General features: G+C 70.4%; 54 protein-coding genes (1 of these 54 running past the window's edge). 37 read left to right on the top strand and 17 right to left on the bottom strand.

The features are described 5' to 3' along the window. Together sdhC and ACIPWY_RS28190 are read right to left on the bottom strand one after the other, a co-directional pair. Positions 1 to 198, bottom strand: partial view of a succinate dehydrogenase, cytochrome b556 subunit gene (gene sdhC, locus ACIPWY_RS28195; protein WP_100594758.1) — the 5' portion only. The gene continues 183 nt to the left of window position 1, outside the view; 198 of the gene's 381 nt are visible here — the first part of the coding sequence; the start codon lies at positions 196 to 198; the stop codon falls past the left edge of the window. 149 nt (positions 199 to 347) lie between these two features. Beyond that, positions 348 to 917 carry a 2-oxo-4-hydroxy-4-carboxy-5-ureidoimidazoline decarboxylase gene (locus tag ACIPWY_RS28190; protein WP_362904366.1) on the bottom strand — a complete coding sequence of 190 codons (570 nt, stop codon included), beginning with the start codon at positions 915 to 917 and terminating at the stop codon, positions 348 to 350. A 381-nt stretch (positions 918 to 1,298) separates the two neighbouring features. On the opposite strand from ACIPWY_RS28190, the gene ACIPWY_RS28185 reads away from it, so the two are divergent. From ACIPWY_RS28185 to ACIPWY_RS28170, 4 genes are all read left to right on the top strand, one after another. Next, a complete protein-coding gene (locus ACIPWY_RS28185; protein WP_401535575.1) occupies positions 1,299 to 2,912 on the top strand; it encodes a glycoside hydrolase family 20 protein in 1,614 nt (537 codons plus the stop codon). A gap of 116 nt (positions 2,913 to 3,028) precedes the next feature. After that, the gene (locus tag ACIPWY_RS28180) at positions 3,029 to 3,730 is read left to right on the top strand and encodes a DUF4328 domain-containing protein (RefSeq protein WP_401535573.1); all 702 of its coding nucleotides are present in this window, start codon (positions 3,029 to 3,031) and stop codon (positions 3,728 to 3,730) included. A 101-nt stretch (positions 3,731 to 3,831) separates the two neighbouring features. Next, complete coding sequence (locus ACIPWY_RS28175) at positions 3,832 to 4,341, top strand: hypothetical protein (protein ID WP_362904372.1); 510 nt, start codon at positions 3,832 to 3,834, stop codon at positions 4,339 to 4,341. 75 nt (positions 4,342 to 4,416) lie between these two features. After that, entirely contained in the window at positions 4,417 to 4,974 is a 558-nt protein-coding gene (locus ACIPWY_RS28170) for a hypothetical protein (RefSeq protein WP_362904374.1), read from the top strand. Between the two features lie 251 nt (positions 4,975 to 5,225). Here ACIPWY_RS28170 and ACIPWY_RS28165 read toward each other — a convergent pair whose 3' ends face one another. Then, positions 5,226 to 7,898 (bottom strand): FG-GAP-like repeat-containing protein, encoded by a 2,673-nt coding sequence (locus ACIPWY_RS28165; protein ID WP_401535570.1) that lies wholly within the window; start codon positions 7,896 to 7,898, stop codon positions 5,226 to 5,228. Between the two features lie 338 nt (positions 7,899 to 8,236). Here ACIPWY_RS28165 and ACIPWY_RS28160 point away from each other — a divergent pair, with 338 nt between their 5' ends. Further along, the gene (locus ACIPWY_RS28160; protein ID WP_401535568.1) at positions 8,237 to 8,770 is read left to right on the top strand and encodes an SMI1/KNR4 family protein; all 534 of its coding nucleotides are present in this window, start codon (positions 8,237 to 8,239) and stop codon (positions 8,768 to 8,770) included. A gap of 218 nt (positions 8,771 to 8,988) precedes the next feature. Here the strand turns inward: ACIPWY_RS28160 and ACIPWY_RS28155 are convergent, their stop codons facing one another. Continuing rightward, on the bottom strand, positions 8,989 to 9,993 hold the full coding sequence (locus ACIPWY_RS28155; RefSeq protein WP_401535565.1) for an ArsR/SmtB family transcription factor: 1,005 nt from the start codon (positions 9,991 to 9,993) through the stop codon (positions 8,989 to 8,991). Between the two features lie 72 nt (positions 9,994 to 10,065). On the opposite strand from ACIPWY_RS28155, the gene ACIPWY_RS28150 reads away from it, so the two are divergent. Then, a complete protein-coding gene (locus ACIPWY_RS28150) occupies positions 10,066 to 11,265 on the top strand; it encodes an MFS transporter (protein WP_401535563.1) in 1,200 nt (399 codons plus the stop codon). A gap of 171 nt (positions 11,266 to 11,436) precedes the next feature. Here ACIPWY_RS28150 and ACIPWY_RS28145 read toward each other — a convergent pair whose 3' ends face one another. Beyond that, positions 11,437 to 11,700, bottom strand: coding sequence for a DUF397 domain-containing protein (locus ACIPWY_RS28145; protein ID WP_401535561.1), 264 nt, complete (start codon positions 11,698 to 11,700; stop codon positions 11,437 to 11,439). Further along, positions 11,697 to 12,389 (bottom strand): DUF5753 domain-containing protein, encoded by a 693-nt coding sequence (locus ACIPWY_RS28140; protein ID WP_401535559.1) that lies wholly within the window; start codon positions 12,387 to 12,389, stop codon positions 11,697 to 11,699. Before ACIPWY_RS28140 ends, ACIPWY_RS28145 begins: the two co-directional genes overlap by 4 nt. A 242-nt stretch (positions 12,390 to 12,631) precedes the next feature. Here ACIPWY_RS28140 and ACIPWY_RS28135 point away from each other — a divergent pair, with 242 nt between their 5' ends. The 6 genes from ACIPWY_RS28135 (at position 12,632) to ACIPWY_RS28110 (ending at position 16,295) form a co-directional block, all read left to right on the top strand. Further along, positions 12,632 to 12,937, top strand: coding sequence for a hypothetical protein (locus ACIPWY_RS28135; RefSeq protein ID WP_401535557.1), 306 nt, complete (start codon positions 12,632 to 12,634; stop codon positions 12,935 to 12,937). 68 nt (positions 12,938 to 13,005) lie between these two features. Beyond that, on the top strand, positions 13,006 to 13,923 hold the full coding sequence (locus tag ACIPWY_RS28130) for a hypothetical protein (RefSeq protein ID WP_401535555.1): 918 nt from the start codon (positions 13,006 to 13,008) through the stop codon (positions 13,921 to 13,923). 49 nt (positions 13,924 to 13,972) lie between these two features. Further along, positions 13,973 to 14,542, top strand: a complete 570-nt coding sequence (locus ACIPWY_RS28125; RefSeq protein ID WP_401535553.1) for a DinB family protein — start codon at positions 13,973 to 13,975, stop codon at positions 14,540 to 14,542. Between the two features lie 70 nt (positions 14,543 to 14,612). After that, positions 14,613 to 14,888 carry a hypothetical protein gene (locus tag ACIPWY_RS28120; protein ID WP_401535551.1) on the top strand — a complete coding sequence of 92 codons (276 nt, stop codon included), beginning with the start codon at positions 14,613 to 14,615 and terminating at the stop codon, positions 14,886 to 14,888. Positions 14,889 to 14,893: 5 nt separating this feature from the next. Next, a complete protein-coding gene (locus ACIPWY_RS28115) occupies positions 14,894 to 15,259 on the top strand; it encodes a fic family toxin-antitoxin system, toxin component (RefSeq protein WP_401535549.1) in 366 nt (121 codons plus the stop codon). A 217-nt stretch (positions 15,260 to 15,476) separates the two neighbouring features. Further along, positions 15,477 to 16,295 carry a hypothetical protein gene (locus ACIPWY_RS28110; RefSeq protein ID WP_401535547.1) on the top strand — a complete coding sequence of 273 codons (819 nt, stop codon included), beginning with the start codon at positions 15,477 to 15,479 and terminating at the stop codon, positions 16,293 to 16,295. A gap of 58 nt (positions 16,296 to 16,353) precedes the next feature. On the opposite strand, the gene ACIPWY_RS28105 is transcribed toward ACIPWY_RS28110, so the two are convergent. Further along, on the bottom strand, positions 16,354 to 18,696 hold the full coding sequence (locus ACIPWY_RS28105) for a tetratricopeptide repeat protein (protein ID WP_401535545.1): 2,343 nt from the start codon (positions 18,694 to 18,696) through the stop codon (positions 16,354 to 16,356). Then, the gene (locus ACIPWY_RS28100) at positions 18,693 to 19,112 is read right to left on the bottom strand and encodes a hypothetical protein (RefSeq protein WP_401535543.1); all 420 of its coding nucleotides are present in this window, start codon (positions 19,110 to 19,112) and stop codon (positions 18,693 to 18,695) included. Before ACIPWY_RS28100 ends, ACIPWY_RS28105 begins: the two co-directional genes overlap by 4 nt. Positions 19,113 to 19,509: 397 nt before the next feature. On the opposite strand from ACIPWY_RS28100, the gene ACIPWY_RS28095 reads away from it, so the two are divergent. From ACIPWY_RS28095 to ACIPWY_RS28065, 7 genes are all read left to right on the top strand, one after another. Further along, entirely contained in the window at positions 19,510 to 20,127 is a 618-nt protein-coding gene (locus tag ACIPWY_RS28095; RefSeq protein WP_401535540.1) for a hypothetical protein, read from the top strand. A gap of 60 nt (positions 20,128 to 20,187) precedes the next feature. Then, complete coding sequence (locus ACIPWY_RS28090; protein WP_393703522.1) at positions 20,188 to 20,646, top strand: hypothetical protein; 459 nt, start codon at positions 20,188 to 20,190, stop codon at positions 20,644 to 20,646. Positions 20,647 to 20,896: 250 nt separating this feature from the next. Then, positions 20,897 to 21,346, top strand: coding sequence for a hypothetical protein (locus tag ACIPWY_RS28085; RefSeq protein ID WP_401535538.1), 450 nt, complete (start codon positions 20,897 to 20,899; stop codon positions 21,344 to 21,346). Between the two features lie 97 nt (positions 21,347 to 21,443). After that, positions 21,444 to 22,061: an RNA polymerase sigma factor gene (locus ACIPWY_RS28080; RefSeq protein WP_362904477.1), complete on the top strand. Its 618-nt coding sequence runs from the start codon at positions 21,444 to 21,446 to the stop codon at positions 22,059 to 22,061. Continuing rightward, the gene (locus ACIPWY_RS28075; RefSeq protein WP_393703524.1) at positions 22,058 to 22,825 is read left to right on the top strand and encodes a hypothetical protein; all 768 of its coding nucleotides are present in this window, start codon (positions 22,058 to 22,060) and stop codon (positions 22,823 to 22,825) included. The genes ACIPWY_RS28080 and ACIPWY_RS28075 overlap by 4 nt, the downstream gene beginning before the upstream one ends. 279 nt (positions 22,826 to 23,104) lie before the next feature. Continuing rightward, the gene (locus tag ACIPWY_RS28070) at positions 23,105 to 23,791 is read left to right on the top strand and encodes an RNA polymerase sigma factor (protein ID WP_362904391.1); all 687 of its coding nucleotides are present in this window, start codon (positions 23,105 to 23,107) and stop codon (positions 23,789 to 23,791) included. After that, positions 23,791 to 24,954: a hypothetical protein gene (locus ACIPWY_RS28065; protein WP_393703526.1), complete on the top strand. Its 1,164-nt coding sequence runs from the start codon at positions 23,791 to 23,793 to the stop codon at positions 24,952 to 24,954. Before ACIPWY_RS28070 ends, ACIPWY_RS28065 begins: the two co-directional genes overlap by 1 nt. 261 nt (positions 24,955 to 25,215) lie before the next feature. On the opposite strand, the gene ACIPWY_RS28060 is transcribed toward ACIPWY_RS28065, so the two are convergent. Further along, on the bottom strand, positions 25,216 to 26,067 hold the full coding sequence (locus ACIPWY_RS28060) for a L,D-transpeptidase family protein (protein WP_362904394.1): 852 nt from the start codon (positions 26,065 to 26,067) through the stop codon (positions 25,216 to 25,218). A gap of 233 nt (positions 26,068 to 26,300) precedes the next feature. On the opposite strand from ACIPWY_RS28060, the gene ACIPWY_RS28055 reads away from it, so the two are divergent. Together ACIPWY_RS28055 and leuE are read left to right on the top strand one after the other, a co-directional pair. Then, positions 26,301 to 27,881 (top strand): methylmalonyl-CoA mutase, encoded by a 1,581-nt coding sequence (locus ACIPWY_RS28055; protein ID WP_401535535.1) that lies wholly within the window; start codon positions 26,301 to 26,303, stop codon positions 27,879 to 27,881. Between the two features lie 103 nt (positions 27,882 to 27,984). Next, positions 27,985 to 28,641: a leucine efflux protein LeuE gene (gene leuE / locus ACIPWY_RS28050; RefSeq protein WP_362904398.1), complete on the top strand. Its 657-nt coding sequence runs from the start codon at positions 27,985 to 27,987 to the stop codon at positions 28,639 to 28,641. Positions 28,642 to 28,662: 21 nt separating this feature from the next. On the opposite strand, the gene ACIPWY_RS28045 is transcribed toward leuE, so the two are convergent. The 4 genes from ACIPWY_RS28045 to ACIPWY_RS28030 all read right to left on the bottom strand — a co-directional run bounded on the left by ACIPWY_RS28045 (position 28,663) and on the right by ACIPWY_RS28030 (position 33,113). Beyond that, positions 28,663 to 29,562, bottom strand: a complete 900-nt coding sequence (locus ACIPWY_RS28045) for a class I SAM-dependent methyltransferase (protein ID WP_362904400.1) — start codon at positions 29,560 to 29,562, stop codon at positions 28,663 to 28,665. 94 nt (positions 29,563 to 29,656) lie between these two features. Continuing rightward, entirely contained in the window at positions 29,657 to 30,802 is a 1,146-nt protein-coding gene (locus ACIPWY_RS28040) for an acyltransferase family protein (protein WP_383894210.1), read from the bottom strand. Further along, on the bottom strand, positions 30,799 to 32,136 hold the full coding sequence (locus ACIPWY_RS28035) for a polysialyltransferase family glycosyltransferase (RefSeq protein ID WP_389944089.1): 1,338 nt from the start codon (positions 32,134 to 32,136) through the stop codon (positions 30,799 to 30,801). Before ACIPWY_RS28035 ends, ACIPWY_RS28040 begins: the two co-directional genes overlap by 4 nt. Further along, positions 32,133 to 33,113, bottom strand: coding sequence for a glycosyltransferase family 2 protein (locus ACIPWY_RS28030; protein ID WP_362904479.1), 981 nt, complete (start codon positions 33,111 to 33,113; stop codon positions 32,133 to 32,135). Before ACIPWY_RS28030 ends, ACIPWY_RS28035 begins: the two co-directional genes overlap by 4 nt. 198 nt (positions 33,114 to 33,311) lie before the next feature. On the opposite strand from ACIPWY_RS28030, the gene ACIPWY_RS28025 reads away from it, so the two are divergent. The 12 genes from ACIPWY_RS28025 to ACIPWY_RS27970 all read left to right on the top strand — a co-directional run bounded on the left by ACIPWY_RS28025 (position 33,312) and on the right by ACIPWY_RS27970 (position 47,827). Further along, positions 33,312 to 34,628: a DUF6716 putative glycosyltransferase gene (locus ACIPWY_RS28025; RefSeq protein WP_362904406.1), complete on the top strand. Its 1,317-nt coding sequence runs from the start codon at positions 33,312 to 33,314 to the stop codon at positions 34,626 to 34,628. A 26-nt stretch (positions 34,629 to 34,654) separates the two neighbouring features. Then, positions 34,655 to 35,953 carry an N-acylneuraminate cytidylyltransferase gene (locus tag ACIPWY_RS28020; protein WP_362904408.1) on the top strand — a complete coding sequence of 433 codons (1,299 nt, stop codon included), beginning with the start codon at positions 34,655 to 34,657 and terminating at the stop codon, positions 35,951 to 35,953. Between the two features lie 14 nt (positions 35,954 to 35,967). After that, the gene (locus ACIPWY_RS28015) at positions 35,968 to 36,906 is read left to right on the top strand and encodes an N-acetylneuraminate synthase family protein (RefSeq protein WP_401535531.1); all 939 of its coding nucleotides are present in this window, start codon (positions 35,968 to 35,970) and stop codon (positions 36,904 to 36,906) included. 85 nt (positions 36,907 to 36,991) lie between these two features. Further along, positions 36,992 to 38,080 carry a hypothetical protein gene (locus ACIPWY_RS28010; protein ID WP_362904412.1) on the top strand — a complete coding sequence of 363 codons (1,089 nt, stop codon included), beginning with the start codon at positions 36,992 to 36,994 and terminating at the stop codon, positions 38,078 to 38,080. Between the two features lie 176 nt (positions 38,081 to 38,256). Then, positions 38,257 to 39,039 (top strand): glycoside hydrolase domain-containing protein, encoded by a 783-nt coding sequence (locus tag ACIPWY_RS28005; RefSeq protein WP_362904481.1) that lies wholly within the window; start codon positions 38,257 to 38,259, stop codon positions 39,037 to 39,039. A 317-nt stretch (positions 39,040 to 39,356) separates the two neighbouring features. Further along, positions 39,357 to 40,616 (top strand): amidohydrolase, encoded by a 1,260-nt coding sequence (locus ACIPWY_RS28000; RefSeq protein ID WP_362904414.1) that lies wholly within the window; start codon positions 39,357 to 39,359, stop codon positions 40,614 to 40,616. Between the two features lie 209 nt (positions 40,617 to 40,825). Beyond that, positions 40,826 to 41,884 (top strand): BMP family ABC transporter substrate-binding protein, encoded by a 1,059-nt coding sequence (locus ACIPWY_RS27995; protein ID WP_362904416.1) that lies wholly within the window; start codon positions 40,826 to 40,828, stop codon positions 41,882 to 41,884. Between the two features lie 191 nt (positions 41,885 to 42,075). Continuing rightward, on the top strand, positions 42,076 to 43,644 hold the full coding sequence (locus tag ACIPWY_RS27990) for an ABC transporter ATP-binding protein (protein ID WP_393703585.1): 1,569 nt from the start codon (positions 42,076 to 42,078) through the stop codon (positions 43,642 to 43,644). Continuing rightward, positions 43,641 to 44,786 (top strand): ABC transporter permease, encoded by a 1,146-nt coding sequence (locus ACIPWY_RS27985; RefSeq protein WP_362904418.1) that lies wholly within the window; start codon positions 43,641 to 43,643, stop codon positions 44,784 to 44,786. The genes ACIPWY_RS27990 and ACIPWY_RS27985 overlap by 4 nt, the downstream gene beginning before the upstream one ends. Further along, entirely contained in the window at positions 44,783 to 46,072 is a 1,290-nt protein-coding gene (locus tag ACIPWY_RS27980) for an ABC transporter permease (protein ID WP_362904420.1), read from the top strand. Before ACIPWY_RS27985 ends, ACIPWY_RS27980 begins: the two co-directional genes overlap by 4 nt. Then, a complete protein-coding gene (locus ACIPWY_RS27975; protein WP_362904422.1) occupies positions 46,069 to 46,458 on the top strand; it encodes a cytidine deaminase in 390 nt (129 codons plus the stop codon). Before ACIPWY_RS27980 ends, ACIPWY_RS27975 begins: the two co-directional genes overlap by 4 nt. Before the next feature lie 91 nt (positions 46,459 to 46,549). Continuing rightward, positions 46,550 to 47,827 carry a thymidine phosphorylase gene (locus ACIPWY_RS27970; RefSeq protein WP_393703536.1) on the top strand — a complete coding sequence of 426 codons (1,278 nt, stop codon included), beginning with the start codon at positions 46,550 to 46,552 and terminating at the stop codon, positions 47,825 to 47,827. A 58-nt stretch (positions 47,828 to 47,885) separates the two neighbouring features. Here the strand turns inward: ACIPWY_RS27970 and ACIPWY_RS27965 are convergent, their stop codons facing one another. Beyond that, complete coding sequence (locus ACIPWY_RS27965) at positions 47,886 to 48,809, bottom strand: AEC family transporter (protein ID WP_362904426.1); 924 nt, start codon at positions 48,807 to 48,809, stop codon at positions 47,886 to 47,888. 426 nt (positions 48,810 to 49,235) lie between these two features. Here ACIPWY_RS27965 and ACIPWY_RS27960 point away from each other — a divergent pair, with 426 nt between their 5' ends. Then, complete coding sequence (locus ACIPWY_RS27960; protein ID WP_362904428.1) at positions 49,236 to 49,607, top strand: STAS domain-containing protein; 372 nt, start codon at positions 49,236 to 49,238, stop codon at positions 49,605 to 49,607. Here the strand turns inward: ACIPWY_RS27960 and ACIPWY_RS27955 are convergent. Together ACIPWY_RS27955 and ACIPWY_RS27950 are read right to left on the bottom strand one after the other, a co-directional pair. Continuing rightward, on the bottom strand, positions 49,509 to 50,501 hold the full coding sequence (locus ACIPWY_RS27955; RefSeq protein WP_383894246.1) for a sigma-70 family RNA polymerase sigma factor: 993 nt from the start codon (positions 50,499 to 50,501) through the stop codon (positions 49,509 to 49,511). The genes ACIPWY_RS27960 and ACIPWY_RS27955 overlap by 99 nt on opposite strands. A gap of 149 nt (positions 50,502 to 50,650) precedes the next feature. Further along, entirely contained in the window at positions 50,651 to 51,940 is a 1,290-nt protein-coding gene (locus ACIPWY_RS27950; protein ID WP_362904431.1) for an MFS transporter, read from the bottom strand. A gap of 62 nt (positions 51,941 to 52,002) precedes the next feature. Between ACIPWY_RS27950 and ACIPWY_RS27945 the strand changes: the two genes are divergently transcribed. Next, positions 52,003 to 52,974 (top strand): LysR family transcriptional regulator, encoded by a 972-nt coding sequence (locus ACIPWY_RS27945; protein ID WP_362904433.1) that lies wholly within the window; start codon positions 52,003 to 52,005, stop codon positions 52,972 to 52,974. Here the strand turns inward: ACIPWY_RS27945 and ACIPWY_RS27940 are convergent, their stop codons facing one another. Beyond that, a complete protein-coding gene (locus ACIPWY_RS27940) occupies positions 52,975 to 53,733 on the bottom strand; it encodes a prolyl oligopeptidase family serine peptidase (RefSeq protein WP_362904435.1) in 759 nt (252 codons plus the stop codon). Positions 53,734 to 53,846: 113 nt separating this feature from the next. Between ACIPWY_RS27940 and ACIPWY_RS27935 the strand changes: the two genes are divergently transcribed. Continuing rightward, complete coding sequence (locus tag ACIPWY_RS27935) at positions 53,847 to 55,004, top strand: adenosine deaminase (RefSeq protein WP_383894254.1); 1,158 nt, start codon at positions 53,847 to 53,849, stop codon at positions 55,002 to 55,004. Positions 55,005 to 55,146: 142 nt separating this feature from the next. After that, positions 55,147 to 55,488: an ATP-binding protein gene (locus ACIPWY_RS27930; protein WP_362904439.1), complete on the top strand. Its 342-nt coding sequence runs from the start codon at positions 55,147 to 55,149 to the stop codon at positions 55,486 to 55,488. Positions 55,489 to 55,638: the final 150 nt, after the last annotated feature.

Genomic DNA, 55,638 nt, shown 5'->3' with positions numbered 1-55,638 from the left:
GAGGCCGTACTCGAGGAGCGCGACGATCGGCGTCTTGTAGGTGGAAACGACGTCGTCGTACGACTCGGGGGAGACGCGGACGAGAGCGGTGTCCAGGACGTGTACGAACAGGAAGAAGAAAATGAGGACACCGGTGACTCGATGAGCCACCCACGACCACATGCCTTCCCGGCCGCGGTACAGCGTTCCAGCCGGCACGGAAGAACCCTCCGGGAGCGGGGATTGGGGCCGCGCCGGCTTCTCTGTCGGTCGGGCCCGGCCGGGTACGGTCCACCGGCCGCTCGTCATCGTATCGACGAGTTGTCGGCTCGCTCGCCCGGGGGCCGCCGGTGTGATCAAACAGGCAATCAAACAGCCACGTACGGGCTATCGGATGCACTGTCGGGACGCCCGGAATCCGCTGGTTCCTGCGGGTCTATCGCTTCCTGGGGCTCTGAACGGGCGCCGAGTGACCGTACGAGCCGGGCGAGTCGTCCCCGGGCGAGTCGGCGCAGTTCGTCCCAGGACAGGACGCGCTCCTCCTCGGGATCGTTGCCAAGGCGTGACCGGATTCCGGCCAGAAGCTGGTCGAGGGCCTCGTCGGGCCCGTAGCCGTCGAGGCAGATCACGAACGCGTGACCGAAGCGGCTCTCGTACGCGCAGTGCGCGGCGCCGAGCGCGGTGTGCGCGACGGAGTACGAGCCGTGCGGCGGCAGGGGGAGCGTCTCGCGGGCCAGGGCCTCGTCGAGGTCGGCCGGCGCGAAGTCGTAGACCGCCTCATCGGCCGCGGCGAGCAGCGCGCCGAGGTCCGGGTAGGGCCGGTGGGCGACGAGGCGGTGGGCCCAGTGGAGTGAACCGCAGCAGGTCAGGAGAGCGCGCTCGGCCTCGGCCGCGGGCAGCGTGTTGAACCGCGTGAGGCCGTGCGGGGACGACTGCATGGGCGACGAACGCCCTGGTGAGGACTGCACCGGTAGGGCGGCATGTCCGGGGAGGCGGGAGAAACGATGCGAAGGCAGCGTGCGCTCCTCGGCGAGACGTGGGACGTGACTGGCCTGACACTGGGACGAGATGTGAGTCAGGAGTTTCACGGGACATGTGGTGAGGGTGTGACGGATGCGCGTCCACGCTAGCGATCCGGGCCAGGAGCTGTCTGGCGGATGCACCGATTTCACCCGGACGGGAGAGTTTGGGGGCGTGTGGTGGACAGGAGGTCGGGGGAACGGGGCCGTACGGTCACCCGTACGGTCACCTCCCAGGACGCGGAATTCGATGTCGAGGTTGCTGTCGAGGTAGCTGTCGAAACCGGAGGGCGGTCACTGATGGGTACGCGGAACCGAGCGAAGATCGGTGCGGGAGTCGTCACGGCGGGGACGGTCGCGCTGACCATGGTCCTCGGCGGCTGCGCCGGCGGCGGGGGCGGCACCGGCGCATCCCGTGCCGAGTCCCCCTCCGACGGAAAGACCGCGTCCCCGGCCTCGGCCCGGACATCGGCGGAGCCCTCGCCCTCGAAGTCGTACGCCCTGTCAAAGGCCCCGCAGACCATCCCCTCCGTGCGCGACTTCACGGCCGCGCGCGGGCCCGGGTGGCGCCCCGCCGGCGGCCGCGTCGTCATCGGGGACGAGAAGCTCTCCGACGAGGGCAAGCTCATCGCCGACGAGCTGAAGCTGAAGTACGCGGGCAAGGTCAAGGCCGGCGCCGGTGACGTGGAGCTGGCGCTCGGCGGGAGCGGGAACCAGGAGTCGTACACGATGACCGTCCAGGACGGTCGGGTGCGGATCGTGGGGCCGGGTGACGCGGGTGTCTTCTACGGCACGCGCACGCTCAAGCAGGAGGTGCACGGCGGGGGGACCGCGCCGGAGGGCGTCGTGAAGGACGCGCCCGCGAAGCCGCAGCGCGGATTCATGGTGGACATCGCGCGCAAGCACTTCACGGCCGGGTGGATCAAGGACCGGATCCGGGAGATCGGCGACCTGAAGTACAACCAGTTCGGTCTGCACTTCTCCGACGACCAGGCCTTCCGCATCCAGTCGGACTCGCACCCCGAGATCGTCTCGCCCGACCACCTCACCAAGGCGCAGGTCCGCGAGATCGTCTCGCTCGCCGCCGAGCGGCACATCACCGTGATCCCCGAGATCGACTCGCCCGGACACCTCGGCGCCGTGATCGCGGCGCACCCCGAGCTCCAGCTGCGGAACACGGCAGGGGCCGCGACGCGCGGCGCCGTCGACATCTCGAACCCCGAGTCCGCGAAGATCGTCGACGATCTGCTGCGTGAGTACGCTCCCCTCTTCCCCGGCGCCTTCTGGCACCTCGGCGGCGACGAGTACCAGGCCCTGACGGTGAAGAACCCCGAGGCTTCCTTCCCGCAGCTCGCGGCCGCCGCCAAGAAGAAGTACGGGGCGAACGCGACGGTCGCCGACCTCACGACGGGCTGGCTGAACGACCGGGCCGCCACGATGAAGCCGTTCAACCGCTCCCTCAAGGCGTGGAACGACGGGTTCTTCCGGGGTGGTGTCGTCCAGGCCGACAAGAACCTCGAGGTCGCGTACTGGACCGGCAAGGAGATCGGGGCGCGCCCGCCGGAGGAGTACCTGGCCGAGGGCCGCAAGATGACCAACTACAACGACGAGTACCTCTACTACGTCCTCGGTCAGCCCAACGACTTCGTGTACCCGACCGGGCAGCGGATCTACGAGAGCTGGACCCCGCTCGTCGTGCGCGGCACGACGCCGGTGCCCGCGAAGTACGACAGCCAGATCCTGGGCGGCACGTTCGCCGTGTGGAGCGACCTGGCGAACTCCCAGACGCAGGCGCAGGTCGCGCAGGGCATTCGCCTGCCGCTGGCGGCCACGATCCAGAAGCTCTGGTACCCGGGCAAGCCTCCGCTGACGTGGCCCCAGTTCGTGGCGCTCGCGAACCGGCTGGGGTCGTGAGCGGCTGAGCAGTGGACAGCACGGTGGCTCGAACCGTATGTTCCGCTGGCCGGTGATCGACGCGCTCTGGGGAGATGCGCGCGACCGGCTCACCTTGAACCCGTGGGGGGTCCGTCGTGTCCACAAGTTTTGCCGTGCTCAAGTCGCCGGTCGGTGTCTCGAAGGCTGTCGTCGTCCTGCTGGGGGTGACGGCCGCGATCGACCTGTTCGCGCTGTGGGTGGGGTTCGAGCAGCGCAGTCTCGCGGCGGACTTCGTGGCCGGGCACTTCTCGGCGGGCAATGAGGCGGACGCCGACCGCATCGACTCGCTGTACTCGGCGGCGGGCGTCGCGCAGCTGTGTGCCCTGGTGGCGACCGCGGTCGTCTTCATCGTGTGGTTCCGGCGGGTGCGCATCAACGCCGAGGTGTTCCGGCCCGACGGGCACAGCAGGTCGCGTGGCTGGGCTTCCTGGGGCTGGTTCGTGCCCGTCGTGAACCTGTGGGCGCCGCGCCAGGTCGCCACCGACACCTGGGACGCCAGCGTTCCGGAGGCCGGCCTGATCCCGCAGAAGCACGCGCACATGGTCATCAACCGCTGGTGGTCGCTGTGGCTGGTGAGCAATGTCATCGGCCGCTTGGCGGGCAGCCAGTACGACAGGGCCGAAAGCATCGGCGAGATCAAGACGGCCACGGAGATGCTGATGCTCTCCGACGCGCTCGACATCGCCGCCGCCGTCGCGGCCGTCCTGTTCGTTCGCTCCCTGACCCGCATGCAGAACGAGAAGGCCCTCCGAGGACCCGCGCCCGACCCGGAGCCCTTCGGCCACGGTCCGGCGTAATCGCCGGATCTGGGTTTTCGGTGGCGCGTTCGCGGATGGCTGTGGTGTATTCGGCCCGAGCCGAGATCAGCCGTTTTCGAAGGCACCGGGGGGACACCGGCATGGGTTACTGGGGCTATTACGTCGTGGCCAGGAGTGAGCGGCCGCTCGCCGAACTCGACGCTCTGGGCGGGGCGCGGGACGGGCTCACCCTCCTGGAGCGGCGGGCCGACGGCTGGCAGGTCTGGGAGTGCCCCGACGGCGGGGGCCGGCGCCACGACGTCGGCAGCATGAACGCGCTGGCCGCCGAGACCGGCGCGCCCGCCCTCTTCGGATACGTCATGGACAGCGACTGCGTCGTCATCGAGGCGGCCGCGCCCCAGAGCGGCGCGTGGACGACCTGTCTGGCGCGCGAGGCCATGGCCGGATACCTCTCCGAGGACGAACTGACCCTGGAGGACTACTTCCTGGAGCCCGCCGACGCCGCGCGGCGGGCGGTCGCGTGGGCCGCGGAGTGCGGCCGCACCGTCGAGCCGGGTCCGCTCGCCGACGTCCTGGGCCAGGACCCCGACCCGTTCGCCGAGCCCCTCTTCTTCCGCTTCCTGGACCGGCTCGGCGTCGCGCCCCTGTGACGTTCCTGCGTCCCGGCACGCAGTAGAGCCCAGTAGGGACGAAATGCCGGGTGGGCAGGGGAAAGGGCGTACTTCATGAGCCTGGTGGAGCTGATCGCGCAGGCCGATGAGCGGGGTCTCGCGGCCAGCGGTCTCGCCTGCCTCGACCGCTGCGTGCCGCTGCTGGGAGCCGAGGACGACGAGGTGCTGCGCCCGCTGTGGGGCAGCCTCGCCGAGGGCGGCCCCGAGTGGGGCGACTGCCTGGCGCAGGCGCGGGCCGCGATCCCGTCCGGGCCGGACGACGCCGCGGACGAGGCGTCCGGGCTCGCCCGGCGCATGCTGGACGCCGTGCCGGACACCCCGTCGGCACCCGCGCTGCGCGAGTGGGCCGACGCCTGCTCGGTCGGCGCGCTGCAGATCCACCGCATGCTGGACACGATGGAGGACAGCGAGGGCTCGGTACGGTCCCGGCGTGAGGGCCGCACGGACGGCATGTCTCCGCTGGTGGCGGCCGAACTGCGGCGTCAGATCAGGATCCTGGAGCTGCTCGCGGGCCGGGGCGCGGGCGGTCTGCGCCAGGCGCTCGACGTGTCGACGGAGGGCCGGCGCATCCTGCGGGCCGTCGTGTCGCGGCGGGCGCGGGGCCGCGTCTGATGCACCGGGTCTCCGGGCCCGCCGCAAGGCCCTGAACGGAACCGGGCCCGGCCGCCCCCTCCTGCGGTCGGGTCCGCTTCCGTGGAAGGTAGTGAGTAACCCATTCGGGCGCGGCGGCGCAAGTGCGGGCGCAAAGCGGACAAGGCGCGAGGGCGCCCCGCCCCCGACCGAAACGGCCCTCGCCGCGCGGTTCCCCGGGTGTCGGGAGCCGCGCGGCGAGAGGTTCTGCAGGTGGTGCCGGGTACGTGGTGCTACGGCGCCAGCGTGGTGCCCAGGTGGGCGCCGGCCGGGGTGCCGAGCTGCGTCAGGCCGATGTACTTGGACGTCGACAGGCCGAGACCCGTGCTGTTGCTGGGGACGTACAGGAGCGTGCCGTTGCCGGCGTCCTCGCCCGCGGCGCCGATCACCAGGTCCGCGCGGCCGAAGCCGGTCAGGTCGGTGAGGGAAACGGCGGAGCCCAGGTTGTCGTTGGTCTCCGTCGAGCCGGGGACACCGGGTTCGTCCTGCGAGACCGCGAGCGATCCGGTGCCGGTGAGACCGGTCGACGAGCCCTTGAACAGCAGCGACGTGCCAGCGTTGGAACGGTTGCTGGTGCGGGTGATGTCCTCGTTCGGGGCGCCGGCCAGGACGTCCGCGTAGCCGTCGGCGTTGTAGTCGCCGACCGAGACGGAGGCGCCCAGGGCGTCGCCGGACTCGGCGGCGCCGGGGACGCCGGAGGTGGCCTGGTGGATGACCTTGGCGCCGGTGGCGGTGAGGCCCGTGCCCGCGGTGCCGTAGACGGCGGTGACCTGGCCGCCCGCGTACGCGCCGGACTCGGCGGTGTAGGGCTGGCCGATGACGATGTCGTCGACGCCGTTGCCGTTGATGTCGCCGGCGGCGATGGAGCGGCCGCCCTTCACGGTGAGGGTGCCGGCCTTGGTGAGCCCGTTCCGGCCGCCCTTGAACCAGACGACCCGGCCGATGGACGTCGAGTCGCGGTAGTTGAGCGCGACGTCCGCGTAGCCGTCCTTGTTGAAGTCGCCGCTGGTGGCGTCCTCGTAGGAGAGGGCCTTGTCGCCGCTGGTGATGTTGGAGCTGGACTCCTGGCCCTCGGCGTAGCGCGCGGTCCAGGTGCCGCCGGTGCCGGAGGAGGACGCGAAGACGTCCGCCTTGCCGTCGGCGTTGAAGTCGCCGACCGCCACGGCGGAGCCGTACTTGGCGCCGTTGGCGTAGAAGCCCTCGTCGAGGTTCATCTGCGAACCGGTCGTGAAGGACGGACCGTTCAGGATGGTGACGGCGCCGCGGTCGGCGTGCGACGACGTGTCGTCCTCGCCGGGCTGGCCGATCGCGAGGTCCGCGTAGCCGTCGCCGTTGATGTCACCGGTGGCCACGGCGGCGCCCCACTGGTCGCCGCCCTCACCGGCGCCGGGCACGCCCGGGCTGGACTGCGTGAGCGAGATCTTCTTGGCGCTGTCGGGGCCGCTCGCGCCGCCTGGCACGACGACGACGCGGCCGCCGCTGGAGGCGCTGGGCAGGCCGGTGACGAGGTCGCTGATGCCGTCGCGGTTCACGTCGGCGGTCGGGACGACGGAGCTGCGGCCCGCCCCGGCGGCGAAGGAGCGGATCGTGCCGAGCCGGTCCTCCAGCTGCTTGCCCGGGCACTCGGTGGCGTACGCGTCCAGGTGCCCGGAGATGGTGCGCAGCGTCGCGGTCTCACCGGTCTTGTAGACGCCGGTGTCGGCGGCGGCGACGAGGTTCACCGAGGCGTTCGGGTCGACGCCGTACTGGCCGAGCTTGTACGCGGCGACGCGCGCGGCGGACTCCATCGCGGCCCGCGAGGGCTTGGAGTTCACGAAGTTGCCGAGGACCGCGATGCCGGTCGAGTACGAGTTGAAGCCGTACGTGTGCGCGCCGAGGACGGGCTCGTCGATGCCGCCCTCGCGGCCCTCGAATATCTGGCCGCACTTGTCGACCAGGAAGTTGTAGCCGATGTCCTTCCACCCGTTGCCGTCCGGCGCCGGCTTCACGTGGTACGCGTAGTCGGCGCGGATCAGCTTGGCCGAGTCGGCGCAGCTGTAGTCGTTCGCGTCCACGGTGTGGTGGATGAAGACGGCCTGGATCTTGTCGATGTACTCCGGCGGGCTGTAGTTGACCGCGAGAGAGGTGTCCGGCTTCCACTCCGACCGCATGATCATCGGCGGCTGCTTCACCGTGGAGGGCGGGGCCGGGGGCTTGGTGGGCGTCGGCGACGGGCTGGGGCTCGCGCTCGCCGAGGCGGAGTCCGACGGGCTCGGGGAGCCGGCCGGAGCGGAGTCGCTGGGCGAGGCCGACGGCGAGGGGCTCTCCGAGGGGGAGTCCGAGGGAGCCGGCGAGGAGGGCTCGTCGAGGTCGGTGGTGTACGCCGCGTTCTGCGGCCCACCGGAGGCGCCGGATACCTGGGCAGCCTTGGCTTTCCTGGCCTCCTTCGAGGTGACGCCCGGGTCGACCATCGCCAGGGTGAGCCCCTTGGGCAGCGCGGTCGACGATCCGTCGGCGGCGACCACGCGCGCCTCGACGCCGTCCGAGGGCCCGACCCACCGGGACTCGGACATGCCCCGCACGCCGTGCTCGCTCTCGGCGGTGTCGGGGTCGGGCAGGTGCGAGTCCGTGTTCACGGACACCCAGTCGGTCCACTTCCCGGTCACGCTGCTGCGCGTGCGGACCTGGGCGGTGCCCTTGAGGTCGGCGCTCTGCTTGTCCCAGGTCACCCCGACCAGCGAGAACGGCTCGGTGCCGGTGCGCGGGAGCTCCCGCTTGCTGCTGCCGTCGGCCCGCAGCGCGGCGGAGCGCACCTTGACCGGCCGAGGAGTCGTCGCGGAGGGGCCGGAGCCACCGGATGCCTCCGGGCTGGCGACGGCGTAGGTCACCACACCCGCGCCACCGAGGACGACGGCCCCCACCGTCACCCAGGCCCTGCGCTTGAGACTCAGCGGTTTGTACGCATGTGATCTGCGCGCACGCGAATTTCGCGGGCTCAAATGCCCCACCCCTCGAAGAAGTTCACAAATGCCACACCCGTCACGCGGGTAGTTGTTCTCTTCAGCGATCGACCATCGGGAAACGTCACTGGTTGTGCGGTTGTGCTGCAGGTCACCTGGAATCCATCGGGAAATCGCCCCGTAATTACCTGTACGTCACCGGATCACCCACCCCCGCCCCCACCCCGTCCGCGCCCTGTCCGCGCTTAGGGTCGCGGAGTTCCTGGCCGTTCCAGGGGCACCCCACTCACCGAGAGTTGACGGACATGCTGAGGATCGAAGAGCTGGAGGCCGCGCTGCCGTCGATGACGCAGTGGCGCGTGGAAGCGGGGCGTAGCGTCGACTGGGCTGCCCTTGAGGCGGCCCTCGGGACGGCGCTGCCCTCGGACTATCGGGCCCTGGCGGAGGCGTACCCGGTACTGGTCATCGATGACTTCGTCATGGTGTCCGTACCGACGCCCGGTGCCGAGGTGGCGTGGGCGTCAGCGTCCAGGAACGACGAGATCCTTCAGGATCTGTACGAGATGGACGACACCGAGGGCTACGTTCCCTTCCCGCAGCCGGGAGGCCTGATCGGCTGGGCGGATTCCAATTCGGGGGACTCCTTCTACTGGAGGACGAGTCCTGTGGACCCGGACGCATGGCCGGTGGTCGTCCGCACGGACAACGCTGACTGGATCGAGTTCCCGGTCGGCGCCGTCGAGTTCCTGGCCGGCGTGTACGGGCGCACCATCGACGTGCCGGGCATGCCCAGGGATTTCCCCAGCGATTTCCCGAAGGTGCTGGGCCTGAGTGAGTGACCGCGTCGACTGATCGGCAACTGATCCGCAGGCGCATGTGAACAGCGATCGCCCCCAGGGTTTCTGGGGGGCGATCGCTGTTCAGTCCCCCTCCGGGGCTGACGCCGTCAGGGCCTCCGCGATCGTCGTCAGGTTGGCTCGTGCGTTCTTTGGAGAGTGCCGGGGCGGTCGGGGACCGGCGGGCTCGGGTCCGGGCCCGCGCCACCGGTCCTTGCCCGTCAGGCCTCGGTCCCACCTGCGGTGATGTCCCCGGTTCCGGCCCCCGACGCTTCCACCAGCACCTCCCCGGCCGGCGTCCGCACGTACAGCACCGACCGCCCGGCACGCCATCGCTCCACAAGGCCCGCGTCCAGCAGCACCCGCAGGTGCCTGCCCACCGACCCCAGCCCCTGCCCGGTCACGGCGACCAGCTGGGTCGTGCTCATGGGAGTTCCGAGGAGGACCAGCAATCCGGCCCGTGTGGTCCCGATGAGCGCGCCGAGCCCGGCCGGGACAGGTCGTCGGTCGTGGTCCTCGGCGAGCACCCCGAGGCACGGGTAGACGACGGCGTACCGCTCCCGTCGCTCCCATGACACCCAACTCGTCCTAGGCGTCACCGGCATGAACAGCAGGTCGGCCCCGGCGGCGATCTCCCGCGGCGGATTCATGTTCAGGTTGACCTGGAACCGGCTCCCCCCGAGCCACCGTGTCCCCGGCTTCAGCGAGTCAAGGACGGCCGCCCAGCCGCCCTCGCTCACGTGCGTGGTCCGCGCGACCATGTCGGCCTCGAGAACGCGCCGCCGCCGCTCCCAGTGCGGCCGTACGGTCTCCTGCCAGACGTACGTCAACAGCGCGGTCGCCCGCTCGGGCAGGTCGTCCCGATCCAGGGTGGCGGGGAGCGGGCCGTCGAGGCACACGCGGAGGTTGGCGCGGGCCTCCCCGGCCCCGGCCGCCCGCACCCGGGCCACGGTCTCCTCGAAACTCTCGCCCTCGCACGAGGTGGGGCAGAAGAAGTCGGCGATCCAGGACGTGCCGATGGCCACCTGTACGAGGAGTGCGGCCACCGGGTCGGCTGCCAGGCGCGCACGGTAGCCGGGCAGGTGTGTGCGCAGCCAGGCATCCTCGCCCGGATGGGCACCGGTCCCCGCGTGCAGCAGCTTCAGGCACGCGAAGGTCTCGGCGAACGGCGAGAGCACGAACCGGCTGCGGGCGAGGGTGTCCGCGTCGATCTGCCACAAGCCCATGCGTACGTACGACCTTTCGCGTATCGGCGAAACAGTAAACACGACCCCCAGTCCGCTCCCAGACTTCGATGCATGCGCAGCTACCGCACCCTGTTCCGCACGCCGGAGTTCACCCCGTTCCTGCTCTCCTTCGCCACTTTCGCCGCCGCCCAGACGATCGGCGGCCTGGCCCTGGGCACGCTGGTCTTCCGGGCCACCGGCTCCCCGTTCCTGTCGGCGGTGAGCATGTTCGGGCCGCAGCTGGCGCAGTTGCTGGGGAGCGCGTTCCTGCTCTCGGGCTCCGACCGACTGCCCCCGCGCGCGGTCCTGTCCGGCCTCGCCGTCGCCTTCGCGGCCGGCACGGCGGTCATCGCGCTGCCCGGTCTGCCGGTCTGGGCGGTGTTCGCCGTCGTACTCCTCCAGGGCCTGGTCGCGTCGCTGGGCGGGGGAGTGCGCGGAGGGCTGCTCAACGAGATCCTCCCGAAGGACGGCTATGTGCTCGGCCGTTCGGTGTTCAACATGCTCTGGGGCCTGACGCAGATGGCCGGTTTCGCGACGGGCGGCGTACTGCTCGCGCTCCTGTCCCCACGGACCTGCCTGCTCCTCGCGGCAGCGCTGTACGTGATGTCTGCCGTCGTCACCCGCTTCGGCCTCACGGCGCGGGCACCGCGTTCCGCCGGCCGCCCGTCCGTCGCGGCGACCTGGCGCACCAATGCCCTCCTGTGGTCCTCGCGCCCCCGCCGCCTCGCGTACCTGGGCCTGTGGGTCCCCAACGGCCTGGTGGTGGGCAGCGATTCGCTCTACGTCTCCTACGCTCCCGGAGCCGCCGGCACGCTGTACGCGGTCGGGGCGCTGGGCATGCTCGTGGGCGACATGGCGGTGGGCCGCCTGGTGCCGCCCGCGGTGCGCCCCCGTCTCGCGACCCCGCTGAGGCTGCTCCTCGCGGCTCCCTACCTGTTCTTCGTCCTGCGGCCGGGAGTGGCGCTGTCGGCGGTGGCCGTCACCGTTGCCTCCGTCGGTTTCGCCGCGAGCCTGGTCCTCCAGGAACGTCTGTTGTCCCTCACGCCGGACGACCTCGCGGGCCAGGCCCTCGGCCTGCACGCCACCGGCATGGCCGCCCTCCAAGGCATCGGCGCTGTCCTGGCGGGCACACTGGCCCAACTCGCCTCCCCGGCCACGGCGATGACGCTGATGGCGGCCGGTTCGGTCACCGTGACGCTGACTCTCGCGGCGCTGGGCAGGCGGGAGGAACGACGGCCGGCCGACCTACGTGAACCCGCCACTACGAATTAGGGCGTTCCTTACAGGCGCCCTAATGAGAGGAGCGTCCCGCCCCACTTCCGTCCGCCGAGTCTTCGATTCATGTGACCGTGACCTCGTCCTGTCCGCGACTCGAACGAAGCCCGGTGCCGGGCGAGGACCGGCGGTCTCGGGTCTGGGCCTGCCTCACCGGTCCCCGCTCCGTCAGGCTTCGGAGCCACCTGCGGTGATGTGGCCGAGGAAGATCCCCCAGGGGCTCGACGAGAAGGTCAGGGTCGGGGTGGTGGGGTCCTGCTTTGAGTCCCGTACGTGGACGGTCGTCGGCGAGCGCTGGGTTGCTATCTCTACACAGGCTTCGCCATCGCCACCGCTGTACGTCGACTTCCGCCATTCCAGGGCGACTTCGAGGCAGGCTTCGCCCTCGCTGCCGCTGTAACTGCTCTTGAACCAGACTAGTTCGGTATTCATGCCTCTCCTGCCAGTAGGCGTTGGACAAGTTCCAACGATGCCTCGGTGTCGAGAGCCTGAGCCCGCAAGGCACCGTACCTATGGCTCATGACGCTGACGTCCTCGGGCGAGGTGAGGAAGTAGCCGCCCTGCTGGCCCTCCACGTATCCGACGGTTCGGTGATCCGGAGTCTCCAGCAATGTCATGGGGCCGTCGACGCCGGCATGGGACTCTCGCGTCCCCGGCATGATCTGGAGCTGTACGTTGTGCAGCTGTCCCAGCTCGGCGAGGTGTCTGAGCTGGCCATCTCGCACCTCTCGGCCGCCGAACATCCTGCGCACGACGCACTCCTCCAGCACGAAGGTGAGTCGGCAGTATGGCTTGCGTGTGTGCAGGCTCTGGGTCACCAAGCGAGCTCGCACGTTTCGTTCGATGGCATCGTCCTCAAGGCTGGGACGCCGTGAGCGGAACACGGCCCGCGCGTACTCCTCCGTCTGGAGCAAGCCGTGCAGGAAATGCGCGACGTACACGTGCAACGCCAGCGCCGTAGCCTGCAGATCTACGTAGTCCTGCGCCCACGCCGGATGGTCCCTCTCCGCGACGTGTCGGGCCAGTTGCTTCAGAAGGCCCTGCGCGCCCAGCGCGTCGTCCACCGCCACGATGTACGCTGGCTGCGGTGGCCGTTCCGAGCGTTCGACCATCGCGATCATCGACTCCGAGTACGGGATGCGTGCCGCGAGTTCGCCCCGCGATATCCCCCGCTATTCCCTCAGGTACCTCGACTGCTCGCCGAAGATCAGGAGGGCGGGCGGGGGATGGTCGTCGTGGGGCATCCAGCCTCCAGATATACAGCGCGGAGCGCCATCGCACGGATCGCACAACGGGCCTACCCCGCTGCACTGTTGGGCAAATCCTCCGGCCAGGGTGGACGTGCGGCGGCAGCGTGGTGCGCATGACGAAGAACATGCGGCTGCTCCCGTGGAAGACGCCCGACGGGAAGCCCTGCTATCTGTCCTCCGGCGGGGAGGGGCACCTCGCGCGGCTCGCCGACGAGGTGGAGGCCATGCAGCTCGATCTGGGTGAGGAACTGCTCGGCCACGCCCGCGGGATGCTGGCCGAACCGGACGTGCCGGTGGAGGAGTTCCGGTTTCTGAGCGCGCGGCTCACGGAGGCGCTGGACGACGCGCTGCGGGTGGCCGCACGCGTAGAGATGTCCGAAAGTTCCGGCCGCTCGCGCGCTGAGGACGGCGTGTTGTAGAACCAGCCTGGTTTCCCCGAGGGGAACGGGAGGAGCCGAGAGGCGAGCGCAGGAGGTGGGAGGCGGTCATGGAGATGGATGAACTCGTCGATGCCGTATCGCGGTTGGTCGGCAGTGGCGCCCAGCGCTACGAGTGCGGCGAGGACGGGCATGGCGCAGGGCACGTATGCCTCGCCCTTTCCGAAGAGCTCGACCTCCTCGAACTGATCGAGGGGATCAGCAACCGCTACGGGGCCTCCCGCAACCTCGCCATGCGCGGCTACGCCGATCCCACTGTCGACGCGACGACCGGGCTCCCCGTGCTCACGGCCTTCGGTACTGACGTGATCGGCATGCGGGCCTGGGCGCACGCCGACCAGTGGATCGGGGCCGGGACGGTCCGGGTGGGGGACGGCATACGGCACGTCGTCCTCGTCGCCGAGCGGGACGTGCCCGTTGTGGAGGAGCTGTCCGACGACGCTACGTGGGTCGAGCGGGTCGTGGCCGTGACCGGGTGGGCGGGTGAGGCCCGTACGGTCGACTGGGATGCGGTGGAGGCGCGGCTCGGCACCCGGCTGCCCACGGACTTCAAGCAGCTTGCCGAGATATTCGGATACGGCGCCTTCGACGGCTTCCTCACCCTCTACGTGCCCGGGTCCGATGTCCCCGGCATGGACTTCGTGGAGCACGCGGAACATCTGGCCGCGTTCGCGGCCCGCTCGGGCACGAGCCTGTGGCGGCCGTACGGCATCCATCCCGCGCCCGGCGGACTCCTGGAGTGGGGGGCGTCCGAGCAGGCGGACCAGTTCTACTGGCTCACCGAAGGCGACGACCCTGACCGCTGGCCCGTCCTCGCGTCGCAGGACATCGCCGACACCTGGACGCGATTCGACGGCACCGCCGCCGAGTTCGTCTTCCGCATGCTCACCGAGCGCTCGCATCCGCACTCGGTCGCCCGCTATTACGACACGCACTGGTTCCAGAGTTACGAGTACGAAGAAGAGTAGGGACGCGTCCCCCGTAAACCGATGGCGGGCGCGGGCCGCCTCGGCGACCATGCGGCGTATGACCGACCAACCCGCACGATGGAGCCAGGCGTCCGTCTACCCCGACATGTGGGCCGACCCGGACGACGACCCCCGCAGCAGCGAAGGCGTCAGCGCGGAGGGCGAACTGGAGACGCTCCGGACCTTCCTGGCGGACTACCGCCTGACCCTGCGCATGAAGTGCGAGGGCCTGGAACCGGAGCAGCTCGCCCGGCGGTCGGTGCCGCCGTCGACGATGTCGCTGCTCGGCCTCCTTCGCCACCTCGCCGAGGCGGAGCGGGACTGGCTCAACTGGATCACCGACGGCGAGCCGCTGCCGAAGCTGTACGGCGAGCCCGACGGGGACTTCAACGGCGCCGTCGCCGAGCAGGCCGTGATCGACGCCGCGTACGCCGCTCTCGAACGCGAGCAGGCCGCGACGGACGCTGCGCTGGCCGGGCACGCGGATCTGGGCGAGCGTCTCGGGAAGGACGGGATCGCGGTCCGGGAGCTGATGGTGCACCGGGTCGAGGAGTACGCCCGCCACTGCGGCCACGCCGACCTGCTGCGCGAGTGCATCGACGGGAGGGTGGGCCAGTGACGTCACCCGTGTGTGGGGCGTTCCAGGTAACGCCTCCACAGTCCGTGGCTGCATTGCTAGCGTCGCAGCCATGGAGATGAAGACAGTCACGATAAGGCTTCGTCCGGAGGAGCTCGACGCCGTGCGCCGCCGCGCGGAGGCGCAGGGCAAGAGCCTTCAAGCGCACATGCACGACACCCTGCTCGCGGAGTCCGTTGAGGCGGACCGGCTGTTGCGCAGATCCGTACGGGAGGGGTCGGAGCAGTACGCCGAGGCATTCGCGGAGTTCGACCGCGACAACGACCGGCGTCTCGCCCAACTGCGTGAGGCAAGCCGGAGCTCGGAGCGGGAGATCGGCGAGTGGTGATCCGTATGGATCTGCCGCAGTTGCTAGCCGTGGCTGAGACGTTGCCACGTGACCCACAGGTGGACGACCTCGGCATCCTGACGTGCGCCTGTGATCGGGTTTCCGCCGTCGCACTCGAGCGCGAGGTCTATCCCACCCTGCGCTACAAGGCAGCATCCTTTCTTGAGCAGTTGGCCCGCCACGACCCTCTGGAGCACAGCAACCTGCAGTTCGCCTGGCTGGCCGTGCGCGAGTTCGCACGTCTGAACGGCTATCGACTGGAGGCGGAGCCCAAGGATGCGCGGGACCTGGTCCTCCGGATCCGTAATTACGAGGTCGGCCTTCAGGAGGCAGCCAGAACGCTGTCCTCCTGGTGGAAGGCAGTCGGCTGATTCGCTCTGCTCGGACACGCGACCGCCGGGTCCGCCCGGTTGCGTCAAGTGACTGTTCGCATACGCAAGTTGCGGTACGGTGAACGCGAAAGCACGCCTCACATGAGGCGGCCCTCAACGCCGGTTCCAGCCAGCGAAGAGGGCCTTCATCACCAGTGGAAGAAGCCACCGGAAAATGCTCCGTCATGCTATCGCGCCTGCCCGTTTCTTCAGCCAGGTGCCGAACGAAATCCTCCGCCATCCGCGCCTCTCGTCGGACGCCGTACGGCTGTTGACCTGGCAGTTGTCGCTCCCCGACAACGCCAAGGACCCGTTGTCGAAAACCGCCCGTCAGGCCGGGATCGGCAAGTGCGCCTTCAACCGCGCCAAGGGCGAACTGAAGCGCGAGGGCTATCTGCACGAGTGGCGCCAGCAGGGTGTCCGTGGACTGTGGTCGACCGTGCAGCTCGTCTCCAATGTGCCGCTGAAACCGGAGCAGGCGCTCGCCTTACGGGACGGTGCTCCGGCGGGCGGAAACCCGGCCGCCGGTGATCCGACAGGCCGGACCGTCGGCCGTCATCCAGAGAAACCCGTTCTTGAGAACACCCCCCACCATCCCCAGACGCCCCCGGAGCCGGAGGCGCCCGAGGTGCCCGCAGCTACGGATGCTGGGCGCCAACTCATCGCCACCATCATTGACTTGGAGCCGAGGCTCCGCTTGCCTCGCGGCATGCTGCCGCAGCTGGCGGCACTGGCGAGCGCCTGGCTGGAGGCGGGGCACACACCAGGCGGCGTACGGGCGCATGTGCGGCGCAGCTTGCCAGGTCCCAAGCAGCCGATCCTCAAGCCCGGCGGCCTGCTCCGGTACATCCTGAGCGATGTACCACCCGCGCCCGTCGAGGAAGAGTCCCGCTGCCCCGGACCCGTACAGCCACGCATCGCCCAACTGTGGGAATGCGAGGGCGTGCACACGCAGGCGCGCCTGTTCCGGCCGGAGGGCGACGAGGAGTTCTGCGGCGAGTGTTTGCGGGGACAAGTGCCGGTTGAGGGCTGGTGACTCCGCGTGCCGGGGCTGTTTGCTCCCAACGCCCACCATGCTGGCGCAGATGAGCGACTCATGATGACGCTGCCTTTTGCGCAGCGGCGCACCCCACGGTGATGAAGTGTTTGGGGCCGAGAATGCGGAGCGCGTCGGCGTAGGCCTTGTCCGCGAGAGTGGATGCTTCGTGGGTGTCGCCTTGCAGCGCCAGGCAGTGAGCCAGCCCTCCGCTCGCTTGAATGGTCCAGGGGTGCTCCGTGCCCAAGTACGCGGTACGAATGTCGACCGTTCTTCTGAACTCGGCGACCGCTGTCTCCTGATCGCCATGTGCCCAGGCCGCGAGTGCAAGATTGTGCCGAGCCGCAGCTGTCCGAGGATGGTCAGGTCCGAAGAGGCGAACGTGAGCGTCAAGAGCGACCTGTGCTCGCTCCCACACCAGGTCCCAACTGAGTTCCTGCGCTTCGACATCCGCGATGGCATCTGATGCTGGGGCGGCGACAGTTGATCGCCACGGGCTCTCCGGGGTCCGGGCTACTTGGGCATGTCGCATTGCAGCCGCACTGACCAGAAGGGCACGTGCGGCGACATCATCACTGCGCTCACCGTGAAGGTTGGGCACCAGGTCTGTCAGCTGGTGTGCAAGGCGTAGCGATACTCCGTAGTTGCCCAGTCGGAATTGGTTGTCGGCGTGCTCAAGCACCGTCTCCACGGTCTCAGCGTGCGTCGACCCCAGGACGCGTTGCCTGATTTCGCCCGCCCTATGGAGGAGTCGGTTGGCTTCGGCGCTCCGCCCACTCTTGGCGTAACACGACGACAATTGAACACACGCGTCGGCCTGAAGCAGCGGCGAATCCTCTGCCCACGTCGTCGCCGCATCCAGAGCCTTCTTGAGTACGGGCTCCGCTCCGGCGAAGTCTCCACTCATGTTCAGGATCTCCCCCAGTTTGAGGGCGTCAGCGACTGCCGCGGCGTCCTCGGCCACACCCTCTCCGGGAATGGCCTTGACTACTCCTGAAGCGAAGGGCAGGGCGTCCGCCCAACGCCCTGCGGCGTCGTATGTGTCCCGCACCAGGCGTGCTGCGTCCAGCACACTGCCAACGGTGAAGCCGTTCTCCAGCAGCGCCACCAGGTGCGGTTCCGACAACCGCGCCGTGCTCGCGTCTTCGCCAAGAAGTACGGCCCGGCTGACGAGTGTGGCGGCTGCCCCGTAAAGCTCTGCTCGCTGTCCTGCGGGTACGCCCGCTTTGATCGTTTCCAGTAAGAGGCCGTGCGCGGTCACACACCGTACTCGCCGTCCATCTGGGCCGCCCGGTACCTCGAAGAGGTCTACCAACGATGCCGACAGCAGGCCACGCAGCCCTGCTTCGACGCGCTCTGCCGCAAGCCCGGGTACGCCTACCGCGACCAGCGCCGACGGAGCGAGCAGCGCCAGAGGAACCGGAGCGTGCCCCCAGCAGGCCAGCAATCTTAATACGGCTGTGGCTTCAGGTAGGCCACGTTGCGTCAGGGCGTCGAGCGAGAGCTGCCAGGTGCGGCTCAGCCGCTCCCGAGCGCCGCTCTCCAAGCCGGCGCCCCGATCCAACAGGGTGACGGGATCCTCGCCCAGCCGTTCCAGGTATTCCTCGACCGTCCAGATTTCGAGCAGCTGTTGGGACAGGAAGCCACCGGCCAGGGTGAGCGCCAGGGGATGACACCCAAGTCGCTGCGCCAACCGCAGCGTTGCTTCGGGCTGGTGGTCTCCGGGCGCCAGGTCATGCAGTAGGTGCGCTGCCTCAACCACCGGCAGGACGCCAACCCGGTGCATCCGTGCTCCCGCGCCGGTCCAGGCGGGATCAGCAGCCTGACGGGAGGTCACCAGCACTGTTCCCCGCGGAGAGCTACGCAGCCATCCATCCCGAAGGGGCTGTGGGTCGTCAGCGTTGTCGAGTACCAGCAACCACGGTTCCGGGGACGCGTCGAGCCGTTGCCACACCAGATCGGCCGCGGCCCGCTGTCCCTCCTGCGCGGCCCGCACCTCCTCGGGCGAGGCACCCCTGTCCGCTGCCACCGCCAGCATTCCGGCGCGAAGCTGCAACTCGGTCGAGGCGTCCACCCACAACGCGACCCGGGAAGCGGCGGACTGATCGAACAACCACCGTGCCACCGCGGTCTTCCCGCACCCCCCGAACCCGTGCAGCACATGCACACCGCCGGCGGCGTCCAGTGCCGCGAGGAGCTCCTCACGCAGCTCCTCCCTGTCGCGCAGCGCCGCACGCAGCGGCGCCGACGACGCCACCCTCACTGAGGCAGGGCCATTGGCCGAGGTTGACGTGCCCGGCGCGCCATGGTGGTGGTGTTCGGTGATCTGGATGTCCCGCTCGGACTGGAAGATCCGCCCCTGCCCGTACGCCGCAGCACGCAGCGAAGCGTCCTCGCTCATGCGTCCTCCACCCCGCTGATCCGAACATCGCGGCCGGCTTGGTAGACCCGCGCTTCACCGGAGGCGGTGGCATGCTGCGTCACGGCGGGCACCCCAGCGTTGTCCGGGGTCAGTTCGACAAGCATCGCCCGCAGTTCCTCGACGAGCTCGGGATGGGCAGCAAGGAGTCGGCGAATCCGGCCCTGCCACTCGGCCCTGACTTCAGCTTCGGCTTCCCGGTCGCCTACGGCTTGAGCGCCGAGCAGGTCGTCTCGGGTCACACTGATTTCATCGGCGATGGCCGGCGCTCTGTCGGGCCGAGCACGCTGCCACAGCGAGACGAGCCCGTCTCTGATGCTGTGCCAGGTGTCGGTTGTCAGCATGGTGACCAGCGTCGTTCCTGCGGTGCCCGCTAACGCTGCGATCTCCGGATCCATGACCGTCCCCCTCCATCACACATCGTGGACAGCATCACCCTAGGACAGTGAGCGCGAACCAAACACGGGCTGACGTGAGGAGTGGGAAGGCTCGGTGCGGCTGTAGGTCTGCTCCCGTCCGCAGGATTGCCGGGACGCGGAAGCCGGTGCCTGGCACGGACTGCCGTGGGGCCGCGTTGCAGCCCTGTTTCCGGCTCCTGAAGGATGGGGCGGAAGGGTGGGGTGGGTCATGACGGAACGGGCGAGGGCTAGGGCTACGGCTCAGGGCGTGGGCGGGGCGCAGGTCAAGGGCGGTGCCCGTCGGCCGTCGCCGGGCCGGGCGCGGTTCATGGGTGTGCTGCTGATCCTGGTTTCTGTGGCATCGGCGGTGCTCTGCTACATCGCGTTCTCTTGGTGGTTGCCCTCCGACAGGGATCGCTACCGGGACTACGTGGCAGCCGAGCGCTGCCCCGTCGGTGCGACGGCGACCAACTGCCTGAGCACCTGGCATCTCACCGTCGTGAAGAAGGAGATCAAGAGCACCGGGAGGACTTCCACCTATAAGGCGACGCTGAAGGACGGGGACTCCTGGCAGGGAGTCGTGGACTTCGGTGACCCGGGGCCGCTCCTGGAGCACCTGAAGCCGGGCGACAAGGTCACCGCCACCGCCTGGCGCCGCGACATCGTCGTACTGAGCAGGGACGGCGTCCGGCAGAACACCTCGGAGGCACCCCGTGACGAGATCCAGATGAATGCCGCCATGGGCATGCTCGGCGCGTTCTTCGCGGCTCAGGCGTTCGCGTTCGGTGCGGTACGCCTGGTCAGCCCTCGCGCCTACGCGCCCTTCACCTGGAACCCGTACGGCAGGCGGTTGCTCATCGCGAGCGCCGTCGTCTGCTTCGGGGTAGGGCTCCCGGCGGTGTGGATCGGCATCCCGTGGTGGACCGTGCCCGCCCTCGGACTCCCTGCCATGGCGTGCGCGGCGGTGCTGATGTACCCCCGCTCTGTGGGTCCGACCGCAGGCGGGGGCAGGTGACCGGGTCGGTCGGACCGGGTTGGTTCCGGGGCCGGGAAGGCAAGGCGTAAGGTCCGGGAGATGACTTCGCCCGGGTCCCGCATCGGCAGACACCAGATCCCCGGTCTCCTTCTGATCATGATCCCGGAGTCCCGGGACGGGATCGAGGCCGTGGCGGGGATGTCCGCGGAACAGGCCGTCTCCGGGGATCTCGGCTGGTTCGATCCCTACGACTTCCTGCGCGACGTGGTCTTCCGCGACCTGGTCCGGCCCGAGCTGCTCATGCCCGAGGCGGAGCGTGACACCGGACTGCTCAGCCGATGTGCCGAGTTCGCCGAGAACCTGCTCCTCAACTCGACCCAGCCCGTGGCGTCCGCCGTGTTCTATCAGCTGGTGGAGCCGCTGTACGCGAGTGAGGAACTCCTCGTCGCGGCCATTCCCCTGATGCAGCCGGAGATGCTGCGCGTCACACTCGAGGACATGGCGGTGGACCGGCTCTCGGTGCCGGCGCGCGCCGCCTTGGCGGATTACCTCCACTGATCGCCGCGGAACCTGTGCAACCCGGCCGCGCCCTGGAGGCATAGCGCGGGACGCGTCGGCTCCAACAGCGTCGCCCCCCGGGCCCCCGGCCCCAGAGACGATCAGCAGCCCCAAAGGTTGTACGGGCTTGGCCAATTGGCCATGTGAGAAGCGACATGTGTGTGACGCGTGATGCTTCGGTGACGTCATCCGCTGGGCCAAGCGGGGGCGCGGATCCGGCTCCCCGGGACCTGAACGAGGGGCGGACATCATGGGTGTGGGCCACGAACCCGAGCCGAAAGCGGCGGACATGCGACGGCACGCCGCGGGACTCGTCGCGCACGCCACCGCGCGCAACCGGCTCCCGCTCGACTACACCGTCACCAGCCTCCGCGTCGCCGACTTCCTCATCGACGGCCTCCGTAAAGGGACTCCGGACCAGACGGCGGTCGCGGGGGCCCTGTTCGGCATCGGCGCGTACGTGGGGGAGGTGCTCGTGCGGCGCGCCGGCGCCGCATGGGTCGACTTCGGCGCCGCCCAGCGCGCCTACTTCGGCCAGCCCGTCGGCGTCCGCATGCCCGACGGGCGCGTGTGGAACCCCCTCGGCAAAGTCGTCAACCGCTTCGAACTCGGCCGCGAGGAATCCCTCCAGACCTTCTACCTGACCCTCCACGGGCGCGGCGGTGACCGCGGGAAGGGCGTGAGCTGCGTCGCCAAGTGACATTTCCGTGGGCCGGGACGCTGATGACCGTGGGGGCATGGACATGATGACCTGTGCCGCGTCGGTTCGGTACGCGGACGTACGAAGAGGACAACGGTTGGGCCAGGGTGGGGAGCCCCGTCGCGCGCACGCCCGCGACGAAGAGCTGAGCATGGCCGTGGCGCGGGCGCAGGAGGGGGACGAGGCCGCCTTCGCGGTCGCGTACCGGCTCGTGCAGCCCGGCCTCCTCGGATATCTGCGGGGCCTCGTCGGCGACGAGGCCGAGGACGTGGCCGCCGACGCCTGGCTGGAGATAGCCCGCGACCTCGGGCGCTTTCGCGGGGACGGCGCGGGGTTCCGCGGCTGGACCGCCACGATCGCCCGCCACCGCGCCCTCGACCTGCTGCGGCGCCAGAAGGTGCGTCCGCGCCCCTCCGGCCTCGAACAGGACATGCTCGAACTCCCCGGCACCTACAGCACGTCCGATCAGGCCCTTGAGACGATCTCCACCGAACAGGCGCTCACGCTGATCCGCGATCTCCCGCGCGACCAGGCCGAGGCGGTGCTGCTGCGCGTCGTCGTCGGGCTCGACGGACCCGCCGCCGCGCGCGCCCTCGGCAAGCGCCCCGGCGCCGTGCGGACGGCCGCGTACCGGGGTCTCAAGAAGCTCGCGGACCGGCTCGGCGCGCGAGGTGTGACGGATGACGGCCCCACGACGCTGGGGGAGTCGAGATGACTGAGAACCCATCTGTGCGCGATGCCGGGCCGCCCGGTCCGGACGGCGGCGGAGGCTTCGAGATCCTGCTCGCCGCCGCCGTGCGTTCCGCGAAGCCGCGGGACGGCGGCGAGGAACAGGCCGTGGCCGCGTTCCGCGAGGCCCGCGATCAGGGGGCTCACTCGGCCAGGACGCGACGCCGCGACGACTGGCGTCCGCGCAGGCGCGGACTGAACCGCTGGTCGGTCCGTACGGCGGTGGGCGCACTGCTCGCGAGCGTCACGCTCGGCGGCGTCGCGATGGCCGGCATCGGTGCCGGCGGTGACGCGCCGGGCGACGACGGCGAACGGCGGGCCACGCCACGGCGGAGCGCCACCGACATCCCGGAACGGCATTCCCCCGACGAGATCCGGCCACCCGGCGCGGCGCCCGCCCGCCCCGGCACCACTGCGCCCGGCCGGTCCGGCGATCACCCGGACCAGGCCGGTGACACCCTCGCCAAGTGCCACGCGTACGGGTCCGTACGGGACCGGGGCGCGGCGCTCGACTCGCCCGCCTGGCAGCGCTTCCTCGCGGAGGCGGGCGGAGAGGCGTCCGTGGACGCGTACTGCGCGGCCGAGGCGGCACGCCAGGAGACCGGTGACGGCAACAGCGGCAACAGCGGCGCCGGCGCCAACGCGCCCGCCGGGAAAGCCGACGGCCCTCAGAACGGGCACGCGAGCCCGAGCGCGATGCCGGGAAGAAGCACCGCCGGCCCGATCCCGGGAAGAGGTAAGAAGAAGTAAGGAGAAGTGGAAGAAGTTGGCAGGAGCCGTGAGAATCACGGACACCGCCGGGACGGCCGAGGCCGCCACCCCCCACAGGAGAGGCCCCGGCCGTCGCGCGGTACGGGCCGCGCGGCGGCCCGTACTACCTTCAGCGCCGCGCGTGCGTTTTCTGTCACACCGCGTTGTGTCACGTGATAGTTGCGGGTTGTACAAACGTGGACGGGGAGCCGTATCAGGCCGTAGCGTGCTGGTTCGCGCCGGTGAGCGGCGCAGGGGTTTAAGCGCAAGGGTGGCGCAGTGCTGGGGGACGACGCGGAGCTGACGGCCGCGGTGCATGCGGCGCAGGACGGGGACGAGACCGCGTTCCGGACTGTGTACCGCGCCGTGCATCCGCGCCTGCTCGGGTACGTACGGACACTCGTCGGCGAACCGGACGCGGAGGACGTCGCGTCCGAGGCCTGGTTGCAGATAGCCCGGGACCTCGACCGCTTCAGCGGGGACGCCGACCGCTTCCGCGGCTGGGCCGCACGCATCGCCCGTAACCGCGCCCTCGACCACATCCGCATGCGGGGGCGCCGGCCCGCGATAGGCGGCGACGAGACCGAGCTCACCGGCCGACCCGCGATATCCGACACCGCCGACGAGGCGATGGAACTCCTCGCCACCGGTGACACGCTCGCGCTCATCGCCCAGCTTCCGCAGGACCAGGCCGAGGCCGTCGTCCTGCGCGTCGTCGTCGGGCTCGACGCGAAGAGCGCCGCCCAGACACTCGGCAAGCGTCCGGGCGCCGTCAGAACGGCCGCGCACCGCGGCCTCAAGCGCCTGGCCGAGCTGCTCGGCGCGGAAGGTTCGCAACCGCATACGGCGCAGGCGGGCCGGGACGGCACGCTCGACGCGGTACCGCCCCCCAGAGAACCGCGCGGGCATGCGGTGACGTCCGCCGGTGTGACGCATTCGCGGACGCGGACGCAGAAGGACATGTGATGGCCGACGAGCACAACAAGTGGCTGGACCGGGACGCGGCCGAGCGTCTGCTGCGCGGTGAGCCCCTGGAAGCCGTCGACGCAGCCACCCGCGCCCGGGCCGTCCGCCTCACCGAGGCGCTCGACGCGCTTGCCGTGACACGCGTAGACGGAGGCGAACTGCCGGGCGAGGCGGCCGCGTTGGCCGCGTTCCGCAAGGCACGGGAATCCGTCGCGCAGGAGCCGGGCGCCGCGGCCCTGAAGGCACGCCATGCCAGGCCCCGCGGGGCTCTCGCCGCGGCCTCCTCGCTCCACGGATCCGTGGGCCGGGAGAACGACGCGAACGCGAACGCAAATGCCGGCGCCGACGGGCACGCCGCCTCCGACGTCGGCAGTGTCCGCCTCGCGAGACCCGACGCGCGGCCCGTCCGCTGGGGTCGCCCGGTCCGGTTCGGGATGGCCGCCGCGCTCGCCGGATGCATGATCGGCGGTGTGGCCGTCGCGGCCGGAACCGGAGTGCTCCCCTCGCCGTTCGGCGGCCGGAACGAACCGGGCCCCGCCGCCAGCGTCTCCGCCGCCGCGTCCCCCGAACAGCCCCTCGCCTCACCGTCGCCCGACATCTCGGACACCGACGGCGGACGCTCGGGCAGCGCCACCCCCGACGGCCACGCGCACGAGCCCGGCTCTGGCGCACCGTCGCAGGAGGACACGGCGGGCCGGCCCGACCCGGCGGCGACGCAGCCGGGCGCCGGCCTGCGCGAGTCGGACGCCTCGGACCGGGAGGCGTGGCGGCAGCGCCTGGTCGACGCCTGCCGCAAGTACCGCGACGGCGACCTGAGCGACTCTCAGACGGGGCGCCTCAAGGCCGCCGTGAAGCGCATCGCCACGAACAAGCGGGACCGTGACCCCAACCGCTTCTGCGCCCGCGTCCTCGCGAAGGCCGACGAGGCCGGCAGCGGCGAGGGCGACGACGGCAACAAGGGCGACGGCAACAAGGGCGACGACAAGAACAGCGGCAAGGACGGCGCCGCGGACAGCCAGAACGGCGGCGGCTCCGGCGCCGTGCCGACCGTCTCGTGGATCCCGTCCGAGCCGGTCGGCGACAACTCGCGCACCGAGCCGACGACGCCATCCGCGACGGCCACGGCCTCAGCCACGTACAGCGCCGCGCCCGCTCAGTCCTGAACTGTTCCTGAGCCGCCCCTGAACTCGCTCGGGGTTGACCTGCTCAGACCCGCCCTGACCTGCGGAGACAAATAATTTCCGAGACGGGTGTGACGCTTTTGGACTCCGGGGCGCAGTAACAAGTGAGCCGACTGGTCATCGGCCGTGCACGAGCCGCGGGTTCCCCCCGTACCTTCGGCTCTGTGCCACTGGCGCGGGCGGGACACGTTCCCCCGGTCCCGCCCGCGCCCCACTCTCACTCCCTCGCCCTCTCCCCGCAGGTCACCAGTAGACGACGACCTTGTCGCCGTTGCGGACCTGCGCGAACAGGGACGCGATCTTCCTCTCGTCCCTGACGTTGACGCACCCGTGCGAGGCCCCGCTGTAGCCGCGGGCCGCGAAGTCGGCGGAGTAGTGCACGGCTTGGCCGCCGCTGAAGAACATCGCGTACGGCATGGCCGTGTGGTAGATCGTCGAGACGTGGTGCCGGGACTTCCAGTACACGTGGAAGACGCCCTCGCGGGTCGGCGTGAACTGCGAGCCGAACCGCACGTCCGTGGTCATCAGCGCCTTGCCGTCGATCATCCACGTCAGCGTGCGGCTGGTCTTGCTGATGCAGACGACGCGGCCCGTCATACAGCGCCGGTCCGGTTTCGCCGCGGGCTGCCCGCCGGACGCGTACAGCTCGTCGCGCGTCGGCGTGTGCGTCATCTTCACCAGCCGGGCCCACGTCACCGTGTCCGTGTTCCCCGTACGCGGCAGGCCCCGCTTGCCCTGGAAACCCTCGACCGCCTTGGTGGTGGCCGGGCCGTAGTTTCCGTTCGGCCCCTCGAAGAGCCACGCGAGCTGGCGCAGCCTGGCCTGGAGTTCGCGCACCTTGCCGCCGCTCGCGCCGCGGGCCATGAGGATCTTCGGCGGCGGCGTCGGTCTGACCGACGGGGTGCGGGAGGGAGCGGCGCCCGGCTTCTTCGTGCCCGGATCCTTCGCGTCGTCGGAAGGAGTCGGTGACGCCGAGCCGTTGGCGCTCGGCGGCGGCTGCTTGCCTCCCGTGTCGACGGCCTGTGTTTTGCAGCCGCCGGCCAGGGCGATGACCCCGGCGACGGCGAGTGATCCACGCATGACGGTCGCACGCATCCGGGCCCCCGCAGTCTCGTCACTCGTCCGATGTGCCAACAGAGATGTTTCCCGCGCGCGTCCGGTTGCGAACTCGGCGTAAGTGCCGCGCATGGTGGGATGGAGAAAAGGTGAAGGACGGGCTGTGAGCAAGGTCCCAGCCTGCGGCTCTCCATGGCTAGCAGGCGCGCCGCTACAGTCCGTCGCGAGGGTAGACCCAACTGGCAAGTAACATCCGAGCTGGAGGCACAACCATGGCGCGCGAGTCTGAGTCAGGACTGCCCATCGAGCCGGTCTACGGCCCTGATTCGCTGGCCGACTGGAACGCGGCCGAGAAGCTCGGCGAGCCCGGCAAGTACCCCTTCACTCGCGGTGTCTACCCGTCGATGTACACCGGCCGCCCGTGGACGATGCGCCAGTACGCCGGCTTCGGCACCGCCGTCGAGTCCAACGCCCGTTACAAGCAGCTCATCGCCAACGGCACGATGGGTCTGTCCGTCGCCTTCGACCTGCCCACCCAGATGGGCCACGACTCGGACGCCCCGATCGCGTCCGGCGAGGTCGGGAAGGTCGGCGTGGCCATCGACTCGATCGACGACATGCGGATCCTGTTCGGCGGCATCCCGCTCGACAAGGTGTCCGCGTCGATGACGATCAACGCCCCGGCGGCGCTGCTCCTGCTCATGTACCAGCTCGTCGGCGAGGAGCAGGGCGTCCCCGCGGACCAGCTGACCGGCACGATCCAGAACGACGTGCTGAAGGAGTACATCGCGCGCGGCACGTACATCTTCCCGCCGAAGCCCTCGCTGCGGCTGATCGCCGACATCTTCAAATACTGCAAGGCCGAGATCCCGAAGTGGAACACGATCTCGATCTCGGGCTACCACATGGCGGAGGCCGGTGCCTCGCCCGCGCAGGAGATCGCGTTCACGCTCGCGGACGGCGTCGAGTACGTGCGCACGGCCGTCGCGGCCGGCATGGACGTCGACGACTTCGCGCCGCGCCTGTCCTTCTTCTTCGTGGCCCGTACGACGATCCTGGAGGAGGTCGCCAAGTTCCGTGCGGCCCGCCGGATCTGGGCCAAGGTCATGAAGGAGGAGTTCGGCGCGAAGAACCCCAAGTCGCTGATGCTGCGTTTCCACACGCAGACCGCGGGCGTGCAGCTCACCGCCCAGCAGCCCGAGGTCAACCTCGTCCGCGTCGCCGTCCAGGGCCTCGGCGCGGTGCTCGGTGGCACGCAGTCGCTGCACACCAACTCCTTCGACGAGGCCATCGCGCTGCCGACCGACAAGTCCGCGCGCCTGGCCCTGCGCACCCAGCAGGTCCTCGCCTACGAGACCGACGTGACCGCCACCGTCGACCCGTTCGCCGGGTCGTACGTCGTCGAGAAGATGACGGACGACGTGGAGGCCGCCGCCCTCGAACTCATGACGAAGGTCGAGGACCTCGGCGGCGCGGTCAACGCCATCGAGCACGGCTTCCAGAAGAACGAGATCGAGCGCTCCGCGTACCGCATCGCGCAGGAGACCGACTCCGGCGAGCGCGTCGTGGTCGGCGTCAACCGCTACCAGCTCGACGCCGAGGAGCCCTACGAGCCGCTGCGCGTCGACCCGGCGATCGAGGCCCAGCAGGCCGAGCGCCTCACGAAGCTGCGCGCCGAGCGCGACCAGGCGGCCGTGGACGCGGCGCTCGCCGCCCTCAAGAAGGCGGCCGAGGGCGAGGACAACGTCCTGTACCCCATGAAGGACGCCCTGCGCGCCCGCGCCACCGTCGGCGAGGTCTGCAACGCGCTGCGCGACGTGTGGGGCACGTACATCCCGACCGACGCGTTCTGAGACCGTGTCCGAGGCCGCGTTCCGAGGGCGTGTTCCGAGGCCGCGTATCACCCTCTGACCAGGGAGTGTCGTATGGCCATATAGGCGTGCGACACTCCCTTTCATGCTCGGTGTCATCAATCTCCCGACCTATCTGGCCGGTCTCGTCCTCATCGTCCTGCTGCCAGGACCGAACTCCCTCTACGTGCTCTCCGTGGCCGCCCGCAAGGGCATACGCACCGGATACGCGGCCGCCGCCGGTGTGTTCACCGGGGACACGGTCCTGATGACACTCGCCGCGCTCGGCGCGGCCTCCGTGCTGCAGACGACGCCCGTGCTCTTCCTCGTCGTGAAGTACGCCGGAGCGGGCTATCTGACGTGGATGGCGATCGGCATGATCCGGTCGGCGCGGGCGCTGTGGAAGCAGCGCGGAGAGCCCGCCGCGGAGAGCGAGCCGCAGCCGGTGACCGGGAGCGGCGAGGAGCACCCGTACCGCCGCGCCCTGATCGTCAGCCTCTTCAACCCGAAGGCGATCCTCTTTCTGATCTCCTTCTTCGTGCAGTTCGTGGACCCGCACTACGCCTACCCGGCGCTGTCCTTCGTGGTCCTCGGCGGGCTGCTCCAGACCGCGAGCTTCCTCTACCTCTCCACCCTGATCTTCAGCGGCACCCGCCTGGCCGGAGCCTTCCGGCGCCGCAAGCGCCTCTCGGCGGGCGCGACCACGGCGGCGGGCGTGCTGTTCCTGGGCTTCGCGGTCAAGCTGTCCCTCGCGGGAGCCTGAGGCCCCCGGGCTGCTTTCGGCCTAGCCCCTGCGGGCGCGGCGTACGGCCCGGGTGACGATCGGCGGCAGCAGGTCCACGGCGATACGGCGGGCGCGGCTGCGCTTGCGTACGGGGGCCTGCTGCGGGGCGGGGGCCGCCTTCGGTTCCTCCGGCGCTTCCACCTGGTGGCGAGAGCGCGGGAACGCGGGCGCCTTGACCGCCTTCGACTTCACCCGCACGAGGCGGTGCCCGGCCGCCTGCTGCACGCTCAGCGCGATGTCGTCGCGCTCCCTGAGCATGTCGAGGAGCTCGCCCTGGAGGGGTTCCGGGTCCTCCCACGTGGCGTACAGCTTCTGGGTGCTCAGGCAGAGCGGGCGCAGGCCGCGGTTGAGTACGGCCTCCCAGGCGGCGACGGAGACGCCCGGTGTGTGCTCCGAGCGGAAGTCGTCCAGGACGACGATGCCGCCCGGGGCGAGCAGCTCGCGGGCGGCGCCGATGTCGCCGTACACGTGCTCGTAGAGGTGTGAGGCATCGATGTGGACGAAGCGGCAGGTGCCCGGGTCGACCTCGGTGGAGATCACGGAGCTGGGCGCCTGGACGACCTTCGGCAGCTCGTCGTGGAACGAGAGGTAGTTCTCCTCGAAGGCCCGCCGGGTCAGTGAGGCGTACGACTTGGTGGATTCGGCCTGGTTCGCATCGTCGGGGGCGTCGCCCTCGAACAGGTCGCACACGGTGAATTTCTCGGCGCGGTGCAGGTGCCGGCCGAGAAGGACCGCGCTCTTGCCCATATAGACGCCGAGTTCCAGCAGATCGCCTCGGACCTCCCGGCGCGCCTGGCCTTCGAGGAGCCAGGTGAACAGGAGTTGGTCGAGCGGCGGGAACCAGCCGGGGACGTCGTCGAGGTGGACCGGGCGCCGGGCGGTGGTGTGCACAGCAGTCATGGGACGCGAACCTATGAGCTCCTGATCGACAGGGTCAAGGCGCTCACAGATCGCATCCGCCAATCGGGCAGCAAACTCCACCAGGTATGAATCCTCAGTGAATCCTGGCGGAAGTGGGGTTCAGTCGTTTGCGCAGGAAAGGTGCAAGCGGCTTCTCGACGAAGCGGTTCAGGAGCCACGCGAGGACGAGCATCGCGACCACCGTGAGGGTGAACGTCGCGGCCGAGGGCAGCCCGAGACGCCGGTGCAGCACCTCTATCGTCACCCAGCCCAGATGCTCGTGGACCAGGTAGAACGGGTACGTCAGCGCACCGGCGACCGTCAGCCATCCCCAGTTGATCCGGTTCAGCAGACCGAGCGCGATCGCGCCCACCGCCACGAAGCCGAGGGTCACTATCAGGATGATCGCGCCCGACCCGCGGTACGAGAAGAAGTGAGGATTCGGTGCGTGCCACAGCGCGGCCACCGCGTAGTGCTGACCGATCAGCCAGCTCACGAGGACGATGCCCCACGCGGTCATGTCGCGGCGGTCGAGGTGGAGCAGGTACAGGCCGACGCCGCCGATGAAGTAGGGCGCGTACTCCGGCATCAGGATGACCTTCAGGGCCGGCTCGCCGGAGGCCTGGGTGATCGCGGCGGCGAGCGTCCACACGGCGCAGAACAGCACGATGCGGCGCCGGTTCGCGCCCGGCAGGACGATGAACAGGGCGAACAGCGCGTAGAAGCGGACCTCGGCCCACAGCGTCCAGCAGACGCCGAGGACCCGGTCCACACCGAGCGGCTGCTGAAGCATCGTCAGATTGAGGAGAGCATCGCTGGGCGAGACCGCCTTGTACGCGACCACGGGCAGCGCGAAGACCGCCGTCACCAGGATCACCGCCGCCCAGTAGGAGGGCAGCAGACGGGACGCGCGGGAGGCGAAGAACGAGCGCAGGGGCTTGCCCCAGCCGCTCATGCAGATCACGAAGCCGCTGATGACGAAGAAGATCTGCACCCCGAGGCAGCCGTAGGCGAACCACTGGTGCAGCGTGGGGAACTGGACCTTCGGTGATGTGCCCCAGGCCAGGGACACCTCGCCGTCACGGCCGCCGTAGTGGTACGCGGCGACCATCAGGGCGGCTATCAGCCGCAGGCCGTCCAGGGCTCTCAGCCGCGGTACGTGCGCGCGCGGTCGCGCGCTCCGCGCCGTGGCGTCCGCTCCCGGAGAAAGCTTGGGGAGCGTCGTCTCCGAAGTGCTCATCCGAGGGCAGCCCGCTTGAAGGAGCGCGCACGGCGGGCGACCCGGCGCACCGTCGCGTTGCGCGGAATGAACGCGAGCTGGGCCGGGACGGCACCGGGCAGCGCGAGCGACGTGAGCCGGCGGCGCTTGAAGTAGCGCCACGTGTGGTCGTTCAGATGCGTGGAGAGATAGCGCTCGGCCGCCGCCCGCAGGTCCGGGTAGATCTTCGGCTGCATCGCGAAGCCGACCGCGCGCACCAGCTGGTTCAGCTCGGCGGTCGCCGTGCCGGACTCCTGCGCGGTCACGGCCGCCTGCTCCGACAGCTCGGGCAGCAGCGCGTCGACGATCGTGACCGGGACGCGGTTGCTGTTCTGGTACGGCGCGAGCCGGTCGAGGAGGGTGCCGGTGCCGATGCGGGCGACCGGGATGCCGTAGAGCGCGGACGCGGTCAGGAGCGCCGTCGAGAAGCAGCCGACCACCAGGGCCGGGCGCATCCGCTGGTACAGGACCTCGGCGAGCACGGGCGTGTCGAGGACGGTGAGCTCGGCGCCGAGCTTCTCCGCCTCCGCCTCCAGCGTGCGCGACCAGGTGGCCGGCGCCGTCGGGTGGGGCTTGAAGACGATCCGCGTGTGGCCGAGGGCGACCGCGCCGCGCATCATCCGCACGTGCAGGTCTTCCTCCTCCTGCGCGGTGAGGATGTCGAGCGCGGACAGGTACTGGCCGAGGAGCACCGCCGGTCCGGGGTCGACGGGCGGCAACTCGCCGCTCACGTCGCCCAGTTCGGCGAGCACCTTGACGAAGACGTCCGTCGGGACGATCTCCGGCTCCACGCCGAACTCCGTGAGGAGCAGCGGCTTCAGGTCCGGCACGAGGTCCAGGTGCAGCAGCCGCCGCACACGCGTGCCGACCAGCGGGTCGAGCTTGTTGCGGGTGGGGCCGTAGCTCATCAGGCCGTCCGCGTACACGTCGACGGGGACGCCGGTGAAGATCTGGGCGATCGCCATCGCCGGGTTGACCTGGATCGACTCCACGGCCAGCTCGACGTCGTCGTCGCCCAGATCCCAGGCGAGGCGCAGGTGGCGCTCCCACAGCGGTACGTCGTCGGGGCGCGGGGCCCAGCCGCCGGGGTGGAACGGCGCGATGGTCTCGTTCCACGACACGACGTCGTCGAAGCGGCCACGCAGCCGCTCGAAGCCCGGCATCTCGTCGACGGAGGGCGTCGTCTCCGGGGTCGCCGCGTTGTTGGCGACGAGCAGGATGCGCCGGTCCGCGGGTGCGTAGCAGTCCGCGTCGAGGGCCGCGGCGAGCGTCGCGGTCCCGTACAGCGTGGAGGCGAGGAAGATCTGCGTGGTCACGCGGCAGCCACCCCCGCCGTGGCGGGCCGGCGCCGCAGCCGGCGCAGGCGCGTCGCCCGCTGCACGTCCATCGAGTCGAGCGCGTCGTCGAGTACGTCCTGCGGCATGCGCTTCAGCGCCGCGGAACTCAGTGTCTTCAATTTGCGCGCCACTGCAGGTTCGAACCTTTCGATGGATCCCAAGTGGTGGGAAATAATCGCGCAGTACGTACGGACGGCCTTCGGGAGAAGTTTTTCCGCGTCCTTGTCCTGCGCCGTTTCCGCCACCACCTGGTCGAACGCCTTGATGAAATCGAGCTGGCGCACGTCGCCGATCTGTGTCAGCGACGAGGCGACACCGCGCCGGTAGAACACGCCGAGAAGTCCCACCGCGGCAAAGGATTCCGCCTCGCGGTGCAGCCGCCAGATCCACGGCCTGTCCTCGGCCGTGCGCAGGCCGTCGGTGAAGTGGAGGAGGCCGGCGTCGGCGAGCCGCCGGTGGTACATGCCGGCCCACGCGTACGCGTAGTCGACGGATGTCGAGCGGTCGGCGGGCAGGATCGCCTCGCGCGGATTCATGACGACACCGCGCCTGCCGGTCGGCACGCGGTGGACGGTGCGGGCCCGCGCGGTGCACTGGACATGGTCCGTACGGACGAAATCGCAGCCCAGGCCTTCGATGGAGGCGAGCAGTTGCTCGTAGTATCCAGGGGCGAGCCAGTCGTCGCCGTCCAGGAATGTCAGGTACTCACCGCGCGACGCGTCGAGTCCGGTGTTGCGCGCGGTGGCCAGGCCTCCGTTCTTTTCGTGTCTGACCAGGACGGCGCCGGGCAGCTCGCGCTCGGCGCGCGCGAGAATGTCCGGGGTCTCGTCCTTCGAACAGTCGTCGACGAGAATGAATTCGAAGTCGTCGCGCGCGTTGGCACGAAGACTTCTGAGGGTGTCGGGCGCGTATTGCTGCACGTTGTAGAACGGCACGATGACGGAGAGCTTGACCACGTGAAGGACGCTAGGCGGCGGCCCGGCATTCGTCTTGACCGATGGTGAGATGTCAGGTGAACGACGCGTGGCGGAATAGTGAACCCGCCTGCTTCCTGGCCGCATCCCGGGCGGATTCGCCATTCGTCGGTGCGCTGTTAACCGTTTGTTGCACTCCGGTTGGGCCGCGGTCCTAAATCGCTTCCTAGCTTCTTGGGTGTGCCAGCAAGTACCTCTGAGACCCGACGGGTCGCCGTGCTCGCGGACTCCGACACCCGGTGGAAGTGGGGCGCGCTCACCGCGCGCCGCATCAGCCCCGACGAGAGCCCGCTCAACGGATTCCTCCTGCGCGGCCGGGCCACCCCCACGCCCCGCCAGCTCGACGAGGTCGGCGTCCGCGCCGACAGCCTCGACGAAGTCACCGCCGTCGAATTCCTGCGCCGCATGGAGCAGGAAGCCGACCGCTACGACGTCGTCGTCCTCGCCCTTGTCGGCGGCGCCGTGCAGGCCATGCTCCACGGCCTCGCGCGGGCCTGGCAGGGCAGGGCCGAGCGGCCCGTCGTCGTCACCGGCTACGTGGGCGTCGTCTACGAGAAGCTCGCCGACGGCCTGCTCCTGCGGCACGGCGCCGACATCGTCCTCGCCAACTCCCGCCACGACGCGGACCGCTTCCGCGCCGTGTACGAGGGTGTGGACGCCGACGCCTCCTCGGTGACCGAGTGCGCGCTGCCGTTCCTCGGCGGCACGCCCTACGAGGAGAAGCACGACCCGTACACGGTCGTCTTCGCCGCGCAGCCCTCCGTGCCGGACAACCCCGCCGACCGCGCCTACCTGCTCAAGCGGCTCGTCGGACACGCCCGGCTGCACCCCGAGCGCGAGGTGCTGCTCAAGCTGCGCAGCAAGCCGGGCGAGCACACCACGCACATCGAAGAGGCGCCCTACCAGAAGCTCGCCCAGCGGATCGACGGCGGACTGCCCGCCAACTTCCGCCTCGTCTACGGGCACATGGGCGAGGTGCTCGACCGCACCGACCTCCTGGTCACCGTCAGCTCGACGGCCGCGCTCGAAGCCCTGCACCGGCGCATCCCCACGGTCCTGCTCACCGACCTCGGAGTGCGCGAGGCGCTCGGCAACCACCACTTCACCGGCTCCGGGTGCCTCGCCTCCTGGGACCAGCTCGACGCGGGCCACCTGCCGAAGGCCGACGAGGAGTGGGTGGCCGGCCAGGGCGTCGCGGCCGACGGGACGTACGACACCGCCTTCGACCAGGCCCGCGCCCGGGTCACCGGCCTGACCGGAGCCGACCGGCTTCCGCCCCTGGCCCCCTACTACAGCCTCACCACCGCCCCCGGCTATCTGCCGCGCATCCTCGCCCGCCACCACCTCGCCCCCGACGGGACGCCGCTGCCCGGCGCACCCGCCGCAGGCAAGGAGCCCGGCCCCGTCCGGCAGATCGTGCGCCGCGCCGCACGTGGCGCCTACCGGCACGGAGTGCAGCGCGTGGCGCCCGTCATCCGGCGGATGGGCGAGCTGTGAACGCCCGTACCCCTCAAGGAGACCTGATGACCAACCCGGAAGCGGGCACAGCGGCACCGGTCCGCCGCGTCCTCGCCGTGATCCCCGCCCGTGGCGGCTCCAAGGGAGTGCCCGCCAAGAACCTCGCCCCGGTCGGCGGCGTGCCCCTCGTGGCCCGCACCGTCCGCGAGTGCCGCGCCACCCGGCTCGTCACGGACGTCGTGGTCTCCACCGACGACACCGCGATCGCCGCCGCGGCCCGCGAGGCGGGTGCCGAGGTCGTCCTGCGGCCCGCCGCCATCGCCGGTGACAAGTCGAGCTCCGAGGCGGCCGTGCTGCACGCCCTCGACGCCCACGAGGCCCTCCAGGGCGCGGCGGTCGACGTCGTGCTCCTCGTCCAGTGCACCAGCCCCTTCATCGTCCGCGAGGACATCGACGGCGTCGTCAACGCGATCGTCGAGAAGGGCGCCGACTCGGCCCTGACCGTCGCCCCCTTCCACGGGTTCGTGTGGCGCGACGCCGATGACGAGCCGGCCGCGCCCGCGATCGAGCGCGCCGCCGTCGAAGGCGGCACCGACACGCTGGTCGCCCCCGCCGCCACCAGCGGCGGCTACGGCGTCAACCACGACAAGTCCTTCCGCCAGATGCGCCAGGACCGCCCCCAGGACCTCCTGGAGACCGGCGCGGTCTACGCCATGGACGCGAGCGGCTTCCGCGAGGCCAAGCACCGCTTCTTCGGCCGCACGGAACTCGTCCGCACCGACCCCGCGCGGGTCCTCGAGATCGACGATCCGCACGATCTCGCCCGCGCCCGGGCCCTCGCGCCGCTCTTCGACGCGCACGGGCCCGGCTCCCTCCCGACCGCCGAAGACATCGACGCGGTCGTCCTCGACTTCGACGGCACCCAGACCGATGACAAGGTGCTGATCGACTCCGACGGACGGGAGTTCGTCACCGTGCACCGCGGTGACGGCCTCGGCATCGCGGCCCTGCGCAAGTCGGGCCTGCCGCTGCTGATCCTGTCCACGGAACAGAACCCGGTCGTCGCCGCCCGGGCCAGGAAGCTCCAGATCCCGGTCCTGCACGGCATCGACCGCAAGGACCTCGCACTGAAGCAGTGGTGCGAGGAACAGGGCATCGCGCCCGAGCGCGTGCTCTACGTCGGCAACGACGTCAACGACCTCCCGTGCTTCGGCCTTGTCGGCTGGCCCGTGGCGGTCGCGAGCGCCCACGACGTCGTACGAGGCGCCGCGCGCGCGGTCACCACTCTCCCCGGTGGTGACGGCGCGATCCGAGAGATCGCCACCTGGATCCTCGGCCCTTCTCTCGATTCCCTCAACAAGTAAGGAACTCCCCAGTCATGAGCACCAACTCCCGCCTGCGCACGTTCGGTTCGAAGACGGCCGGCCCCGGCCGGCCCGTCTACATCACCGGTGAGATCGGCATCAACCACAACGGCGACCTCGACAACGCCTTCAAGCTGATCGACGTGGCCGCCGAGGCCGGCTGCGACGCCGTCAAGTTCCAGAAGCGCACCCCGGAGATCTGCACCCCGCGCGACCAGTGGGACATCGAGCGCGACACCCCCTGGGGTCGCATGACGTACATCGACTACCGCCACCGCGTCGAGTTCGGCGAGGACGAGTACCGCCAGATCGACGAGCACTGCAAGAAGCGCGGCATCGACTGGTTCGCCTCCCCGTGGGACACCGAGGCCGTCGCCTTCCTGGAGAAGTTCGACATCCCGGCCCACAAGGTCGCCTCCGCGTCGCTCACCGACGACGAGCTGCTCCGCGCCCTGCGCGCCACCGGCCGCACCGTCATCCTCTCCACCGGCATGTCGACGCCGAAGCAGATCCGTCACGCGGTCGAGGTCCTCGGCTCGGACAACATCCTCATGTGCCACGCCACGTCGACCTACCCGGCGCAGGCGGAGGAGCTGAACCTGCGGGTCATCAACACCCTCCAGTCCGAGTACCCGAACGTCCCGATCGGCTACTCCGGTCACGAGACCGGCCTGCAGACCACGCTCGCCGCCGTCGCCCTCGGCGCCACCTTCGTCGAGCGTCACATCACCCTCGACCGCGCCATGTGGGGCTCCGACCAGGCCGCCTCCGTCGAGCCGCAGGGCCTCACCCGCCTCGTGCGCGACATCCGCACCATCGAGGCGTCCCTCGGTGACGGCGTCAAGAAGGTCTACGAGTCGGAGCTCGGCCCGATGAAGAAGCTCCGCCGCGTCGCGGGCGTCGTCGCCGAGTCGGAGATCGCCGTCGCCGCGGGCGAGCCGGTCGGCGTCTGACCGTCCGACGTCCGCCCGTGTGGGCCGGCGCCCAGCCCGGCGCCGGCCCACGGGCCCAACCCCCCACAGGTCCCTCGGAGGGCCCATGTCGCCCATGTCAGCAGCACGCTCCGGACGCCGCTCCGGAACCCTGTGTTTCGTGGAGAGCCCCGTCCAGCTCCTCAACGTCCTGGAATGGGCGCATCGCGCCGAGAGCACCGACAAGACGGACCGGATCACCCTGGTCGTCCTGTCGCCCACGGACCCCATGACCCGCGGCCAGCTGCGCCGCATGGCCGACCTCGCCCGCGACGAGGGCCACACCGTCCGCTGGGAAGAGGCGCGCGGCGGCACCACCGCGCCCTTCCACACCATCGGCGGACTCGCGGGCGCGCTGCGCAAGGCCGCCCGCATCGTCATCGGTGACCCCTTCTCCCGCTACGTGCAGCTCCTGCTGACGATCACCCGGGCCGCCGAACTCGTCGTCGTCGACGACGGCACCGCGACCATGGAGTTCGTCTCCCAGCTCGCCCGCGGCGAACGCCTCGTGCGCTGGCACCGCCGCGGCGGCCGGCCCGGACCGCGCGACATCCTCTTCGCGCCCGTCTCCGCCGCCGCCCGCCGCCGCCTCACCCCCGACGGCACCCGCCGCACCGTCGAGGTCTTCTCGGCCATGCCGATCGACTCGATCCCCGACGGCGTCCGCGTCACCCGCAACGAGTTCACCTGGACCCGCGCCCGCTTCGGCCCGCCCCGCATGACGAAGGGCGCCGACCTCGTCGGCACGTCCCTCGTCGAGACCGGCGTCGTCGACCCGGACCGCTACCTGGAGGCCGTCCGCGCCCTCGCGCGCACCCACGGCGCGACCCGCTACTTCGCCCACCGCCGCGAGAGCTCCGACAAGCTGCACCGCCTCGCCACCGAGATCGGCCTCGAAGTGGTCCGCCCCGACCTCCCCCTCGAACTGATCGCCCGCCGCGGCCCCATCGGCCGTACGATCCTCAGCTTCCCCTCGACGGTCGTCCACACCCTGCCCCTGGCCCTCGCCGGCACCGAGGTCCGCGTTGCCGTCTGCGACATCGACCCCGCCTGGCTGACGGAGAACGCCTCGCCGCGCGCCCAGGGCTTCCTCGCGGGCGTCACCGGCACGGCACGGGACGTCCACCGCCTCGCGTCGGTCGCCCCGGCGGTGTGAACGTACAGCCGCACTTGGCAATACCTTGGTGATCGCATAGCCGTGCGGAGGGCAACGGAGCGGTGTCCGGGCGGGTCAAACCCACCGCACCCCCCACTCCGTATCCGTACAGAGCGCCAGAGGAACCCGTGACGCACCCCCGACACCGCCTGTCCAAGAGACGCCGCTACGTCGCCATGTCCGCCGCAGGCGTGGCACTGGCCGCCACCGGAGCGATCGTCGCCCAGTCCGCGACAGCCACCACGCTCCCCGCGGCCAAGACGTACACAGGCCGCGCCTTCGACACCTGCACGGCCCCCTCCCTCTCTGCCATGAAGGCCTGGAAGACCGGCTTCTACGGCGCCGCCGCGGTCTACGTCGGCGGCAAGAACCGCGGCTGCGCCCAGCCCAACCTCACCGCGTCCTGGGTGAAGTCGGTCAGCACCGCCGGCTGGAAACTGATCCCGCTCTACGTCGGCGCCCAGCCGCCCTGCCAGTCCGGCGCGAACCCCGAGAAGATGACCGCGTCCACCGCCGCCTCGCTCGGCGCGAAGGACGGCGCCGACGCCGTCACCAAGGCCGCCGCCCTCGGCATGAAGGCCGGCTCCCCGCTCTACCTGGACATGGAGTCGTACGACACCGCGAACACGTCCTGCAACAACGCGGTCCTCACCTACGTCCGCGCCTGGGACAAAGCCGTGCACGCCAAGAGCTACCGGACCGGCTTCTACGGCTTCCGCAGCTCCAGCGCGAAGGCCGTAGCCACGGCCACGAACCGTACGGACATGCCGGACGTCCTCTGGTACGCGCTCTGGGACAAGGTCAACACGACCACCACGGACTGGCCCTTCGCCTCCACCCTGTACACCGGTCACCGCCGCGCCCACCAGTACATGGTGAACAGCAAGGAGTCGCGCGGCGGCTACACGATCACGGTGGACCGCGACGCCTGGGACGCCCCGGTGGCGATCGTCGGCTGACTTACCGCCGACTGACGGCCGAGTAACCGCTCGGTCGCCGGAGTTCGGCAGATCTGGGCAACCGGCCGATGCCCGCAGCCCAGGTCACAGCTGGTGGCATGGAGAGCCGGGCCGCCCAGATCTGCCGAACTCCGCCGATATCTGCCGGGCCCCCGCCAGACCAAACGGATCTCAGAGCGAAAGAGCCTGCATACCCACCCAGAGTGGAGCGCATGCGCGCTCCGGCCGGATTTCTTACCCCAATCCGGTTGAACTTTTGTTGATCGTGAGGCGGCTGCCCCCTGCCCCGGCCTACCCTTCAAAGGGTGAACCAATTGATGTCCCGAGAGTCCGAGGCCGGCAAGGCCGGGGAAGCGGTCCCCGCCGGAGCGCTGCCCGGCACGCTGTCCGAAGCGCTCCGTGCCGAACTGGTTGCCTTCCGGCGTGACTTGCACATGCACCCCGAGCTCGGCAACCAGGAGTTCCGCACGACCGCGGCGATCAGGGCCCGCCTGGAGAAGGCCGGGCTCACGCCACGCATTCTGGACATCGGCACGGGCCTCGTCTGCGACATCGGCACCGAGGAGGGGGAGTGGCGGGGCGGGCCCCCGATGCTCGCCCTGCGCGCGGACATCGACGCGCTTCCCATCCCGGACACCAAGGCGAGCTGTGCCTACCGATCCACCGTGCCCGGCCGCGCCCACGCCTGCGGTCACGACGTGCACACGACGGTCGTGCTCGGCGCGGGCCTGGTCCTCGCCGAGCTGCACCGGCAGGGCCGGCTCCCGCACCCCGTACGCCTGATCTTCCAGCCCGCCGAGGAGGTGCTGCCCGGCGGCGCCCCCGACGCCATCGAGTCGGGCGTGCTCGAAGGCGTCGGGTCGATCATCGGCGTGCACTGCGACCCGAAGGTCGACGCGGGCCGGATCGGACTGCGGCACGGCGCGATCACCTCGGCCTGCGACCGGCTCGAGGTCGCGCTCGACGGGCCCGGCGGGCACACCGCGCGCCCCCACCTCACCACCGACCTCGTGACCGCCGCCGCGAAGGTGGCCACCGAGGTCCCCGCGCTCGTCGCCCGCCGCATCGACGCCCGTTCGGGCCTCGCCGTGACCTGGGGACGTATCGAATCCGGCCACGCGTGCAACGTCATCCCGCAGCACGCCGAGCTGTCCGGCACCGTCCGCTGCCTCGACCTCGAAGCCTGGCGGCAGGCGCCCGACCTGGTGCACGGCGCGATCCAGGAGATCGCCGACCTCTACCGCGCCAAGTCGGAGATCAACTACATCCGCGGGGTGCCGCCCGTCGTCAACGACCCGGAGGTCACCGACCTCCTGACGGCCGCGATGACGCTGCGCCGCGGCCCGCACTCCGTCGAGGACACCCAGCAGAGCCTGGGCGGCGAGGACTTCTCCTGGTATCTGGAGCACGTCCCCGGCGCCATGGCCCGCCTCGGGGTGCGCACCCCCGGCGAGCGCGGCGGACGCGACCTGCACCAGGGCGACTTCGACGCGGACGAGTCGGCGATCACGGTGGGGGTGGAGCTGTTCACGGCGGCGGCGCTGATGGACGGGGCCGCACGGGCGCAGGGGGCGTGAATCGGTGCGGGGCAAGGGTCGGTGTGGGCGGCACGTAACCCACCCGACCCACCCCCGTAACGCCCCGTAGACCGGGCTGCCGGGCGTCGTTCGCGTCAATCCGATAACGGCTGCGGAACAGCCCTTTATCTGACATCTACGCGCGTTACGATCCGTCCGAAAACCAGCGCCGGGAGCCCGGCGCTCAGGTCAGGTCGAAGGAGCCTCCCTTGCGCCGGGTAGCCAAAATCTCTGCCGCGTGTATAGCCACCGCGGCACTCGCTCTCACCGCCACCGCATGCGGCGGCACTTCCTCGGACAACGAGTCCTCGGGCTCGTCGGACTCCGGCAAGAAGGGCGGCGTCAAGATCGGCCTCGCCTTCGACGTCGGCGGCCGTGGCGACCACTCCTTCAACGACTCCGCCGCGCGCGGTGCCGACAAGGCCAAGAAGGAGTTCGGCGGTGACCTCAAGGAGCTGACCGCCAAGACCTCCGACACCGAGGCCGACCGCGAGCAGCGCCTGTCCGACCTGGCCGACGCCGGCTACAACCCCATCATCGGGGTCGGCTACGCGTACGCCACCTCGATGACCAAGGTCTCCGCGAAGTACCCGAAGACCACCTTCGGCATCGTCGACTCCGTGGTGAACGCCAAGAACACCGACTCCATCGTCTTCACCGAGGAGCAGGGCTCCTACCTGGCCGGCGTCGCCGCCGCGCTGAAGACGAAGAAGGACCACGTCGGCTTCATCGGCGGTGTCGACGTCCCGCTGATCAAGAAGTTCGAGGCGGGCTACGTCCAGGGCGTCAAGGCCACCAACCCGAAGATCAAGGTCGATGTCCAGTACCTGAGCCACGGTTCGGACACCTCCGGCTTCGCCTCCCCGGACAAGGGCAAGGAAGCCGCCCAGGGCATGCTCGACAAGGGCGCCGACGTCGTCTACTCGGCCGCAGGTTCCTCCGGCAACGGTGCCATCGAGGCCGTCTCCGGCACGAAGGGCGCCTGGGCGATCGGCGTCGACTCGGACCAGTACAACATCCCGGGTCTCGCCAAGTACAAGTCCTCGATCCTGACTTCGGTCGTCAAGAACGTCGACATCGGCGTCTTCGACCTGATCCAGTCGGTCAAGGACGGTTCGCCGAAGACCGGCACCAACACCTACGCCCTGAAGGACGGCGGCGTCTCGCTCGCCACCTCCGGCGGCTACATCGACGACATCCAGGCCAAGCTGGACGCCGCCAAGGAGCAGATCGCGAGCGGCAAGGTCAAGGTCAAGACCACCCCGTGACCTGAGGCCCGCAGGGCCCGGCTCGGCGGGGGGAGTGGCGAAAGCTCCCTTCGCCGGGCCATAACAATGTGTCAACTCTACGCGTGTAGCTAAGAGTTGGCGTATTACCGTCGCCGACGCGCCCCCGCGCGGCTCCGCGCGACCGTTCCCCCCTTCCGTACGTACGTCCTGTCCCCCGAGGAGAGTGCGCCATCAACGCGTCCAGCCCTCCCGCCGTCGAACTGCGCGGCATCACCAAGCGCTTTCCCGGCGTCGTCGCCAACCGCGACATCGACATCACCGTACGGCGGGGCACCGTCCACGCCCTGTGCGGTGAGAACGGCGCCGGCAAGTCGACCCTGATGAAGATCCTCTACGGCATGCAGAAGCCGGACGAGGGCACCATCGCGGTCGACGGCACCCAGGTCACCTTCGCCACGCCCGCCGACGCCATCGCGCGCGGCATCGGCATGGTCCACCAGCACTTCATGCTGGCCGACAACCTCACCGTCCTGGAGAACGTCGTCCTGGGCGCCGAGAAGCTGCACGGCATCGGCGGCAAGGCGCGTACGAAGATCCGCGAGATATCCGAGGCGTACGGCCTCGGGGTGCGCCCCGACGTCCTCGTCGAGGAGCTCGGGGTCGCCGACCGGCAGCGCGTCGAGATCCTCAAGGTCCTCTACCGGGGCGCCCGGACGCTGATCCTCGACGAGCCCACCGCGGTCCTCGTGCCGCAGGAGGTCGACGCGCTCTTCGACAACCTGCGCGAGCTCAAGTCCGAGGGCCTCACGGTCATCTTCATCTCCCACAAGCTGGGCGAGGTCCTCTCCGTCGCGGACGAGATCACGGTCATCCGGCGCGGGACGACGGTCGGCACGGCCGACCCGAAGAACACGAGCACCAAGCAGCTCGCCGAGCTCATGGTCGGCAGCGAGCTGCCCTCGCCGGAGACCGAGGAGTCGACGGTCACCGACACCCCGATGCTCCACCTGGGCGGGGTGCGCCTCACGCAGACCGACCTGGACGGCGTCGAGCGCGTCATCCTCGACGACGTCAGCTTCACCATCCACCGCGGTGAAGTCCTCGGCATCGCGGGCGTGGAGGGCAACGGCCAGTCCGAGCTCGTCGAGGCCATCATGGGCATGCGGACCGCGGACCGCGGCACCGTCGCCCTGGACGGCGCCGACGTCACCCGGACCCCCACCCGCAAGCGCCGCGAAGCCGGCGTCGGTTACATCCCCGAGGACCGGCACCGTCACGGCCTGCTCCTCGAAGCGCCGCTGTGGGAGAACCGGGTCCTCGGCCACGTCACCGAGCGCCCCAACTCCAAGGGCGGGCTGCTCGACCTCAAGGCCGCCCGCGCCGACACCGAGCGCATCGTGCGCGACTACGACGTCCGCACCCCCGGCATCGAGGTCACCGCGGCCTCCCTGTCCGGCGGCAACCAGCAGAAGCTGATCGTCGGCCGCGAGATGAGCCACGCGCCCAAGCTGCTGATCGCCGCCCATCCGACCCGCGGTGTGGACGTCGGCGCGCAGGCCCAGATCTGGGACCAGATCCGCCGCGCCCGCCGCGAGGGTCTCGCCGTGCTGCTCATCTCGGCCGACCTGGACGAGCTGATCGGCCTGTCCGACACCCTGCGGGTGATGTACCGCGGCCGCCTGGTCGCCGACGCCGACCCCGCCACGATCACCCCGGAGGAGCTGGGCTCCGCCATGACAGGTGCGGCCTCCGGCCACCTCCAGCACACGGAAGACGCCGAAGGCGGGGACGCCCGATGAAGACACTGATATCCCGGGGCAGGTCCCGGATCGACAAGGAGCGGCTCATCCTCGCGGTCGCCGCCCCGCTCCTGGCGATCATCGCCGCCCTAGTCGTCACCGCCGTGATCATCGCGGCGACCGGCAAGGACCCCTTCGCCGCGTTCAGCGACATGGTGACCTACGGCTCCGCGAGCGACAGCCAGGTCTACATCCTCAACAAGGCGACGACGTACTACCTCGCTGGTGTCGCGGTGGCCATCGGCTTCCGCATGAACCTGTTCAACATCGGCGTCGACGGGCAGTACCGGATGGCCGCGTTCGTCGCCGCCGTGCTCGGCGGGGCGCTCACGCTGCCCGGCTGGCTCTCCATCCCGCTGATCCTGCTCGCCGCCATGGCGACCGGTGCCCTGTGGGCCGCCATCGCGGGCATCCTCAAGGTGACCCGCGGTGTCAGCGAGGTCATCTCGACGATCATGCTCAACTCGATCGCGACCGCGATCATCGCCTACCTCCTCCAGCCCGAGCAGCTCGGCCAGCTCGACGAGGCGGGCACCCTGGTCTCCACCAAGCCGCTGCCCGAGTCCTCGCACTTCTTCATGATCGACGCGGGACCGGCCGGCCAGGTCTGGGGCTTCATCGTGATCGCCGTGCTCGTCGGCATCGCGTACTGGTTCGTCCTCGGCCGCACCCGCTTCGGCTTCGACCTGCGCACGGTCGGCCAGTCCGAGTCGGCGGCCGCCGCGAGCGGCGTCAGCGTCAAGAAGATGGTCGCCACCAGCATGGTCATCTCGGGTGCCGTGGCCGGTCTGGTCGGCATGCCGACGCTGCTCAACGACAGCCACCAGTACGACAACAGCTTCCCGGTGGGCCTCGGCTTCACGGGCATCGCGATCGCGCTGCTCGGCCGCAACCACCCGGTCGGCATCGCGCTCGGCGCCCTGCTGTGGGGCTTCTTGGAGCGCACCACCAACCACCTGGAGTTCCAGGGCTACGACAAGGAGATCCTCGGCGTGATCCAGGGCGTCATCGTCCTGTGCGTCGTCATCGCCTACGAAGTCGTACGCCGCTACGGGCTCAAGCGCCAGCAGCAGCGGGTCGGCGCCGAGCTCGCCGCGCAGGCCGCCGCCGTCCGCACCGACAAGCAGGAGGTGGCCGGATGAGCGCCACGAAGACCGACACCCCGCCTCCCGCGGCCCCTGCGGCGAGCGGCGCCAGGAAGGCCCGCGGCCGGCTCTCCACGGGCCAGACCCTGATGATCGTCGTCGGTGCGCTGTTCCTGGTCTCCGCCGTCCGCGTCATCACGGGCGCCGACCAGCTCACCTCCGGCGGCCAGATCAGCGCCGCGCTCGGACTCGCCGTGCCCATCGGCCTCGCGGCCCTCGCGGGCCTGTGGTCGGAGCGGGCCGGCGTGGTCAACATCGGCCTCGAAGGCATGATGATCCTCGGCACGTTCGGCGCCGGCTGGCTCGGCTGGCAGACCAGCCCGTGGCTCGGCCTCGTCTGCGGCATCGGCTTCGGTGTGCTGGGCGGCCTGATCCACGCCGTCGCCACCATCACGTTCGGCGTCGACCACATCGTCTCCGGTGTCGCCGTCAACCTCCTCGCCCTGGGCGCCACCCAGTACCTCGCCAAGCTGTTCTTCGCCGAGGGCGACCCCGCGGCCAAGGGCGGCAACCCCAAGCAGTCGCCGCCCGCCGAGTCGCTCGGCGACGTCACGATCCCGGGCCTGTCCAGCGGACTGCACTCCATCGAGCAGCACCACTGGTTCCTGGTCTCCGACCTCGCCGGCATCCTCGGCGGCCTGGTCACCGACGTCTCCGTGATCACGATCCTCGCCGTGCTGCTGTTCGTGGGCAGCTGGTGGGTGCTGTGGCGCACCTCGTTCGGCCTGCGCCTGCGCTCCTGCGGCGAGAACCCGGTCGCGGCGGAGTCTCTCGGCGTCAACGTGTACGCGCACAAGTACGCGGCCGTCGCCATCTCCGGCGGGCTCGCGGGTCTCGGCGGCGCGTTCCTCGCGCTCGTCACCTCGCACAGCTACCTGGAGGGCCAGACCGGCGGGCGCGGTTACATCGGCCTCGCCGCCATGATCTTCGGCAACTGGCGGCCGGGCGGACTCGCCATGGGCGCGGGCCTGTTCGGCTTCTCCGACGCGCTCCAGCTGCGCAACGGCGGCGAGACCGTCCACGCGCTGCTGCTCCTGCTGGTCGTGCTGCTGGCCCTGCTCGCGGGCTGGAAGGCGTACCGCAAGGCCATGATCCAGGCCACGATCAGCGCGGTGATTGCCGTGGTTGTCCTGGTCTGGTACCTCCTGACGGATGAGGTGCCCGGCGACTTCGTCGGCGCCACCCCGTATGTCGTCACGCTCCTGGTGCTCTCCCTGTCCGCGCAGCGGCTGCGGATGCCGAAGGCCGACGGCATGCGCTACCGGAAGGGCCAGGGCAAGTGACGGAAGCCGGCTGGGAAGCACTCAGGGAAGCGGCCCGCGAGGCCATGTCCCGCGCGTACGTGCCGTACTCGGCCTTCCCGGTCGGCGCCGCGGCCCGCGTGGACGACGGCCGTACCGTGTCGGGCTGCAACGTCGAGAACGCGTCGTACGGGCTCGGCCTGTGCGCCGAGTGCGGGCTCGTCTCGCAGCTCCAGCTCACCGGCGGCGGCCGCCTGACGCACTTCACGTGCGTGGACGGCAAGGGCGAGATCCTCATGCCCTGCGGCCGCTGCCGCCAGCTCCTGTACGAGTTCGGGGGCCCCGAGCTGCTCCTGGAGACGACGTCGGGGATCCGCCCGCTCGGCGAGATGCTCCCCGACGCGTTCGGACCCCAGCACCTCAACTGACCTACGGCCCCGCCCAGTTGGGCGGGGCCGCTTTAAACGGGTCGCTCTATGCGCGTAGAGTCGGCCTGCTGTCACCTGCGGAAGGACAACCATGGACGTCATCTCCGTCATCCGGACCAAGCGGGACCGGGGCGAACTCAGCGACGAGCAGATCGACTGGGTCATCGACGCGTACACGCGCGGCGTCGTCGCCGACGAGCAGATGTCGGCACTCGCCATGGCGATCCTCCTCAACGGCATGAACCGTACGGAGATCGCCCGCTGGACCGCCGCGATGATCGCCTCCGGCGAGCGCATGGACTTCTCGGCCCTGTCCCGCCCGACCGCCGACAAGCACTCCACCGGCGGCGTCGGCGACAAGATCACGCTGCCGCTCGCCCCGCTGGTCGCCGCGTGCGGCGCCGCCGTCCCGCAGCTCTCCGGGCGCGGCCTCGGCCACACCGGCGGCACCCTCGACAAGCTGGAGTCCATCCCCGGCTGGCGCGCCCTGCTCTCCAACGACGAGATGCTGAACGTCCTCGACACCGTCGGCTCCGTGATCTGCGCGGCCGGCGACGGGCTCGCCCCCGCCGACAAGAAGCTCTACGCGCTGCGCGACGTCACCGGCACCGTCGAGGCGATCCCGCTCATCGCCTCCTCGATCATGTCGAAGAAGATCGCCGAGGGCACCGGCTCGCTCGTCCTCGACGTCAAGGTCGGCACCGGCGCGTTCATGAAGACGATCGAGGACGCCCGCGAACTCGCCTCCACCATGGTCGAGTTGGGCACCGACAGCGGCGTGCGCACCGTCGCCCTGCTCACCGACATGTCGACGCCCCTCGGCCTGACCGCGGGCAACGCCCTCGAAGTCCGGGAATCCGTCGAGGTGTTGGCGGGCGGCGGCCCGGCCGACGTCGTCGAGCTCACCCTCGCCCTGGCCCGCGAGATGCTCGACGCGGCGGGCATCAAGGACGCCGACCCGGCGAAGGCCCTCGCCGACGGCTCCGCGATGGACGTCTGGCGCCGCATGATCGCCGCGCAGGGCGGCGACCCGGACGCGGCGCTTCCCACGTCCCGTGAGCAGCACGTGGTGGTGGCCGGGAAGTCCGGCGTCCTGACCCGCCTCGACGCGTACGGCATCGGCGTCGCCGCCTGGCGCCTCGGCGCGGGCCGCGCCCGCAAGGAGGACCCGGTGCAGGCCGCCGCCGGCATCGAACTCCACGCCAAGCCGGGCGACCCGGTCACCGCGGGCCAGCCGCTGCTGACCCTGCACACGGACACGCCGGAGCGCTTCGAGTACGCGCTTGAGTCCGTCGAGGGTTCGTACGACATCTCGGCGCCGGGGACGGCATTCGAGGCCACGCCGGTGGTGCGGGAACGTATCGGCTGACCTGCGGTTTCCTCGTGCGGGTGAACGGGATCGGTAAACCTCGACCGGTCCCGTTCGGTCACCCCAGCAAGGCCGCCACCACCACCAGCGCCGGCACCGAAGCCAGCGTCGACAGCAGGATCGACTCCCTCGCCAGCTTCTCCGCGACGCCGTAGCGCGACGCGTACGTGAACAGGTTCTGCGCGGCCGGGAGTGCCGACGTCACCACCACGTCCAGGAGTGACGCGCCCCGCAGGCCGAAGACGCCCGCCGCGAGCACCCACGCCACCGCGGGCTGGCCCACCGACTTCAGGGCCACCGACAAGAGCACCGGGACCCGGTCCGCACCGCGCCGGGCCGGCAGCGAACTCCCGCACAGCGAGATCCCGTACGCGAGCAGCACCACCGGCACGGACATCTTCCCGATCAGATCGACCGGGTCGAAGACCGGCCCCGGCACCGTCCACCCCGTCGCCGCCACGATCACGCCCGCGAGCGCGCCGACCGCGATCGGGTTGCGCAGCGGCGTGACGAGCCGCCGCCACAGCGACTGCTTCTCCCCGGCCTCCGACAGATCGAGGACCGTCATCGCTATCGGCGTCACCACGATCTGCTGGAAGAGCAGCACGGGCGCGACCAGCGAGGCGTCGCCGAGGACGTATACGGCGATGGGGATGCCGAGGTTGCCCGAATTGACGTAGCTGGAGCACAGGGCGCCGATCGTCGTCCGGCTCACACCCCACCGGCGCGCGGCACCCACCGCGATGAACACCCCGGCGGCGGCGGCCGTGCTCAGCGCCGTCACCAGCAGCCGCGGCGACAGGATCACCGAGAGGTCGGCCTTCGCGAGCGTGGTGAACAGCAGAGCGGGCGTGGCGACATGGAAAGCGAGCTTGGTGAGGACCTCGCGGCCGTTGTCCCCGAGGTAGCCGCGCCTGCCGATCAGGAAGCCGACGGCGATGACCACCGCGATGACGGCGAACCCGTTCAGCACCCCTGCCACGATGCCCCCTGCCGGCGTCGTGCGGACGGCTGAGCAGGTACGTGATCAAGGAGCATCCCCATAGCGTCGGAGGGCACCCGACGCGGGGTCAACGTGATGCGCGCGACACCAGCGCAGCATGATGCACGGCACTAGGGTCTTTCGTTTGGATCATGCCGGGCTCGCGGGGTCTGGCACGCACATCTGCGGCGTTGTCGTCAGTCGCCGAGTCCCCCAAGCTCTCGGCTTCGCTCGAGCAGGGGGACCCCCATCGCGTCGACTCCCTCCTCCGCCTTGCAGCTGCACGCTCCCCCAAGCTCTCGACTGGGCACGAGCAGGGGGGACCCCCATGCCCCCGCTCCCTGATCCGGCCTGATCCAAACGAAAGACCCTAGGCGCGTGGCCCGACCGCCGATGAGTTCGCGGCGGCGCGCCGGTCTCTCTTGCGTGGCTGCTCTCCGACTTCCCGACCTGGCTCTCGCCGGCTCTCTGGGCCGCGGCGACGTGCCGCACCTGTGCGACCAGGTGCGCATGGCGTGCGCCCGCGCCCCCGCACGCGAGATCGTCTGCGACATCGCGGCTGTCACCACGGCCGACCTCGCCACCGTCGACGCGCTCGCCCGGATGCAGCTCGCCGCCCGAAGAGCCGGGTCAGGACTGCGGCTGCGCGATCCGTCCCCGGCCCTGTGGGCCCTGCTTCAGCTGGTCGGCCTGCCCGGGCTAGGCGGTCTTGTCGTCGAGATGGAGCGGCACACCGAACAGCGGGAAATAGCGGGCCGTGTCCAGGAAGCAGTGGAGTCCGGTGATCCGGCCCTCTGAGATCTCCAGGACCTGGACGGCCCACGCCGAGAACCCGCCGTTGTCCGGGTCGGGCTTGTAGTGGGCGAACCCGGGCGAGCCGTTGGCCTCGACGGGCACCAGGCGGCTGTCGGCACATGAGGCGCCGATCGTCGTCATGAAGCCCGTGATGTCCGGCGTGCCACGCAGCCACAGGTCGAACGGCGGCATCGTCATGACGGCGTCCTCGGCGAGCAGCGCCGTGAGGGCCTTCATGTCGTATCCCTCGAACGCGGCGACATAGCGCTCGAGGAGAGCCTGGTGCTCCTCGTCCAGCTCGCCGTCCGCGCTCTTCTTCTCGGCCGGCACCTCGGCGAGCGTGGCGCGGGCCCGCTGGAGCGCGCTGTTCACCGACGCCACCGACGTGTCGAGGAGCTCGGCGACCTCCTGCGCCTTCCAGGCCAGGACCTCGCGCAGGATGAGCACGGCCCGCTGCTTGGCCGGCAGCTGCTGGAGCGCCGCCACGAACGCGAGGCGCACCGACTCCCGCGCCACCGCCGCCTCCGCCGGGTCGTGCACGGTCGGCAGCACGCGCGCGTCCGGCATCGGCTCCAGCCACACGTTGTCCGGCCGGGGCGTGAGCGCGGCCTGCGCCAGCGGCGCCGCCGCCGTCAGGTCCATCGGACGGGCCCGCTTGTTGCCCGCGTTCAGCATGTCCAGGCAGACGTTCGTCGCGATGCGGTAGAGCCAGGACCGCAGGCTGGAGCGGCCCTCGAACTTGTCGAAGCTGCGCCAGGCGCGGACCATCGTGTCCTGCACCGCGTCCTCGGCCTCGAAGGCCGAGCCCAGCATCCGGTAGCAGTACCCGGTCAGCTCCACCCGGTACTTCTCGAGACGGACGTCCAGCTCAGTGGTTGTTTCTGCGATGTCACTCATGTCCACACCCCGCCCTGCGGCTTCTGGCAAGTCCCGAAAGTCCATGCAAGTCCCAGCACTTCGGAAGCTACCGCAGTGCACTGACAACGGCCCCCGGACCGGCGAAATATGCCGCTCCGGGGGCCGTTCTCAGGGTGATGCGAACGCGGTCAGTGCGCCGCCACGAGCGTCTGCCGCTGCTGCACCCGGGCCGCGTGCGAGCCCCACAGGGTCACCGACACGACACCGAGCACCGCCACCAGGCCGAGGGCCACGGTCCCGGCCCAGCCGCCCGCGTGGAAGGCCACCGCGCCGAGCGTGCCGCCGACGCTGGAGCCGATGTAGTACACGGACTGGTACAGCGCGGACGCCTGCGCCCGCCCGTGCGTCGCCGTGTGGCTGACCGAGGACGACGCCACCGCGTGCCCGGCGAAGAAACCGGCCGTGATCAGGACGAGGCCGAGCAGCACCAGGACGATCGAGTCGCCGAGCGAGAGCAGCAGCCCGGACGCCGTCGTGCCCACCGCCAGGTACAGGGCCCCGCGCCGCCCGAGCCGCGCGACGAGCTTTCCGGCCGCGGCCGAGGAGACCGTACCCACCAGGTACACCAGGAAGATCGAGCCGATGATGCCCTGCGGGAGCGAGAACGGCGCGGCCGTGAGCCGGTAGCCGATCACCGTGTACACGGCGCCGAAGACCGTCATGAACAGGGCGCCGATCATGTACAGACGGCACAGGAGCGGGTTCGCGAGGTGGCCGCGCACCGTGCGGGCCAGGGCCCGCGGCCGCAGCGAGCCCGGGGTGAAGTGCCGGGGCCGCGGCAGCAGCAGCCGGAACGCGACCGCGCACGCCACGGCGATCACGCCGATCGCGGCGACCGCCGCGCGCCAGCCCCACTCCTGCGCGACCCACCCGGTGATGACCCGGCCGCTCATCCCGCCGATGGAGTTGCCCGCCACGAACAGGCCGATCGCGGCGACCAGTGCCTTGGGCCGCACCTCCTCCGCGAGATACGCCATCGCGGAGGCCGGCAGACCGGCGAGCGCGGCGCCCTGGAGGGCCCGCAGCGCGATCAGCGCGCCGAGCGAGGGAGCGAAGGGCACGAGCAGGCCGACCGCGACCGCCACCGACAGGGACGCCGTCATCACGGTGCGCCGTCCGAACCGCTCGGACAGGGCGCTGAGCGGCAGTACACACAGGGCGAGCGCGCCCGTCGCGCCGGACACCGACCAGCTCGCGGCGCTCGCGCTGACGCCGAAGTCCGCGGAGACGAGGGGGAGCAGGGCCTGCGTGGAGTAGAGGAGGGCGAAGGTCGCGACCCCGGCCAGGAAGAGGGCGAAGCTCATCCGGCGGTAGCCGGGCCCGCCCGGGTTCAGACGGGTGTCGGGGGCTTCGGGGGACGACGGGGTACGGGCGGCGACCGCGTGGGTGGCGGCCGCCCCGCTACTGGCAGGAGGCATGTCTCGACGGTAGGACTCCGTGTTTCATGCGTCCAATGCATGAAAACGCCATAATCGATCCCATGGCGCATAAGCAGAGTTCAGAGGCTCGTCTGTCACCGGCCAGTGACACGGAAGACATCGTGACGACGCTCGCGCCCCGCCTGTCGTACTTCGCCGCGGTCGCCCGCACCGAGCATGTCACGCGGGCCGCCCAGGAGCTCGGGATCCCCCAGTCGACGCTGTCGCGCGCCCTGGTCCGCCTCGAACAGGACCTCGGCGTGGAGCTGTTCGCCCGCCACGGACGCACGGTCTCGCTCACCCCGGCGGGCCGTACGTTCCTCACGTCCGTCGACAAGGCGCTCGCCGAGGTCGGCCGCGCCGCCGAGTCGGTACGGGCCGACGCCGACCCCACCTCGGGCAAGGTCGCCTTCGGCTTCCTGCACACCATGGGCTCCGAGACGGTCCCCGGCCTGATCCGCGCCTTCCGCGCCGACCACCCCGGCATCCGCTTCAGCCTCGTCCAGAACTACGGCGAGGCGATGCTGGAGCGCCTGCGCGCCGGTGAGCTCGACCTCTGCCTCACCTCGCCCGTCCCCGACGAGCCCGGTCTCGTCGCGCGCCGCCTCGACGAGCAGCGCCTGCGCCTGGTCGTCCCCGACGACCACCGCCTCGCGGGCCGCAAGCGCGTGCGTCTCTCGGAAGCGTCGGACGAGCCCTTCGTGACCCTCGAACCCGGCTACGGGCTGCGCCGCATCGCCGACGGCCTGTGCGCGGAGGCGGGGTTCAGGCCGCGCGTCGCCTTCGAGGGGGAGGAGACCGAGACCCTGCGCGGCCTGGTCGCGGCGGGCCTCGGCGTGGCACTCCTGCCGCCACCGGCCGTACCGCGCCCCGGAGTTGTGGAGCTGACCGTGACCGGGCAGCGGGCGGTACGGGAGATCGGCGTGGCCTGGCTCGACGGGCATCCGGACACCCCGCCGGTCGCGGCGTTCAAGAAGTTCCTGCTCTCCCGGCGCGGCAAGCTGCTCTCCGAGTGGACCCGCGCCGAGGAGTAGTCACCGCGCGAGCGACCTGCCGAAGCCCGCGGCCAGCGGCATCCGAAGACCCAGCGGCGGCGGCGCGGCGAGCGCGTCCTGCACCGGGCGCGAGAAGGGCCGGCCGAAGAGCGAGCCGAGGACGAAGTCGCCGGCCAGGGCCTGGACTTCGGTGCGGTGCTGGTGCAGCCCGTGACCGTCGGAGTGCACCTCGAAACGGCAGATGTCGCGGTTGGACTTCTTCGCGCGGGCGGCCAGGCGGAACGACAGCTCGGGATCCGTGCGCTCGTCGTTCGTGCCGTGCACGATGAGGACGCGGCGGCCCGCGAGCTGCTTCACCGGTTCGAGGGCCGCGGCGACGTCCTCCTCGGGCAGCCAGGGGGCAAGCGCGAGCACCGAGTTGACGGCGCTGTGCCCGCCCGCGTGCAGCGCCGCGCGGGCGCCCATGTCGACCCCGACGAGGCAGACGGGGACGTCGCCGTAGCGCCGTACGACCTCGTCCGCCGCCCAGTCCGCGTCGCGCGCGAGCTGCGCCTGCGCGCCGTTCCACCCGCGGCTGCGGTAGTGCACGACATGCGCCGCAAGGCCGTCCCGCCGTCCCTCGCGCACGAGGGCCCGCCCCAGGGTCCGTACGGTCGCCGAGGCCAGCGGTGACGGTCTGCGCGCGGAGGTCTCCTCACCCGCGGGAAGCAGCAGGACCACGCCGCTCACCGTCGCGGGAACGGGCCCGACCGCCTTCCCGAGCCGGGCCTCACGGACCGTCGTCACTTCCTGTCCCATGACAGAACAGTGTCAGAAGGCCCGGTGTACGCCACCCGTCCGCAGGGTCACCGTTACGTATCGACAGGCGGACGCCAGCGAGTATCTACGCGCGTAGGCGTTAGAGTGCGGAAATGACGAGCCAGACCAGCGGAAACTCGCAGATTCCGACCCCCGAGCAGATCGTTCGCGCCCCCAAGGTGCTGCTCCACGACCATCTCGACGGTGGCCTTCGCCCCGGCACCATCGTCGAACTCGCCCTGGAGCAGGGCTACGAGAACCTCCCGGAGACCGACCCCGACAAGCTCGGCATCTGGTTCCGCGAGGCCGCCGACTCCGGCTCCCTGGAGCGCTACCTGGAGACCTTCGCCCACACCTGCGCCGTCATGCAGACCCGCGAGGCGCTGTTCCGGGTCGCCGCCGAGTGCGCCGAGGACCTCGCCGAGGACGGCGTCGTCTACGCCGAGATCCGCTACGCCCCCGAGCAGCACCTCGAACAGGGCCTCACCCTCGAAGAGGTCGTCGAGGCGGTCAACTCCGGCTTCAGGGAAGGCGAGCGGCGTGCCAAGGCCAACGGCCACCGCATCCGGGTGGGCGCCCTGCTCACCGCCATGCGGCACGCGGCCCGCGCCCTGGAGATCGCCGAACTCGCCAACAGCTACCGCGACACGGGCGTCGTCGGCTTCGACATCGCGGGCGCCGAGGCCGGCTTCCCTCCCACCCGCCACCTCGACGCCTTCGAGTACCTCAAGCGCGAGAACAACCACTTCACGATCCATGCGGGCGAGGCCTTCGGCCTGCCCTCCATCTGGCAGGCCCTGCAGTGGTGCGGCGCCGACCGCCTCGGCCACGGCGTGCGGATCATCGACGACATCAAGGTCGAGGACGACGGCACGGTCAAGCTCGGCCGCCTCGCCTCCTACGTACGCGACAAGCGCATCCCCCTGGAGATGTGCCCCAGCTCCAACCTCCAGACGGGCGCCGCGGACTCCTACGAGGCCCACCCCATCGGCCTGCTCCGCAAGCTGCACTTCCGTGCCACGGTGAACACCGACAACCGCCTCATGTCCGGCACCAGCATGAGCCGCGAATTCGAGCACCTGGTCGACGCATTCGGCTACACGCTCGACGACATGCAGTGGTTCACCGTCAATGCGATGAAATCAGCATTCATTCCTTTCGATGAACGACTGGCCATGATCAATGACGTCATCAAGCCCGGGTATGCCGAGTTGAAATCCGAATGGCTGTTCCGTCAGACCGTCTCGACCAGGGGCTCTGTCGCGCAGTAGCGTCTCTTTGTGCGAATCCGAAGCGGCCGGGAGTAATAACTCCCGGCCGCTTTTCCGTGTATTTCGCCGGTTGCGACGAGCCGTGGCGCATGTTTACGGTCGTGGACCGCTCAAGCCCCCGTTCACGAGGACTCATTTCATAATGAAGCAGTCTGCTGTCAAGACCCTCGGTGTCGCCGCCCTCGGTGCCGCCTTCGCCGCCGCGGGCGCCGGTGCCGCCTCCGCCGCCCCCGCCCTCCCGGACGCGGGCTCCGCTCTGGACACCGTGACCAGCACGCTCCCCGCCGAGCAGGTCGCCCAGGTGCTGCCCGCCGGCACCGAGTCCCTCACCGCCGGCAAGAACGCCGTCGCCGGTGGCCTGAACGCCGCCGCGCCCGCCGTCCAGAAGGCCCTCCCCACCAACGGCAGCGACCCGGTCTCCGGGCTCCTCGGCGGCCTCCCCGTCAACTCGCTGCCCGCCGGCGGCGCCCTGCCCATCGGCTGACCCACCCGGCACGGCACACACACGGACACACAGGAGGGGCGGCCCCCCCCCCCCGGGGGGGCCCCCCCCGGGGGGGCTCCCCCCCCCCGGGGGGGAAAAAACCCGCGGGGCCCCGCGGGACCCCCCCCGGGGGGCGGTTGGCCCGCCCGG

The organism is Streptomyces sp. NPDC090032, from assembly GCF_044748025.1.
Classification (GTDB): Bacteria; Actinomycetota; Actinomycetes; order Streptomycetales; family Streptomycetaceae; genus Streptomyces.
The sequence above is the reverse complement of the archived record's forward strand: the minus strand, read 5'-3'. Positions and strand labels throughout refer to the sequence as shown.

Excerpts from the sequence above, each read along its gene's own strand:
- ACIPWY_RS28190 (WP_362904366.1), bottom strand. The coding sequence starts at position 917 with ATGCAGTCGTCCCCGCACGGCCTCACGCGGTTCAACACGCTGCCCGCG.
- ACIPWY_RS28185 (WP_401535575.1), top strand. The coding sequence starts at position 1,299 with ATGGGTACGCGGAACCGAGCGAAGATCGGTGCGGGAGTCGTCACGGCG.
- ACIPWY_RS28175 (WP_362904372.1), top strand. The coding sequence starts at position 3,832 with ATGGGTTACTGGGGCTATTACGTCGTGGCCAGGAGTGAGCGGCCGCTC.
- ACIPWY_RS28170 (WP_362904374.1), top strand. The coding sequence starts at position 4,417 with ATGAGCCTGGTGGAGCTGATCGCGCAGGCCGATGAGCGGGGTCTCGCG.
- ACIPWY_RS28160 (WP_401535568.1), top strand. The coding sequence starts at position 8,237 with ATGCTGAGGATCGAAGAGCTGGAGGCCGCGCTGCCGTCGATGACGCAG.
- ACIPWY_RS28155 (WP_401535565.1), bottom strand. The coding sequence starts at position 9,993 with ATGGGCTTGTGGCAGATCGACGCGGACACCCTCGCCCGCAGCCGGTTC.
- ACIPWY_RS28150 (WP_401535563.1), top strand. The coding sequence starts at position 10,066 with ATGCGCAGCTACCGCACCCTGTTCCGCACGCCGGAGTTCACCCCGTTC.
- ACIPWY_RS28145 (WP_401535561.1), bottom strand. The coding sequence starts at position 11,700 with ATGAATACCGAACTAGTCTGGTTCAAGAGCAGTTACAGCGGCAGCGAG.
- ACIPWY_RS28140 (WP_401535559.1), bottom strand. The coding sequence starts at position 12,389 with ATGATCGCGATGGTCGAACGCTCGGAACGGCCACCGCAGCCAGCGTAC.
- ACIPWY_RS28135 (WP_401535557.1), top strand. The coding sequence starts at position 12,632 with ATGACGAAGAACATGCGGCTGCTCCCGTGGAAGACGCCCGACGGGAAG.
- ACIPWY_RS28130 (WP_401535555.1), top strand. The coding sequence starts at position 13,006 with ATGGAGATGGATGAACTCGTCGATGCCGTATCGCGGTTGGTCGGCAGT.
- ACIPWY_RS28125 (WP_401535553.1), top strand. The coding sequence starts at position 13,973 with ATGCGGCGTATGACCGACCAACCCGCACGATGGAGCCAGGCGTCCGTC.
- ACIPWY_RS28120 (WP_401535551.1), top strand. The coding sequence starts at position 14,613 with ATGGAGATGAAGACAGTCACGATAAGGCTTCGTCCGGAGGAGCTCGAC.
- ACIPWY_RS28115 (WP_401535549.1), top strand. The coding sequence starts at position 14,894 with ATGGATCTGCCGCAGTTGCTAGCCGTGGCTGAGACGTTGCCACGTGAC.
- ACIPWY_RS28105 (WP_401535545.1), bottom strand. The coding sequence starts at position 18,696 with ATGAGCGAGGACGCTTCGCTGCGTGCTGCGGCGTACGGGCAGGGGCGG.
- ACIPWY_RS28100 (WP_401535543.1), bottom strand. The coding sequence starts at position 19,112 with ATGGATCCGGAGATCGCAGCGTTAGCGGGCACCGCAGGAACGACGCTG.
- ACIPWY_RS28090 (WP_393703522.1), top strand. The coding sequence starts at position 20,188 with ATGACTTCGCCCGGGTCCCGCATCGGCAGACACCAGATCCCCGGTCTC.
- ACIPWY_RS28085 (WP_401535538.1), top strand. The coding sequence starts at position 20,897 with ATGGGTGTGGGCCACGAACCCGAGCCGAAAGCGGCGGACATGCGACGG.
- ACIPWY_RS28075 (WP_393703524.1), top strand. The coding sequence starts at position 22,058 with ATGACTGAGAACCCATCTGTGCGCGATGCCGGGCCGCCCGGTCCGGAC.
- ACIPWY_RS28065 (WP_393703526.1), top strand. The coding sequence starts at position 23,791 with ATGGCCGACGAGCACAACAAGTGGCTGGACCGGGACGCGGCCGAGCGT.
- ACIPWY_RS28060 (WP_362904394.1), bottom strand. The coding sequence starts at position 26,067 with ATGCGTGCGACCGTCATGCGTGGATCACTCGCCGTCGCCGGGGTCATC.
- ACIPWY_RS28055 (WP_401535535.1), top strand. The coding sequence starts at position 26,301 with ATGGCGCGCGAGTCTGAGTCAGGACTGCCCATCGAGCCGGTCTACGGC.
- leuE (WP_362904398.1), top strand. The coding sequence starts at position 27,985 with ATGCTCGGTGTCATCAATCTCCCGACCTATCTGGCCGGTCTCGTCCTC.
- ACIPWY_RS28045 (WP_362904400.1), bottom strand. The coding sequence starts at position 29,562 with ATGACTGCTGTGCACACCACCGCCCGGCGCCCGGTCCACCTCGACGAC.
- ACIPWY_RS28040 (WP_383894210.1), bottom strand. The coding sequence starts at position 30,802 with ATGAGCACTTCGGAGACGACGCTCCCCAAGCTTTCTCCGGGAGCGGAC.
- ACIPWY_RS28020 (WP_362904408.1), top strand. The coding sequence starts at position 34,655 with ATGACCAACCCGGAAGCGGGCACAGCGGCACCGGTCCGCCGCGTCCTC.
- ACIPWY_RS28015 (WP_401535531.1), top strand. The coding sequence starts at position 35,968 with ATGAGCACCAACTCCCGCCTGCGCACGTTCGGTTCGAAGACGGCCGGC.
- ACIPWY_RS28010 (WP_362904412.1), top strand. The coding sequence starts at position 36,992 with ATGTCGCCCATGTCAGCAGCACGCTCCGGACGCCGCTCCGGAACCCTG.
- ACIPWY_RS28005 (WP_362904481.1), top strand. The coding sequence starts at position 38,257 with ATGTCCGCCGCAGGCGTGGCACTGGCCGCCACCGGAGCGATCGTCGCC.
- ACIPWY_RS28000 (WP_362904414.1), top strand. The coding sequence starts at position 39,357 with ATGTCCCGAGAGTCCGAGGCCGGCAAGGCCGGGGAAGCGGTCCCCGCC.
- ACIPWY_RS27985 (WP_362904418.1), top strand. The coding sequence starts at position 43,641 with ATGAAGACACTGATATCCCGGGGCAGGTCCCGGATCGACAAGGAGCGG.
- ACIPWY_RS27980 (WP_362904420.1), top strand. The coding sequence starts at position 44,783 with ATGAGCGCCACGAAGACCGACACCCCGCCTCCCGCGGCCCCTGCGGCG.
- ACIPWY_RS27970 (WP_393703536.1), top strand. The coding sequence starts at position 46,550 with ATGGACGTCATCTCCGTCATCCGGACCAAGCGGGACCGGGGCGAACTC.
- ACIPWY_RS27955 (WP_383894246.1), bottom strand. The coding sequence starts at position 50,501 with ATGAGTGACATCGCAGAAACAACCACTGAGCTGGACGTCCGTCTCGAG.
- ACIPWY_RS27950 (WP_362904431.1), bottom strand. The coding sequence starts at position 51,940 with ATGCCTCCTGCCAGTAGCGGGGCGGCCGCCACCCACGCGGTCGCCGCC.
- ACIPWY_RS27945 (WP_362904433.1), top strand. The coding sequence starts at position 52,003 with ATGGCGCATAAGCAGAGTTCAGAGGCTCGTCTGTCACCGGCCAGTGAC.
- ACIPWY_RS27940 (WP_362904435.1), bottom strand. The coding sequence starts at position 53,733 with ATGGGACAGGAAGTGACGACGGTCCGTGAGGCCCGGCTCGGGAAGGCG.
- ACIPWY_RS27935 (WP_383894254.1), top strand. The coding sequence starts at position 53,847 with ATGACGAGCCAGACCAGCGGAAACTCGCAGATTCCGACCCCCGAGCAG.
- ACIPWY_RS27930 (WP_362904439.1), top strand. The coding sequence starts at position 55,147 with ATGAAGCAGTCTGCTGTCAAGACCCTCGGTGTCGCCGCCCTCGGTGCC.